The organism is Streptomyces sp. NPDC005794, from assembly GCF_042871445.1.
In the GTDB taxonomy this organism is placed as follows: Bacteria; Actinomycetota; Actinomycetes; order Streptomycetales; family Streptomycetaceae; genus Streptomyces.
Genome location: NZ_JBIAIN010000008.1, coordinates 1 through 55,517, shown reverse-complemented (window position 1 = coordinate 55,517; position 55,517 = coordinate 1). Strand labels below are relative to the sequence as shown.

Genomic DNA, 55,517 nt, shown 5'->3' with positions numbered 1-55,517 from the left:
GGAGCTCGCCGCCCTCCTGGACTCCCCGCTCCCCCTCGACGACGCCGGCACGGTACGCGCGGCCGCACTCGTCGAAGCGTGCGGCGGCCGCACCGCCACCCTGGACGAGGCCCGCCACCACCTCGATGCCGCCCGCGTCTGCCTGCGGAGCGTGCCCCTCGCCCCACGCGCGACGAGCGAGATCGAGGCACTGCTCGGGTTCCTGCTGCACCGCAGGATGTGAGGCGTGCCGGGGCGGGTCACACGCGGACCAGCCGGTCGGTGAAGGCGTTGCCGAAGACGCCGTGCGGATCCAGGCCGTCGAGCACGCCGACGGCCTCCGCCCACTGCCCCGGCCCGTACGACGCCGGGACAGTGGTTCCGATGACCTCCTGGTCCGCCCAGGCCTCCGTGTCGGTGTACGCCCAGCCCTTGGACCACTCGACCCGGGTGAGCGCGTACGCTCCGTCGAAGGTGGCGAGGAGGAAGCGCTCCAGGTCCCGGTAGAACGCGTGAGCTCCGGGCGTGGACGGCTGGGTCAGGACGTCGATCCACACCGCGCAGTCGAACTCCGGCCGGTCCGCCGGCGGTCGCACGACGGAGAGCAGGGGCGGGCGCGCGCCGGGAGCGGCCGACTCCTCGGGCCGGTCCAGCCCGCCCACACGGATCTCGACCTGCCCGTTGACGGGGAACTCGCCTCGCGCGGCCCGCGTCTTCAGCTGCTCGCTGTAGTAGGCGGCGAACTGCGAGATGACACGCTGCACGTCCGCGCGCCGGGTCAGCACGGCGTACCCGTTGGCAGTCTCCCGCAGGGTCGTGGGGCGCAGGTAGAACTGCAGGTTGTGCGCGGCACCCCACAGGTCCGTGGCGAAGGTGGCGGCCAGCCCCGTCGCCGCCACCGTGTACTGGGCGGCGCCGAAGGCCGGGGCGAGGTACCAGGCGGCCTCCCCCAGCATGCGCCCGGCCAGCCGGGCGACAGGCGTGGGGAGGGAGTCGCTGAACGGATAGTTGTACGGGTGGTGCACGGCCCTCGCCGTACCGGGGCGCTCCGGGCTGAGGCTCCACACCTTCAGCCAGGGCTTGTCCGTGAAGGCGAACCAGATCGCCTCCACCCGCCCCGAACGGTCGAGGAAGTCGGAGAAGGTGTTTCCCCGGCTCGCGAGTGCGCTGCCCGGAGGGGCGAACAACTCGTCACTGGTGAGATCGACCCGGCTCCGGCAGCGGAGCGGGACCTCCTCGCCTGCCTGGAGGACCGCCTCGACGACGAGGCCCCGGCCGATGTGGGTGGCCAGCGCCTCGCATTCCTTGTCGGAGCCCCGGTGGAAGGTACGCACCACGTACGAGGACCGTGCGGCGTCCCAGACCACCGCCGTGACCGACAGGACAAGGTTGCTCAGGGTGCCGTAGGTGTGCCCCGGACGCGGGGTCTCCCCCACCGCGGGCACGCTGGTGCCGTGCGCGTCGATGGCCAGTGTGCCGCCGAGCGTCAGCTCCCCCGGTGCGGGGGTGTTGGTGACACCCAGCCCGTGGTCGGCGAGGAATGCCATCAGCGTCTCCAGGGTGACCCCGGTCTGCGCCCGGACGGCGCCGGGAGCGCCGCTGGGCGGAGCGACGAGTTCCATACCGGTCAGGTGCTTGGTGGTGTCCATCAGCAGCACGTGCTGGTCCGACTCGGTCGGCCCGGTGATGGTGAGGGGCGACCAGGTGTGCGCCTTACCGCGTGCGCGCAGCCGCCAGCCCTTGCTGTGCGCCCAGTTCGCGAGATCGGCGAGATCCTGACCGGTGCGGGGAGCGCAGGCCCACAGCCCGTGGTGGGTGATCTCGCCGGCCCAGTTGATGTAGGGGGTGGGGTACGCCTCCAGCCCGGAGGGAAGTTCGGGCGGCCGGGACGGGACGATCCCCGGCGTGACCGCGGCGGAGGGGTGCGCTCCCGCGATCACCGTCCCTCCTGGGGCACCGAGGACCCCGCCGACGACGGCGGCCGCACGGAGCACCCCACGCCGGGAGGGGGAGACGGAATGTGACGGTGTGCCAAGAGAGTCGGACATGGGCACGAACGTACGCATCCGACGTCCTCCGTCCGACGCATACCCCCAAAGGCCTGCGCGAGCCTGCCTTACGGGTGTACGGGCCGGGCACCGTGCGCCCCTTATCCCAGGAGAGCGGCGATGGTGATCAGGACCGGTACCGAGACGAGGGTGGACAGCAGTATCGATTCCCGGGCGAGCTGTTCGGCGACACGGTACTGCGAGGCGTACGTGTAGAGGTTCTGGGCGGCGGGCAGCGCCGAGGTCACGACGACGTCGAGGAGAGCCGCGCCGTGCAGGTGGAAGACGCCCGCGCCTATGCCCCAGGCGATGAGGGGCTGGGCGGTCGTCTTGAGGGTGGCGGACAGGACGATGGCGGGGCGGTTGTCCCCGCGCGCGGGCATGCCGCTGCCCCGCAGGGAGATCCCGAAGGCCAGCAGGACCGCGGGGACGGACATGTTGCCTATGAGGGTGAGGGGTTCGAGCGCCGGCGCCGGGATGGTCCATCCGGTGGCGGCCACGGTGACACCGGCCAGTGAGCCGGCAGCCATCGGGTTGCGGAGTGGTGTGGTGAGGCGCTGCCAGAGGGACCGGCGCTCGCCGGGCCGGCTCAGGTCGAGGATGGTCAGGGCCAGCGGGGTCACGACGATCTGCTGAAAGAGCAGGACGGGTGCGACCAGGGAGGCGTCTCCCAGTACGTAGACGGCGATCGGGATGCCGAGATTGCCGGCGTTGACGTAGCTGGAGCACAGAGCACCGATGGTGAGCTGTCCGGTGTCCCAGCCTCGTACGAGACCTACGGTGACGAAAAGGGCGGCTGCGACGGCGGTTCCGGCCGCGGTGACGAGGAGCCGTTGCGAGAAGACGACCGACAGGTCCGCGCCCGCCAGGGTGGTGAAGAGCAGTGCGGGGCTTGCCACGTGGAAGGCGAGCCTGGTCAGGACCGTCCGGCTGTCGTCACCCAGGTGTCCGCGGCGCCCGAGGACGTAGCCGACGCCTATGACGACGGCGATCACCGCGAACCCGGTGAGAACTCCCTGCATGAACTTCCTTGCTGATGACTCGTGTGCGGCTGGTCAGCGGGGACGGGGGCCGTCCGGCGCCGGTGACCTGACCCCAGGCCCCACACCGGAAAGCGGCCGCGGGGGTCGCTCGCTGATGCGCTGACCAGGGCTTAGCCTACGGTCACCGGGCGGCAGCGTTCTCAACCGGCAGGCGTTCCGCACCGCGTACCGCGCCCACGCGTGGGCATACATCGGGCTGCTCGTGGTCGTGGCCGCCGCGACGCAGGGCTCCGTCACGGCTGTGCCGGGACCGCGAACGCGGTGGGTCGAGTGCTCGTGCGAGGGCGGTGGTGACGGGGGCGCGATGGTCGGGCAGGTGCTGGGACACCCGGTCGAAAGCCACGGCGAGGAAGCCGGTCAGGTCTCGCTCCGCAGCGTCCGTCAGGTCCCCGAGCTCCATGGCGGGCAGCTCGGTCACCGGGCTGCCGCTCCGCGCGGCATCGACGGTCCACCGGACGGTGTCGCGCGCAGGCGCTCGGCGAGCGGGCCGGCAGGAAGGCGGGTGGTGCCTCGGGAGGCGTCCATGACCGCATACCGCCGGACACGAGGAGACTGTCGAGGTCAGCAGTCCGTGCGGGAACGACCGGAGTGGGTCTGCGGGCCGGGGCGGACGGTCGCCGTGCACAGGGAAACCGATGACCGCCACGTCCTCGGGCACACGGAGGCCGTATCGCTCAGAGCGCGCAAGGCGCCGGGGGCGAGCTGGTCGCCCCGCCGTCGAGGAGCAGGTCGGCCGCTAGGGCCGCAAGGCGAAGGGCTTTACGGGGAGGCCCAGGTCCGACAACGCGCAGTTCGGCTTACGGACTCCCGGTGACGGACGTGCTGCCGGCCCGCGTCGCGTCCGTGCCCCAGCTCGCAAGCAGCCGCAACGCCTCCGCCGACGCCGAACCAGGCTCGGCGTGATACGCGACCACCGACTGCTCGGCGTCGTCAGGCAGAGCGAACGTCTCGAAGGAGAGCGCCAGCTCACCCACCAAGGGATGGTGCAGCCGCTTGACGCCGTGGCTCTTCTCCTTGACGTCGTGCCTGGCCCACAGCTTCCGGAACTCCTCGCTCTTCACCGACAGCTCACCGACGAGCGCGGAAAGACGAGGGTCGTCGGGATGGCAGCCCGCATCCATCCGCAGGTAGCTGACGATGTCCGACGCCTTCTGGTCCCAATCCACGAACAGCTCGCGGTACTCCGACTGCAGGAACACCAGCCGCGCCCAGTTCCGCTCCTGCGGCGCCACCTGTGACCAGTCGCCGAAGACCGCCGCGGCCATCCGGTTCCAGGCCAGGATCTCCGAACGCCGCCCGACGACGTACGCCGGAACGCCTTCCATGGTGTCGAGGAGCTGGCAGAGCGGCACGCGCACCCGCTGCTGCCGCCCCGACGCCTTCTTCCTGTGCTGCTTGGGCTTCGCGAGGTGCGTGAGATGCGCCTGCTCGGCGTCCGTCAGCCGCAGAGCGGACGCGATCGCGCCCAGCACCTCTCCGGACACGTTCTGTCCGTTGCCCTGTTCAAGACGTGTGTAGTACGCCACAGACACTCCGGCCAGCTGGGCCAGCTCCTCCCGGCGCAGCCCCGGGACCCGGCGGTGCCGCCCGAAGTCGGGCAGACCCACGTCCTCCGGCTTCAGCCGGGCACGCCGGCTGCGAAGGAATTCGCTGAGCTCGGCGCGCCGGTCGAGGGCGTGCCCTCTGCCGCCGCCGGGACCGGGGGCGCCGACGGACCGCCGCTCGCGTACAGGCTGGTCGTCCATGCGTTCCAGTATCCACGGTCGTACGCACACCATCCTGACCCCGCCAGTGGTAGGACCGCCGGTCGTACGCAGAACCGTGGGCTGGGTGAAGTCCCGCAGGTGGGACACGCTGGACGGCGTGCCCGACCGAACGAACCGAAAGCTGCCGGGCACAGGACCACTCCTTAAGGAGAACTCCCGCATGACCACTGTCGCTGCGTACGCCGCACCTTCCGCCAAGGCTCCGCTGGAGCGCACCACCATCGAGCGTCGCGCGGTCGGCGAGTACGACGTCCTGATCGACATCAAGTTCGCCGGCATCTGCCACTCGGACATCCACCAGGCCCGCGACGGCTGGGGCGAGGGCATCTTCCCGATGGTGCCCGGCCACGAGATCGCCGGAATCGTCACCGAGGTCGGCTCCGGCGTCACCAAGTTCGCCGTGGGCGACCGCGTGGGAGTGGGCTGCATGGTCGACTCCTGCCGCGAGTGCGACAACTGCAAGGCGGGCCTCGAGCAGTACTGTGCCAAGGGCAACATCGGCACGTACAACGCCCTCGACAAGAACGGCGACGCCACTTACGGCGGCTACTCCTCGCACATCGTCGTGGACGAGAACTACACCCTCCGCATCCCCGACGGCCTGTCGCTGGACGAGGCCGCGCCGCTGCTCTGCGCGGGAATCACCACCTATTCGCCGCTGAAGCACTGGAAGGCCGGTCCCGGCAAGAAGGTAGCGGTCCTCGGCATGGGCGGCCTCGGGCACATGGGCGTCAAGATCGCGCACGCGCTCGGCGCCGATGTGACCGTTCTCTCGCAGTCCCTGCGCAAGCAGGACGACGGGCTGAAGCTCGGCGCCGACCACTACTACGCCACCAGCGACCCGAAGACCTTCGAGGAGCTGGCCGGCACGTTCGACATCATCCTGTCCACGGTGTCCGCGCCCCTGGACTTCGGCGCCTACCTCTCCCTCCTCAGGACGGACGGTGCGCTGGTGAACGTCGGCGCCCCGGAGGAGCCCATCTCCGTCAACCTCTTCTCCCTGATAGGCGGCCGCAAGTCCCTCTCCGGGTCCGGTATCGGCGGCATCCAGGAGACCCAGGAAATGCTGGACTTCTGCGCCGAGCACGGATTCGGCGCGGAGATCGAGCTGATCGGCGCGGCCGAGATCAACGAGGCGTACGAACGCGTGCTGAACAGCGACGTGCGCTACCGCTTCGTGATCGACGCGGCAACGATCTGACCGCCGGGAAACTGCCCCTGTGACGTGCGTGAACGCGGGTAACAGGGGCAGGGCTCGGAGACCGCCCGCCGGCAGCGACGGCGTCTACGGAAGCGCCTGACCGCCGGGGGGCTGCGCGAGGCGGCGGCTCCGGGCCCAGGTCCGGAGCTCCGTCTGCGCGACGGCTTCGACCTCCTCCAGAAGACGCTGCCGTGTGTCGTCGTTCCGCTGGGCTTCATCGGTCAGGGTGTAGCGCTGAATCGCCAGCCGTAGTCGCGACCACGCCTCTGCTCCCTGTACGTGTCGCTCCGCGTGATGGAAAACCTGGCGGAACCCGCCGATGAAGAGTGTGACGCCTGCGAGGGAGGCGGTGACGGCGGCGGGGGCCTGCAAACCCGCGGCGACCACCGTCCCTGCCCCTGCGGACAACGCGATCACCTCCGTGCTCGCGGCCCATCGCCGGGACCGCTACCAGGCCAGATCCCTGAGGGCCTGCTCCCACACCGGATCTTCGCTCGCCGCAGGCACCGACGGCCTCCCTCCTTGCGGCAACTTCCCGGCATCCTCCGCGAGTTGAGGTGCTTCGGTGCCGACCACAGACAGTATCCGCCTGGAACTCCACCGAGCCACCCTCATCGGCGAGGACGCCGGTCCCGTCAGGCCTCGGGGGTGCGCGCGAACCAGGTGGGGCCGTCCGTGAGGGACTGCTTGATCCGGAACAGCGAGAACTCGCTCAGCGGCGGCAGCGCGTCGACGTCGAACCAGGCGACTTCCAGCGACTCGTCGTCGTTCACCCGCGCCTCGCCGCCGGTGGCCCGGCAGCGGAAGGTGATGTCGACGTACTGGCACCGGTCGCCGTTGGCGTACTGCACCGGCTTCAGGGCCTGGGTGAGCACGACCCGCTCCGCGACGCAGTGCACCGCCGTCTCCTCGTACACCTCGCGTTCCGCCGTGACCGCGGGCTCCTCGCCGGGCTCGCCGATACCGCCGATGACCGACCACTTGCCGGTGTCCGACCTCCGGCCGAGCAGCACCCGGCCCTCGTCGTCGAAGACCACGGCGGTGACTCCCGGCAGCAGGAGCAGCTGATGCCCGGCGGTGGCACGGATGTCACGGATGAAGTCTGGGGTAGCCATGCGAGGAGCCTATGCGAACGGGATCATGCGGTGGCAGGAACGTTCTCCGGGCCGGCCGCCAGGTCCTTGCGCGCCTTCCTCGCCCGCACCGACGTGGCAGTCGCCCAGCCGAGACCGGCCACGGCGAGCAGCGCCAGGACACCCTCCGGCAGGGTTCCCAGCCGGGTGGCGGGCGTGAGCGAGGACCGCAGGGGTACCTCGTCGACCAGGGCGTCCGGAGTGAACATCTCCGTCTTCTCCACGATCGTGCCGTCCGGCCGGATCACCGCACTGACGCCACTGGTGACGGGCACGACGACGGACCGCCCGTGCTCGACCGCCCGCACCTGGCTCATCGCCAGCTGCTGGTAGGTCATCTCGCTGCGCCCGAAGGTCGCGTTGTTGCTCGGTACGGCGATCAGCTGCCCGCCGTCCTTGACGGTGTCACGCACGGCGTCGTCGAACGCGGCCTCGTAACAGGTCACGAGCCCGACCTTCGTGCCCGCCAGGTCGAACACGCCGACCTTGCTGCCGGGGCCGAAGTCCCGTTGCACCCGGTCGACGTCCTCGCTGAAGACACGTGCGACGGAGCGCATCGGCATGTACTCGCCGAACGGCTGGATGTGCCGCTTGTCGTAGGTGTCCACGGGGCCGCTCTCCGGGTCCCACTCGATCAGGGTGTTGCGGAGAGGTCCGGTGTCGGGGGCGAGGACGGCCCCGATGACGGTGGGGACGCCGATGGCGCGTACGGCCCGGTCGATGGCCTCACGGGCGTCGGCGTTTCGGTACGGGTCGAGGTCGGAGGAGTTCTCCGGCCACAGGACGAAGTCGGGCTGGGGCTCTTTCCCCGCCTTCACGTCCCGGGCGAGCTGTTCCGTGCGCTCCGCGTGGTTGTCCAGGACTGCGCGGCGCTGGGAGTTGAAGTCGAGGCCCAGGCGCGGCACGTTGCCCTGGATCGCGGCGACGGTGGCGGTGCCGTCCTCGGGTGAGTCGTCCACGAGCGGGAGGGCCGCCAGGGCGGCGGCGAGCGGTGCGGCGACGGTGACGGCCGCGGCGATGACGGCGGCGCGGGGCACGGTGCCGGTGGTGCGGTGGCGGCGGATCTGCCGGACGGCTTCCAGGAGTCCGAAGCCGCACAGCACGACGGCGAACGAGAGCAGCGGGGTGCCGCCCAGAGCGGCGAGCGGCAGGAACGCGCTGTCGGCCTGGCCGAAGGCGATCTTGCCCCAGGGGAAGCCGCCGAACGGGACCCTGGCCCGGAGCGCCTCGTCCAGGGTCCACACGGCCGCAGCCCAGACCGGCCAGTACGGAAGCCGGGAGACCGCGGCGATCCCGACGCAGCCGACGGCGATGAACAGCGCTTCGACGCACGCGAGGGCGAGCCACGGGACCGGGCCGACCTCCTCGCCCGTCCAGTGCAGCAGCGGCAGCATGAAGCCGAGGCCCGCGAGGAGGCCGAGGCCCAGTGCCGCGCGCAGCCTGCGTGCGCTCAGGACCCAGCCCAGCAGGGCGAAGCCGGGCAGCACCAGCCACCACAGGGGCCGGGGCGGGAAGCTCGCGTAGAGCAGCGCACCGGACAGCACGGCTGCGGCCGGCCGGACGAGCCGGGGCCACAGCTTCCTGCTGCGGGACACGGGGGCGGGCGGCGGTTCGACGGTGGTGATGGTGGCGCTCACCTGGCGGAGTCTACGGCGGGCGGCTGTGAGGAGGTAGCCACTCCGGCCACCCCGGGGCGGCGGAGCCCCTGCCGGGCTCAGGATCCCGGGTTCTTCCCGGTGGCCGCGAGGTGCAGGCGGTCGCGGATGAACCGTACGGCGGCCTCCGCGTCGTCCACCGTGACGGTGAAACTCCTGCCGTCCCCCAGCCGGAGCACCAGGCCCTCTCCCCTGCGCACGACCACGGCCGTGCCCTGGTCGGGGCGCCAGCGGTAACCCCAGCCGCCCCAGTGACGCGGGGTGACCTTGGGGGCGAAGTCCGCGCCCACCACATGGGTGAGCAGGATCCGGCGCCTGGGCAGCCCGGCGTGGCCACAGCGCACCTCGAGGGCGTCACCGTCGACCTTGACGGCCACGTGCACGAAGGCGAGGGTCCCGAAGAGGATCAGGAGTCCGGCCGCGACACAGCCGATGACGGACATGAGCAGCGGGGCGAACCCGCCGCCCCAGGCCGAGTCGACTGCGAGTTCGATACCGAGTGCCAGGCACCCTGCCCCCGCGGCCGCGAGCAGCCACTGGAAGCGGTTGGTGGCCCGTCCCGTCCAGACCGTGCCCGGGGCCTGGCTCGAACCGTGCCGCGTGTTGCCGGGGTGGTCCGTCATGCCAAGCAGCGTACCCACGTTCCGCGCGGCGAGGAGGGGGTGTGCGGCTCCGGCGAGGCGCCGAAGGCGGTCAGACCGCGGGGCTGACCGCCTTGAGCAGCAGGCCCTCGGCGTAGGCCAGAGCGGGTTCGGTGAGGTCAGCGGCGTGCCCGCCGAGGAGCACGGTGAGGGTACCGACCGGTTCGGCCGACGGAGCGGGCACCGCCCCGATACGGCGCAGAGCCTGGGCGGCCACCGCTTCGGCGGAGCCGTGCAGCACGAGCGGCGCGCGGCCGGGCCGGCCGGCCTCCACCGCGGCGCGGATGCGTTCGGCGACCAGCTCGTAGTGGGTGCAGCCGAGGACGACGTCCGTCACCTCGGCCGGAGTCAGGGCGGCCGCCGCGGCCACCGCGCGGTCGATCGCGTCCTCGTCGGCGTGCTCGACGGCGTCGGCGAGCCCCGGGCAGGGCACTTCCGTCACGTTCACGGAGCGGGCGAAGTCGTGGATCAGCCCGCGCTGGTAGGGGCTCCCGGTGGTCGCCGGCGTGGCCCAGATGGCGAAGGGGCCACCGCCCGCGGCGGCCGGCTTGATCGCGGGAACCGTGCCGATGACCGGCAGCCCGGGCTCCAGTTCGGCCCGCAGGGTGGGAAGGGCGTGGACGGAGGCGGTGTTGCAGGCGACGATCAGGGCGTCCGGCCGACGGGCCGCCGCCGCGCGTGCCACTGCGAGCGCGCGGCGGGTCACGTCCTCGGGCGTACGGGGCCCCCAGGGCATCGAGCCGGGATCGGACGACAGCACCAGATCGGCGTCGGGCCGTAGCCGGCGTACGGCGGCCGCTGCCGCGAGCAGGCCGATTCCCGAGTCCATGAGTGCGATCTTCACCCGGTCACCATAGTCGACAGCCCTTGCGGGCCCCCCGGAGTGGGGCACACTTCGACGGATGAGCGCCGTTGCCTGGATCGCCGTGGGTTCACTGGTCGTGTGGGTGTGGCTGTTGCTGGGCCAGGGCTTCTTCTGGCGGACCGACCAGCGGCTGCCCAAGCGCAGGGACCCCGCACGCTGGCCCTCGGTGGCGGTGGTCGTCCCCGCGAGGAACGAGGCCGAGGTCCTGCCGGTGAGCCTCCCGTCGCTGCTCGCCCAGGACTATCCGGGTGACGCGGAGATCTTTCTGGTCGACGACTGCAGCGGCGACGGTACGGGCGAGCTCGCCCGTGAGCTGTCCGAGCGGTGCGGAGGGCTGCCGCTCACGGTGGTGACGCCCGGTGAGCCGGAGCCGGGTTGGACGGGCAAACTGTGGGCGATGCGGCACGGGATGGCCTTGGCCCGTCAACGTCAGCCTGAGTTCCTGCTCCTGACGGACGCCGACATCGCACACGAGCCGGACAGCCTTCGGGAACTGGTGGCCGCGGCCGGTGCCGACGGGGCGGACCGGTTCGACCTGGTCTCGCAGATGGCCAGGCTGCGGGTGGCGAGCACCTGGGAGCGGCTGATCGTGCCGGCCTTCGTCTATTTCTTCGGGCAGCTCTATCCGTTCCGGTGGGTGAACGGGAAGGGGGCGAGGACGGCCGCGGCAGCAGGCGGCTGTGTGCTGCTGCGGGCCGGAGCCGCCGAGCGGGCGAGGATCCCGGAGTCCATCCGCCAGGCGGTGATCGACGACGTGTCGCTGGCGCGTGCGGTGCGGCGCAGCGGCGGCCGTATCTGGCTGGGGCTCGCCGACCGGGTGGACAGCGTGCGGCCCTGCCCTCGGCTGGCGGACCTGTGGCGCATGGTCGCGCGGAGTGCGTACGCGCAACTGCGGCACAGCCCGTCGCTGCTGGTCGGTACGGTCCTCGGCCTGGGCCTGGTCTACGTCGCGCCGCCCGTCACGCTGTGTGCCGGGCTGCTGACGGGTGATCCCGTCGCGGCGGTGGCCGGCGGGGCGGCCTGGGCGGTGATGACGGGCACCTACATGCCCATGCTCGGGTACTACCGGCAGTCGCTCTGGCTGGCGCCGCTGCTGCCCTTCACGGCGGTCCTCTATCTCCTGATGACGGTGGGTTCCGCGGTACAGCACCACCGGGGGCTCGGTGCGGCGTGGAAGGGGCGTACGTACGCCCGTCCCGAGGCCGCGCCGGAGCCCTGAGCCCGGCAGGCCGAGCGGCCACGCCTCGGTCACCGCGGGGTCATTTGCGCCCGGGGGTCCAGTTCATGCCCCACCCGTAGGCGGCGTCGACGGTCCGCTGGGGGCTGACCCCGCGCTGCGGGACGAGATACCGGGCCTCGCGCTGCACGGTGAGGTCTCCCCCGTGACTGGTGAGCAGTGCGAGCGCGCACACGGTGGAAGGCACGGTGCATTCGTCGAGCGAGAAGTCGATCGCCGCGCCGTTCTGCGGCTGGAGCGTGACCGTGGCATGCAGATCGGCGAAGCTGCGGGCGCCTTCGTAGATGGTGACGAAGATCAGGACACGGCGCAGCCGGTCCTTGTGGTCGAGGTTGACCGTGAGGTTCTCGCCATGGGAGAGCGCGCCGGTACGGTCGTCCCCGTCGAGGTGGATGTACGGCGGCTGCCGGAGAGATCCGAAGGCGTTCCCGAGCGCCTGCACCACTCCCTTGCTTCCGTCGGTGAGTTCGTACAGTGCGCAGAGGTCGAGATCCAGGTCCCCGTGCATGGCGACCGCCCTGCCGAGTTTCGCGCCCCAGCCCTTGAACTGCTTACGTACTTCCCAGTTGAGATTGACGCGCAGCGCTCCGGACGTGCCACCCTGTTTCGACAGCGATACCGAAGGGGCTTCTTTCGTCAGCGTGACCTTGGTCAGCCTCACGGCCTGCACGACGGGGGGCGCGGGCGGCGGCGCGGGGGCGGCCTGGGGCACGGCCGGGCGCGCGGGCGGCTGGGGGGCCCGCTGTGGGGGCGGCGGCCACTGCTGCGGCTCGTCGACGGAGATGCCGAAGTCCGTCGCGAGGCCCTCGAGCCCGGTGTCGTACCCCTGTCCTACGGCCCTGAATTTCCAGGCGCCCTGGCGCAGGTAGAGCTCGCCGAGGATGAACGCGGTCTCGACGGTCGCGTCGGCGCTCTCGAAGCGCGCGATCTCGGAGCCGTTCGCGGGGTCCACGATCCTCACGTAGAGGCCGGTCACCCGTCCGAACGTGCCACCGTCCGCCGAGGCCGCGATCACGACACGGTCGATCGCCGGCTCCATCCGGGCGAAGTGGACCGTGAGGCTGTCCGTGACGGCGCCGCCGGACGTCTGCTTGCCCTCGTGTCGCACCGCGCCGGAACCGTGGCCCGGCTGGTTGTAGAAGACGAAGTCCGCGTCGCTGCGCACCCTGCCCGACACGAGAAGGAGCGCCGAGGCATCCACGTCGGGTGTTCCGGGAGTGGTACGCCAGCCCAGTTCGACGCGCACGGTCTGAGCCGGCACCGCGACATTGGTTCCCTTTTGCATGGTCATGCTCGCCCCCATCACGAGTCCGGCTGCCCGGAGAGTTTCCGCCAACTTAATCCCCCGTCCGGGGAGCCCACAGTCTCGACGGGCCGACTGCCGGACACCCGCCGGCCTCCGGGGCTCGCTCTCCACACGATCGCAACGCCGCCCGGTGTCTCACTTCGCCGAGTTCACTCGCCTCGGGGAACGGGGTTCACCCACGGCTCGTACGGGAGGATCACCCGGACGGACGTGGAGGCCGGGACGTGGCCGGTGGTGACCAGGAACCTGACGTGACGCCGGCTCGGACCCCGGCGTCACCCCTGACGGCCTTCGGCAGATCGCCCCGGCGCCATCCGCCGGCAGGGGCGAATGGCGCCGGTCCGCGCGCCCGTTCGCTACTCGGCCGCGGCGAGCGCGGCGAGCGCCTGCGCCCAACGGACATACTTCAGTTCGGCCAGGTCCGAGACGGTCTTGACTCCGAACGCCTCCTGAAGCAGTTCGCCGTCCCGGTCGGAGACCCCCTTCAAGGCCCCTACCGGGGCGGCCATGATCTCCGGCAGGCTCTTGTCCGCCCACGCCTTGTCCAGGACCTTGTCCAGATCGATCGAAGCCATGTGTGCCGTCTCCCAGGGTGCGTGGCCCGACTCTCGTACGGGCCTTTTTCTACAGACGTGTAGAAGCATAGAGTTGCTCCGGCGAGCAGGGAGCACGCTCCAGACCGCCTCGCCGGAAAAGGCCGAAATACGATCCTGTGTCAGCCAGAGGTGACCCATGACGTCCGAGGTCGTCCTCGGTGGCGCGCCGGTGCGGACCGCGCGGCACGCCCACGCCGGGCCGTCACCCGAAGTGGCCGGGAACCCGGTTCCGGTCAGAATCGTTTGTGTGTACGCACACCTAGATGAGGAGCCACCGCTTGTCCGCCAGATCGACGGACCCTTCGGGGCACAGCCCCCGACCACGCCCAGCACTTCCTGAGCACGGCACGCGGCGGGACGGTGATGCCGGATGAGCGCCCTGGAAGCCTGGCTCGGCGTACTGGCCGTGTTCGTGCTGACGGCGGGCACCGGCTACTTCGTCGCCCAGGAGTTCGCGTACGTCTCCGCCGACCGGCTCGCCCTCGCGCGTGAGGCCAGGACCGGGGACCCGAAAGCCGCCCGCGCCCTGAAGGTGCTGGAGCGTCTTTCGTTCATGCTCTCGGGCGCCCAGCTCGGCATCACCGTGACCGGTCTGGTCGTCGGCTTCATCGCCGAGCCCTCCGTCTCCGCGCTGCTGAGGCCCGCCCTTTCCGGCCTCGGCATCCCCGACGGCGCCGTCACCGGCATCTCCGTCGTGCTTGCCTTCACCCTGGCCACGGTCGTGCAGATGGTGCTGGGCGAGCTGGCCCCGAAGAACCTCGCCATCGCCGTTCCGGAACGGCTGGCGAAGTCACTCGCGGCCTCCACGCTGGCGTACCTGCGGGTCGTCGGTCCGGCGGTCCGGATCTTCGACGGCGCGGCGAACAAGCTGCTGCGCAAGGCCGGCATCGAACCGGTCGAGGAACTGCACCACGGCGCCACGCTCGAGGAGCTGGGGCACCTGATCGGCGAGTCGCACGAGCAGGGGCAGCTGCCGCGCGGGACCGCCGAACTGCTCGACCACGCCCTGGAGTTCTCCGAGCGGACACTGCACGAGGTGATGGTGCCGCGCGTCGCCGCGGTCTTCATCCGCAAGGACGCCACCGCCGACGAGGCCATCGACCTCATCGGTGAGCACGGCCACTCCAACTATCCCGTGCTCGGCGACCACCCGGACGACGTCGCGGGGGTCCTCGGCGTACGGGAACTCATGAGGCTGCCCGCCGGCCGTCTCACCACCACTACGGCAGCAGCGGTGGCCCGGGTGCCACTGTTGCTGCCGGACACCCTGCCCCTGCCGGATGCCGTGGAGCGGATGCGCGAGCGGGACGACGAGTTCGCCGTGGTCCTCGACGAACACGGCGGCGTGGCGGGCCTCGTCACCTACGAGGACGTCGCCGAAGAGCTCGTAGGTGACATCGCGGACGAGTCGGACACGGTCACCGAGGTCGCTGTCGCGGACGGTGAGGGATGGCTGGTGGACGCCGGACGACGCCTGGACGAGGTCGCCGAGGCCACCGGCGTCGAGCTGCCCGAGGGAGAGGACTACGACACCGTGGCCGGTCTGGTCGTCGACCGGCTCGGCCGCTTCCCGGCCATCGGCGACCACCTCACTCTCACGCTGCCCGACGGCGACGGCGCGGTGATCGACGTACACACCCTCGACCGGCACGTCCCGGAGCGGGTCCGGATCGAGCGGCTGTCCCGGAAGCCGGTGGAGCAGGCATGACCTTCCCGATGGCACTCTTCGTCACCGTCCTGCTGCTCATCGGCAGCGGCTTCTTCGTCGCGGCCGAGTTCGCACTGGTCGCCGCCAGACGCCACCGCATGGAGAAGGCCGCGGCCGAGGGGCGACGCGGCGCCGGAGCGGCCCTGGCCGGCATGCGTGAACTCTCGCTGATGCTGGCCGGGGCGCAGCTCGGCATCACCGTGTGCACGCTGGGCCTGGGCTCGGTGTCCAAACCCGCGATCTCCCACGAACTGGACCCCCTGCTGCACAGGCTGGGCCTGCCCGCCGCACTCAGTTACGGCGTGGCGTTCGCGGTGGCGATGCTCGTGGTCGTGTTCCTCCATATGGTTCTCGGCGAGATGGCACCCAAGTCGTGGGCCATCGCCCATCCCGAGCGCTCCGCGATGCTGCTCTCCCCGCCCTTCCGGGGCGTCGTGAAGGTCGTACGCCCGCTCATCCGGATCCTGAACCGGATGAGCAACGGCCTGGTCCGGTTGTGCCGGGTCGCCCCTCGCGACGAACTGGCCTCCGTTCACGACAGGGAGCAGCTCACGCACCTGGTGGAGGAGTCCGAGCGGCTCGGCCTGATCAGCGGGACGGACTCCGACCTCTTGACCCGTTCACTGACCGAGCCGGAGACCCCGGTGCGTGACCTTCAGGTACCGGCCGCCGGCATCACCGCGATCGACGCCCGGGCCGACGCGGATCAGATCCTCCGCCGGGCCGCCGAGAGCGACCGTACCCGGCTGCTGGTCCGTGAGGACGGGGATGTGCTCGGCTCGGTGCACGCCCGTGACGTCCTGGTGGCCCGTGCCCAGGGCCGGGCCACCAGCGCAGGCGCTCTGGCCCGTCCCGTGCCCGAGCTGACCGAGGACACGACGGTGGCCGACGCGATCGAGCTGCTGCGCCGCCGCCGGGCCACACTCGCGGTGGTGCGTGACGGCACCGGCAGGCTCACCGGCATGGTGAGTCTGGACGACCTGCTGGCCCGCTACCTCCAGCCCCAGGCGGCATGACCGCCGTCTTCCACCGGGCGCCCCGGTCCTGCCGGGGCGCCCACCGGCGTACTTCAGGACGTCGTCAGCGATGTGCGGAGGATGCGAGCATCGGCAGCGAGAGGGTGTCGGCCAGGCCCTGCTGACCGGCGATGTTCGCGTGGACACCGTCCCCGGTGTCGTAGGGCGGGTTGATGGCGTTCGGCTTCAGCGGGTCCTTGAGGACCTGGTCGAAGCCCATGATGCCGTCGCAGGCGCCGCTGCAGTCGTTCCGCCTCGAGACGAACGAGTTGATGGTGTAGCGACTCCTGTTGTGCTCATCGGTGTAGCTCGGGCGGGGGGTCACCGGGGTGACGTACACCTTGATCCCCGCCGCGTGCAGACGTCCGAAGACGTCCCGGTAACTCGCCAGCACCTGCTGGGCGTCGCATCCGGCGGGCAGGTCGTTGGTGCCGTAGTAGTAGAGGACTCCGGTGACTCCGTGGAGGGCGAGGACGTCCCTCTGCAGGCGTGCCCGTGCGTCGAGACCGCGCAGGTGATCAGCGAGCTTCGGGCAGTCGGCGGCGCTGGTGGTGCCGTTGACACCGGCGTTGGCCACGGCGAGCTGGCGTGTGGGGGGCAGCTCCGTGGCGATCCGCCGGGCGAGGCCGTCCGTCCATCGGCGATTGGTGCCGAGTTGCGTGCAGCCCGGTCCGCAGTCGGTGGATCCGACCCCGTCGACCACGGAGCTGCCGTAGGCGACGAGGCTGCCCTTCAGGCGCGGGTTGTGTACGTCCACGGCGGTGACCAGGTAGGTGGACTGGGTCGTCTCCGTGTAGGCGGTGGCACTCGTGTCGCCGGTGTGGTCCCCGGTGCCGGGCGCGGTCAGGTAGTTGGTACGAAAGGCGGCCTGGTGCCGACCCGGCACGATGGTGCCGGACACGGACAGGGAAACCGCGACGTCCCCCTGGGCGCGGGTCGTCAGGGTGGTGGCGTCACTCCAGAGCTCGCCGCCGGCCGGGACGACGGCTTCGTGCCGGCCGGCGAACGTGACGGGGCGGGGGCGCCCCTGGACGGCAGCGCTCTCTCCGTCGGTGAGTGCCACAGTGGCGGCGTCCACGGTGAGGGGGGTCGTCCCGAATGTGTTCTGTATCCGGACACGCAGTGCGTCACCTCCCTGGCTGAGGTGGCTGATCATGCGAACAGACTGGTCACGCAAGGGAGTGGGGGCGAGGTCGTGCTGTGAGCCGGCCCAGGACGTGAACCAGGCCCGCGCGCCGGGCCGTTGTCCGGCTGGGGTGTCACCTGCGGCGTCCGTCGTCGGGACCGAGACGACGAGGGCTGCCGCTATCGAGGTGGTGGCCACGGCGATCGAGAGACGTCTGGCCAGCGGTACCTGAACGCCGCGGCGGGCTCCGGCGAGGAGTGAACTGATCAAGGACTTGCCTTTCCGCGGGGAGAGGGGAAGGAACTCCGTGCTGTGTGCGGCGGGCGGTCGCCGCCCCGGCGCGAGACCGGATGGGCATACCTCTTTTCGTGAGAGGAGGTCCCCCGCCCCGGAAGACGGGAGATCAGGCGCTCCGCGACACCAGCCCCCGCAGAAAGCCGAGCTCGACCAGATCCTGTGGCCGGATCCGCAGCTCGTCGGCGGTGGCACCCTTCGCGGACGGCGGGCGTTTGAGGATCGCGGCGGCCAGTTCGGGGGCGATGACCGAGAAGTAGCTGTCCGGTGCGGCCCAGGTGTTGCCGGGGGCTGCGAGCGCGAGCGCGCCGCCCGAGCCGCCCTCGCCGATGACGAGCGTGGTCAGCGGCACGCGGGCCGAAGCGACGGCCGTGAACAGGTCGGCGATCGCCGATCCTGCTCCGGCCTGCTCGGCCGACGCGTCGTTCGCGGCGCCCGGGGTGTCGACCAGGGTCAGGACGGGGATGCCGAGCCGGTCTGCGAGCCGGATCAGCCGGGCCGCGGTGCGGTAGCCGGCCGGCCGTGTCGCGGTTCCGCACTGGGCCGCGTACGCGACCGTGCGTCCTTCGTGGAAGCCGAAGCCACAGCGCATTCCCGTGTCCCTGCCCCCACAGCGATCGCCCACGACCTCGGCCCGTGACGTGAAGTAGGCGTCCAGGTAGGCCTCCGCGCGCGGCCGTTCGAGGGCTCGCGCCCGGGCGACCGCGTCCCATCCGCTGGCGGGCAGGTCCCCCGCACCGAGCGCGTGAGGTGGTGGGGCCGGCTCCCGCGACCGGGGGAACGTCAGCAGCCGGAGCCGTAGCGCCAGTTCGTCGCGGAGCTCTCGCTGCGGTACTACGGCGTCGATGTGGCCCGCCGCGAGCTGGGCCTCCGCCGTGTACGCGGCCGGATCGGCCTCGGGCGGCCGTACCCGCGACCCGGCGAAGGCCACCTGCGAGGCGGGCAGCGCCAGGATCATGTCGGCCCCGGCGCCGAGCGTCGCCCAGCCACCACCCGTGGTCGGATCGCGCAGCACGGCGAGCTGGGGCAGGCCTGCGGCCCGGGTGTGCACGATCTGCTCGGCGACCCGCTGGAGTTGGCTCAGCGCGCAGGTCCCCTCCTGCATGCGGCTGCCACCCGTGGCGACGAGGGTGACCACCGGCAGGTGGTGCTCACGCGCATGGGCGTGAGCCGCCACGATCCGGTCGCCGGTGCCCTCGCCGATCGAGCCGCCCAGAAAGCCGAACTCGAAGGAGAGCGCCACCACGGGGACCCCACCGATGTCGGCGGTGGCACACACCACGGATTCCGTCTCACCCGTCCGCCGGGCCGCGCTCCGGCGGGAGGCGCCGTACCCCCGCCAGCCGAGCGGGCCGTCGGATTCGCCGGCCTCCGGGGGTGTGGACAGTCGCCTGCGGGTGTCGGCGACGGATGCGAGGGCTTCGCGTGCCGTCATGCGCGCCGGGCCTGCGCCCGCCCGCCCTGGAGCCTCACGCACGAAGGGCCCGTTTCATGATCTTGCCGAGGTCGTTCCGGGGCAGTTCGGACAGGTAGCGCACGGCCCGTGGGCGCTTGTGCGGGGCAAGCTGAGCAGCCACATGGTCGGCCAACTCGGCCGGTACCGGGCGGTGTTGCGGGTCCACGGGCACGATCCACGCCACGATCCGCTCGCCGAGGTCGGCGTCCGGCTCGCCTGTCACGGCCGCGTCCCTCACGCCGGGGTGCTCCATCAGCGCGTTCTCGATCTCGCCCGCGCCGATCTTGTAACCGCCGCTCTTGATGAGATCGGTCGCTTTGCGGCCGACGATCCGGACGTAACCGTCCCGATCGCGGACTGCCATGTCTCCGGTGCGGAACCAGCCGTCCTCGGTGAACGCCTCAGCGGTGGCTTCGGGCCGGTTGAGGTACTCGGTGAAGAGGTTCGGGCCGCGCACCTGGATCTCGCCCACGGCGTCCGGTCCCGTTCCGACGAGTAGGCCCGCCTCGTCGACGAGCCGCAGCTCGACGCCCCGCAGGGGCACGCCGACGGCTCCGGCCCGAGGCTCACCGTCCGCACGCACACTGGTGTTCATGAGGGTCTCCGTCATCCCGTACCGCTCGATGACGGTCCGGCCGGTCGCCGCCGCGATCCGTTCGTGGTCCCGCGCCGGAAGCGCGGCCGATCCCGACACGAGCAGGCGCGCACCGGACAGCGCTTCGGCGAGCGCGGCGTCACCGGGCCCCACGGAGAGGGTCTCCGCGATGCGGTGGTACATGGTCGGCACCCCGAACAGCATCGTGGCTCCGGCGCTCAGCTCCCGTGCCACCCCCTCGGTACTGAACCGCCCCAGGTGACGCACCGATCCCCCGCGCCGCAGCGGCCCGAGGATGCCGAGGATCAGCCCGTGCACGTGGAACAGGGGCAGCGCGTGCACCAGCACGTCGTCGGCGTCCCATTGCCAGGCGTCCTGAAGCGCGTCCAGCGTGCTGGTCAGGGCTCGTCGCGGCAGGACGGCGCCCTTGGGCGGGCCGGTGGTGCCGGAGGTGTAGACGATCAGTGCCGGGTGGCCGGGGCCGGGCTCAGCGGGTTGCGCGCCCGCAGGTCCCGCGGCTGCGTCGATGTCCCTGCGAGGAAGTCCGTCCAACGCGGAGGGGAGTTCGTCGCCTGCTGCGGCCAGGACCAGTGACGGCGCGCTGTCGGCCACGATGTGCGCCAGTTCCCGCCCGCCGATCCGTGGATTGAGTGGCACCGCGGGGACTCCTGCGAGGAGCGCCGCCACCACACCGACCGCGGTCTCCAGAGTCGGCGTCGCCCACACGGCGACGCGGCGGGCCGTACCGAGGGTGGCGGCCAGGGAGCCGGCCGACGCCGCGAGTTCGGCGTACGACAGGGTCCGGTCCCCGAATTGCAGGGCGGGCCGCGAACTGCTCTCGGCCAGTGCGGGGAAGAGTGTCCTGGGGGTGTTCACGCGTCGTACTCCAATCGACGGACCGGCAGAAGGTCGAAAGCCGCAGCAAGAGTCGGCCGGGTCACCCGAACCCTGGCACCACCAGGACGAGCCACGCCGCGGCGGGCACCACCGCGACCACGACCCCGCCGTACACCATCAGCTGCCTGAAGAAGCGTTCCCGGTCGACGTCCGGCGCCGCGGCGAGAACGAGCGCGCCGTTGGTGGAGAAGGGGCTGACGTCCACCACGGTCGCCGACACCGCCAGCGCCGCGATCATTCCGACCGCCCCGATCTCTCCTTGCGCGAGGAACGGCACGGCCAGCGGGATCAGCGCGCCCATGATGCCGACCGACGAGGCGAACGCCGAGACGATCGCGCCGATGTAGCACAGCAGCAGGGCCGCGAGCAGCGGCACTCCGATGCCTCCGACTCCCTCCCCGGCCCACGTGATCGTGCCCATCTCCTCGAGTACGCCGACATAGGTCAGTACGCCGCAGATGAGCAGCACGGTGGGCCAGGCGATCGCACCGACCGCTGTACGGCTGGTGTCCGGCCACACGGCGCTGATCAGCACGGCGAGCGTGATTGCGGTCAGACCCGCGTCAAGATCGAAGACGAGTACGGCGACGACCAGAGCGAGGAGCGAGAGAAGGGTGGCTGTGCGGGGCACGTCGAGCCGGGCACTCCCCTCCCCCGCAGGAGATCCGGCTGAGTCGCCGTCGCTCTCCTCGGCGCGGTGCCGGGCCAGCTTCAGGCCGCCGAACAGCACGAACACCACACCGGCGATCATCAGGTTGGCGGCCAGCGAGGCGAGGAACAGCGCGATCTCGTTGCCCGGCAGGTTCTCGCGCTCCACGATGCCGTTCACGATCGAGCCGTAGATGCTGATCGGGGAGAATCCGCCGCCCTGCGCTCCGTGCACCACCATCGCGCCCATCAGCAGCGGGCTGATGCCGTAACGGACGGCGAAGCTCAGCGCGATCGGTGCGACGATCGCCACCGCGGCAGGACTGACCGCGCCGATCGCCGTCAGCGCCCCGGTGATCACGAACATCACCCAGGGGATCAGAGCGATGCGCCCGCCGACCAGACGGATGGACGCATGCACCAACCAGTCGGTGGTGCCGTTGGCCCGGGCGATCGCGAACAAGTAGGTGACGCCGACCAGGACGACGAAAAGGTCTCCGGGGAACCCGGCGAAGATGCCGTCCGCGTCCAGGCCGGCGACCAGCTCGCCCACCGCGAACGCGGCAGCGAAGGCCAGCGCCCCCATGTTGATCGAGCGGGTGGTGGCGATCGCGAAGACCACCACGAGTACAAGGATTGAGATGAGTTCCGCGGACATTGCGGGCTCCCGTCCTGGGGCCGACCCTCATTGGTCTAGTGGATGAGCCACTTGGCCTGTTGACGGCACTCAGAGTCGGGGGAGCGGAAACAACCGTCAAGGGGTTGCACAGAATTTGGTTCAGCCACTGGACCACGTGGGCGCTGCTAGGCTTCCGGTGCCAAGAGGGCGGGGCCCTCCGGAACAGGGGCAGGGGATGTCCGACGCACTGCGGCCCATGGGGCGCACACGACTGTACGAGCAAGTGCTCGACCGGCTGCGCTCGTACGCCGCCGAGAGCGCTCTGGTGGCCGGCGACAGACTCCCGCCGGAGCGTGACCTCGCTCAACGCCTGGGAGTCTCCAGGGCTTCGGTGAAGCAAGCCATCGTCGTCCTCGAAGTGCAGGGGCTCGTCGAGGTGCGGCACGGAGGCGGAACCTACCTCGTCGGAAACGGACTGGATGCCGAACCCGTCGAGCGGCTCGTCGAACGCCGGCGCAGGCTGCCCGACGTACTGGAGGCACGCGAGGCGCTGGAGACGAAACTCGCCGAACTCGCGGCGGAGCGGCGCACCGAGCAGGACGTGACCGCACTGAGAGCGTCGCTGGCCCACATGGCCGCGGAGATCGCCGACGGCGGCCACGGCGTCGAAGGTGACCGGCGTTTCCACGCCGCCGTGACCACTGCCGCCCACAGCGCGTTGCTCGCCGAGTTCATGCGGTCCATCGCCGACCAGATCACCGAGAGCAGGCATGAATCCCTGCGCCAGCCCCGTCGCCCCGGCCGCTCCCTGACTCAGCACCAGGCGATCCTCGACGCGATCGAGCAACAGCGCGGGAAGGCCGCGGCCGCGGCGATGCGGCGTCATGTCCGGACCGTCGCGAAGGTCAGGCTCCTGGCCTGGAATCCCGAACCGGACACCACTGACGGGACACCCTGAACCGCACTCCCCGAGCCCGCGCCCCCCTGAACATGGCGCGAATATGGCGTGCCGCGGAGCTGTACGGCGCCGATCCGGACACAGCCCCCGGATGCACTGACCCGATTTCGGACACCCGGGCGCGCACCCCTCCTCCCAACTTCTACAGTGCTGTAGATTCAAAGGGCTGGTCATCACGGAACCGCCCCTCGATCCGGGGGTGCGGTGCGAGTACACGCGAAGGGAACAGCACCATGGGTGTCAGTCTGGCCAAGGGCGGCAACGTCTCGCTCAGCAAGGAGGCCCCGGGCCTGACCGCCGTCCTCGTCGGGCTCGGCTGGGACGCACGCAGCACCACCGGCACCGACTACGACCTCGACGCCAGCGCGTTGCTGGTGGACGGCAACGGCAAGGTCCTCTCCGACCAGCACTTCATCTTCTACAACAACCTGAAGAGCCCCGACGGTTCGGTCGAGCACACCGGAGACAACCTCACCGGCGAGGGCGAGGGCGACGACGAGTCGCTCAAGGTCAACCTGACCGCCGTCCCGGCCGGCGTGGCGAGAATCGTCTTCCCGGTCTCCATCCACGATGCCGTGAACCGCGGCCACAGCTTCGGCCAGGTCCGTAACGCGTTCATCCGCGTGGTCAATCAGTCAGGCGGCGCCGAACTCGCCCGCTACGACTTGTCCGAGGACGCCGCGACCGAGACCGCCATGGTCTTCGGCGAGCTCTACCGGCACGGTGAGGAATGGAAGTTCCGCGCCGTCGGCCAGGGCTACGCCTCCGGACTGGCTGGAATCGCCGCCGACTTCGGCGTCGGGGTCTGAGCCATCCCCCAAGGTCGGCCGCCGGTCGGTGGCCGGCCCGCCGGCGCCCCGGCCACCGGTCGGGGCGCCACCTCACGTACAGGACTACGGCAGCACCAGGCAGGCTCCCCCAGAGGACTGCCCTTCCACACACGGTCCGGGGCGACAAGGCCGTAGCCCCACGGGCAGACACGAACGGGGATTCCTCTCATGCATGCGCCCGACCGGCCCGAGGCGGGAAGCGGAACAGACTTCGAACAGGTACTACGCCTGGCCCTGGACACCCCGCAGATCCAGGCCGCCCTGCGGCATCCGGACGCGGAAATCGACGCCGGCCGTCTACGCACCCAGGCGCTGATCGCAGCCGAGGCCATCAAGGCCGAGGCCGACGTCGAGTACCGGGTCTACCTCGGGCTGCGGGCCCGAGCCGAGGATTCCGCGGCCCGCGACTCTCCCCGCCCACGAGACGCGGACACCACAAGAACGGGCCGCGGACTGCTGAGCGCGCTGGCGGTACTCACCCCGCTCCTGTCCGCCACCGCATCAGCGATATTCCTCCTTCTTGGCTACGGCCTCCGACTCGCCGGTACTCAACAGCCTCTCGCGGCTGCCCTCGTAGGCACCGGCTGGACCACCGCCGCGCTGGCGGCACTCGCGGCCCTCGTCTCCGCCGCCGCCCTGATCGCCACCGCCGTGCGGCACCGGTTCACCCCGGACGGCCCCCCGCAGCACGTCGACCCGTCTGTCGCCGCAGCCCACCAGGCCTGGTGCCACGCACTGCTGGAGCGCGGCCTCCTGCCCTTCCTGCACCGACATCTGCCCGGTCCGGCTCGCAGCACCGCAGGGCAGTCCCCGCCACGCCCATCCGCCCACGACCCGCATCCGGAATACCGCAGCCGCGTGGGCTACACCAGCCCCGACTTCGCGAGCCCGGACTTCACCGGCCCCGCGACGCCCTCGCGGAACTGACACCCGGCGCCGCAGGACGCGCCACGCACCCTGACCGACGGTCGTACACCAGCGACAGACGTCCGCCGCAACTGCGCCGCGCCGCGTCCGTCGCCCCTGCCACTCAACTACCGGGAGACGGCACACCCATGCTGGGCATCGGCGAGATCGCGATCATCCTCATCGTCGTCATATTGATCTTCGGCGCCAAAAGGCTCCCCGACCTCGCCCGTTCCGTGGGCAGATCGGCCCGCATCCTCAAGAGCGAGGCCGAGGCGATGAAGTCCGACCGGACTGCGGATGCAGAAGAGACGGCAGTCAGCCCACACCCCACGGTGCAGACGGGAAACAAGGACGCATCACGACCGTAGCCCGCCGCAGGAGAACAGCTCACGCCCTCCGACCTCGCCGCGTGGGGCACAGCCATCAGACTCCTCGGTGCCCTGACCGGCACCGGCCTCAGCACCACCTCGGGTCAGCTCAGGCAGGCGCAGCCCGGATCGGCACCACCCGGCCCCCGGCCCGGGGGGCTCCACATCCGGGGAAGACTCGGGCGCCCGGGGGCAACCCCTGAGAGGCCACCCGGAGGACAACCCTGACCGCGTCCCGGTGCCTTCCCCGATCCTCGTCCCGCGCGATTGTGACCCGGTCGGATCGCTGCCATGTTCGGCCAGGACGCAACCTCGTGATCCATGGCGTACGTCGGAGGACATCATGCGACCGCTCTTCAAGGCACTCACCGGGGTGCTCGCCGCTGGGGTACTCGCCGGAGCGTCGACGCCGGGCGTGGAGGCGGCGGATGCCGGCCCTCCGGGCAGAAGCCCGACGACACGGAACGTCATCGACTGGAAACCGTGCCCCCAGGACGCCACAGCGGAATGCGGGACCCTGCGCCTGCCCGTCGACTGGGCACGCCCGTCGGCTGAGAAGTTCGATCTCGCGGTGGCCCGCCGCAAGGCGACCGATCCGGATCGCCGGGTCGGCGTGCTGTTGGTCAACCCGGGTGGACCGGGAGATTCGGGAGTGGACTTCGCCGTACGGCGTGCCACATCACACTTCAGCGCGGATGTTCAGGAGACGTTCGACATCGTCGGGTTCGACCCACGGGGCGTCGGGGGCAGCCAACCGGTCAAGTGCTCGGCGAAGTTGCTGGACCAGGCACCGTCAGCCTACCCCGGCGACCAGCAGGAGTTCGACCAACTCGCCGCGTACAACCGGGCGTTACGCCAGGACTGCCGACGGCACAGCGGTCCGGTATTCGACCACGCCGACACCCTGAGCGTCGTGCGGGACATGGACGCGGTCCGCGGATCACTGGGTGAGGAGAAGATCAACTATTTCGGCCACTCCTACGGCACGCTGATCGGCGAGCAGTACGCGGAACGGTACGGCGACCGGATCCGGACCATGGCCCTCACCGCGAACATCGACCACAGCCTCGGCACCCGGGAGTTCCTCGTCTCCTCGGCTGCCACAGCGGAGGACTCGTTCCACCAGTTCGTGAAGTGGTGCGAGTCCACCAGCTCGTGCGCCCTGCACGGCCGGGACGTGACGGTCGTATGGGACGACCTGCTCGCCAGGGCGGACCGAGGGGAGGTGCACGATCCGCAGAGCCCTGATCAGGTTCTCACCGCGCGCGCGATCGCGTTCAAGGCCTTCAAGGAGTACTTCTACGGTCCCGACTGGGACGAGCTGGCCGCATATGTGGCCGGCCTCGACGCGCAGAAGCGGGTGCCGGAGGAACGGCTGCGAACTCTACGGCCTCAACCGCGGGCACCACAGGGAGCGGAGGAGCGGACGCGCGCGGAACCGTTCTACGCGGTGTTCTGCCAGGACTGGCGGTTCCGGCCGAAGAACTACCAGGAGTACGCCGGTCTGACCCGAGCCGAATTGCGGGCCGCACCGCACCTGCGCGGCTCACCACGCGTCCACGCGGCGGTGGCCGGATGCGTCGGCTGGCCGGACAGGGTGAACAACCCGCAGCACCGTCTGCACATCACCGAGGCACCCGAAATCCTCATGCTGCATTCGCTGCACGATCCGGCGAACAACTACACGTGGGCGACCAATGTGCACCGTCAGACGCGCAGGACGACCGTCCTCCTGCCGTACGAGGGCGCGGGTCACAGCGTCTACGGACGCACCGACTGCACACGCGACGCCGTGGACGACTACCTCGTCGAGCGGAAACTCCCGGACTCCGGGAGCCGCTGTGCTCCCGCCACGGAGAACTGATCGCGAGGGACAAGACTCCGGCCGGGAGGACCCAGGACATGAGCCTGCGGGGCCGGGCTCCCACGCACCAGTTCGTGAGAGTCGCCTGGAGCCGGCCACGCGGGTTCCGGGCGGGTTCTCCTCTGTCGCCGGACTGAGGATCAGCGAAGGGCGGCACCCCGGCCGACGAGCCGCCCCCACGTCCTGGCGAGTTCCACACGGGGTCGCCCTTTGTAGTCCGGCCGCCACTTCTCGTCAGCCAACGGGCTTCTCTCCAACAGAAAATCCCCTGTTGTTAACAGAGGCTTTATCGACGCCTGGGCAGGTCAGGCCGACAAAAGCAGCGTAAAACGGATAACCCCAAGATTGGGGCTCCCCAATCAGCACATCGTGGGCTTAACTTATGTGTCATGACCTCCCCCCGCTCCACCTACGGCAGCGGCTACTACGCCGCGCCGTCGTTCCCCGACACCCCGATCTACGACTCCCTGGTCGCCGAGCGGGGGACCCCTCAGATCGCACCGATCCGGGTTCCCGCCGCCTACGACACCGGGAACAGTTACCTGCCGGCTCTGCCGTCGGCGCTCCCGGCCCTGCCTGCGGCCCCGTCGCAGCACACCGGGTCCTACGGCTACCCGCAGCAGGCGGCGCAGCCGCAGTACCAGAACGCCGGGATGCAGCAGGCGCCGATGATGCAGCCCGCGCAGTTGCAGCAAGCGCCGGCGCCGTACATCCCGCAGCAGCCGTCGACGCCCCGCGGCTACCAACAGCCGCCGCAGCAGCAGCGGCCAGGTACGGGGTACGAGGCGATGCGCCCCGCGTCGCCGCGGCCCGCGCCCGCTCCCGCGCAGTCGCCGTACGAGGATCCGTACAACCGTCCGTACCAGGGCCGGGGGTACTGACGGACGCCGCCGGCCACTGTCAGTGGCGGCTGGCAGGATGAAGACATGTTTTCGCCTGTACTCGGTGCTGTACGCATCCACCCGGTCAAGTCACTGGGAGCACACGCGGCCGACGAGGCCGCCGTCGAGCCATGGGGACTCGCCGGCGACCGCCGCTGGATGCTGATCGACGTCGGGAGCAGAGTCGTCACCCAGCGTCAGCAGCCCCGCATGGCTCAGCTGTCCGCCGAGCTCCTGCCCGGTGGTGGACTCGTTCTGTCCGCGCCCGGGAGCCCGTCGCTGGCCGTCGAGGTGCCCGATCCGGCCTGCGCCGTCACTGCCGAGCTGCACCGGAGCACGGTCGAAGTGGTGGTGGCCGACGAGGCCGCACACGCCTGGTTCAGCGCGCGCCTGGGTGCGGAGGTCCGGCTCGTCCATCTCGACGCGCCGTCGCACCGCAGACCCGTCGATCCACACTTCGGCCGGCCGGGCGAGACGGTGTCGCTCGCGGACGGCTTCCCACTGCTTCTCACCACGAGTGCCTCACTGGACGCGCTCAACTCGCTGGTGGCACAAGGGGATCATCCGGAGGAGGGACCGCTTCCGATGAACCGGTTCCGGCCGAACGTCGTCGTGGACGGCACAGCGCCCTGGGCCGAGGACGGCTTCCGGCGGATCGTGATCGGGGAGGTCGCCTTCCGTGTCGTGAAGCCGTGCGGACGGTGTGTCATCACGACCACCGACCAGCGGACGGCGGAGAGGGGCAGAGAGCCGTTGCGCACGCTCGCCCGGCACCGCCGGGACGGGAAACATGTCCTCTTCGGCCAGAACATGATCCCTGAGGGCACCGGAGTGATCCGGGTCGGGGACCCGGTGCGAGTCCTGGACTGACCGCCCGGACTCGCGGCGCCCCGGGAACCTCGGGAGACAGGAAGGGCGTTGACGGCGTGAGGTTACTCTCTCTTCGCCGTCCTCGGACGTAATCGTTGCCCTGTCGGGTTATCACGGACAGGGAAGGGGGGCATGACTGTGCGAGCGGTTCTGGGATTCCGGCGGTGGCGGCACAATCCCGTGTGCCGGGCGACCGACCGTCACGAGGTGTGGGTGGCGCTGGTCGCGCTGCTGCTGATGCTGTTGGCGGCGCCGGTGCTCGGCTGGAGGGTCGGTTCGTTCACGGACAACGCACTCCAGCAGGTGGTACGGACCCAGCACGAGCAACGCCATCCCACCGCGGCCGTCGTGGTCCGCGCCTTGTCGGGCCCCTCGCGCTTCGCCCAGGACCCCGAGGCCGCCGTCACCGAGGACTCCGTGCGTACGTCTGTGGTCGCCGACTGGCGTGCCCCGGACGGTACGGCGCATACGGGCGAGGTGGCGGCTGCGTCCACGGAGACCGCGCCGGGTACCCGGATCCGGATCTGGACGGACGACCGGGGCCACCCCGTGATGCGTCCCATGGACACGTCCGCCGCTCACACCCACGCGGTGCTCGCAGGCATGGGTGCGGCGTTGCTCGCGGGCGGTCTGACGGAAATCGCCCGCAGACTCGTCGTATGGCGCATGATGCAACAGCGGTACGCCCGGCTCGACCGCGCCTGGGCCGAAGTCGGCCCCGACTGGGGCAGAACGGGTACGGGCAGCTGAGTCCAGGGGGCACGGGCCCTCCTCGTGCACGGCCGAGTCGGCCTCCTCATCAGGCGGCCCGTCAACTCGCGCCCGTCGCGCGCGCTACGGTGGTCCGGCCCGCCCGACTCCTCGGCAGGCGGGCCGGAGGGCTGCCGGTGAACCGGTGGCCCCCGCGGACAGGCACGAGGCAGCGCACACGCACGAGGTGGGGGCACAGCAGCACCATGGCACAGGGCACGGTCCAGGTGACGCACACCGGCACATCTCGATGGCGACGCCGTACGGGCGAATACGCTTCCCTCACCGCAGCCCTGGAGGCCGCAGCCGACGGTGACATCCTCACCGTCGCCCCCGGCACCTACCGGGAGAATCTCGTCATCGACCGCGCGGTGACGTTGCGCGGCCCCGAGGGCTCGGCCGGCTCCGTGAGAATCGCGCCGGCCGACGGGGTCCCGCTGACCGTCCGCGCCTCCGCGGTCGTCCAGGACCTCCATGTGGAGGGCCAGGACTCGGCCGCCCCGGCGCTGCTCGTCGAGGAGGGTGCTCCCGAGCTGTCGGATCTGCGCATCGTCACCAGGTCCGCCGTCGGTATGGAGGTGCGGGGCGCGGCCAGGCCCACGGTGCGCCGCTGCACCGTCGACAACCCGGCCGGCGTGGGCATCGCCGTACTCGACGGCGCCGGCGGCGTGTTCGAGGAGTGCGAGGTCGTCTCGGCCGGGCAGTCCGGTGTCTCGGTGCGCGACGGCGCGCACCCCCGGCTCGAGCGCTGCCGCGTGCACCATGCGTCGGGCGCGGGCCTGAGCGTGACCGGTGAGGGCAGCGGCCTGGAGGCGGTGGGCTGCGAGGTGTACGAGATCAAGGGCAGCGGGCTGCAGGTCACCTCCCGCGGTTCCGCGCACCTCACGGACTGCACCGTGCACCGTACGTCCGCCGACGGGGTCACCCTGGACACCGACGCGGTCGTCACGCTCGAGGACTGCGACATCCACGACATCCCGGAGAACGCGGTCGACCTGCGGTCCCGTTCGGTGCTCACCCTGACCCGCTCCACCGTCCGCAGGTTCGGCCGCAACGGGCTGTCGGTCTGGGACCCGGGCACCCGTGTCGATGCCAACCAGTGCGAGATCCACGACAGTACGGGCGACTACCCGGCGGTGTGGGTCAGCGACGGGGCCACGGTGATACTTGACTCGTGCCGCGTCCACGACGTGCCCGACGCCCTCTTCGTCCTCGACCGGGGCTCCCGCGCGGACGTCGTGGACAGCGATCTGTCCCAGATCCGCAACACGGCGGTGTCGGTGAGCGACGGAGCCACCGCCCAGCTCGACGACTGCCGGATCCGTGAGGCGTCCACCGGGGCGTGGTTCCGCGACCACGGCAGCGGCGGCACGCTGAACAACTGCACCATCGACGCGGCGCAGACCGGGGTCATCGTGACCAAGGGCGCCGACCCGACCATCGAGCGGTGCACGGTCACCTCACCCGCGGAGGCCGGGTTCTACGTCTCGGCCGAGGGCCGGGGCACCTTCGACAGCTGCCGTGTCACGGGGAGCGAGGGCTACGGCTTCCATGTGATGGACGGCTGCCGGTCCACCCTGACCCGGTGCCGGACGGAGCGGTGCGCACGCGGCGGTTACGAATTCGCCGACGGCTCGGGCGGCGACGGCCACGCGGGCGGTCCGGTGGCGCAGGACTGCACCAGCGACGAGAGCGGACTGCGCGGCGCCACTCCCCCGCCCCCCGCGGTCCTGACAGCGACCCAGACCACGCCCGGGCTGCTCAGCGCGATGCCCGGTCAGCGGACCGCCGAGCCCGCCGCTCCCCCGGCCCCCGCCGAGCCGGTGCGCGACTCGGGTGCCGTGCTGGGCGAGCTCGACGCGCTCGTGGGCCTGGACAGCGTGAAGCGTGAGGTGCGGGCGCTGACCGACATGATCGAGGTGGGCCGCCGCCGCCGGCTGGCCGGTCTGAAGGCGGCGTCGGTGCGCCGGCACCTGGTCTTCACCGGCTCCCCGGGCACGGGCAAGACGACGGTGGCCCGGCTGTACGGCGAGATCCTGGCCTCGCTCGGTGTCCTGGAGCACGGCCATCTCGTCGAGGTGTCCCGCGTCGATCTGGTCGGCGAGCACATCGGGTCCACGGCCATCCGCACCCAGGAGGCGTTCGACCGGGCGCGCGGCGGAGTCCTGTTCGTCGACGAGGCGTACGCCTTGTCGCCCGAGGACTCCGGCCGCGACTTCGGCCGGGAGGCCATCGACACGCTGGTGAAGCTGATGGAGGACCACCGTGACGCCGTGGTGGTGATCGTGGCCGGGTACACGCACGAGATGGAGCGCTTCCTCACCGTCAATCCCGGTGTGGCGTCACGTTTCTCGCGGACCATCACCTTCAGCGACTACGAGCCCGAGGAGTTGCTGCGGATCGTCGGGCAGCAGACCGACGAGCACGAGTACAGCCTGGCTGAGGGGACGGGGGAAGCGCTGCTCAAGTACTTCACGGCGCTTCCCAAGGGCCCCGCCTTCGGTAACGGCCGAACGGCCCGTCAGACCTTCGAGTCGATGGTGGAACGGCATGCGGGCCGGGTCGCCCAGCTCGCCGAGCCGAGCACGGACGACCTGACCATGCTCTATCCCGAGGACCTTCCCGAGCTGCCCTGAGCGGCGCCGCCTCGGTCCTCCGCCCCCGCGCCCGCCTGCTGGGGGACGACGGGCCCGAGCCGCTCCAGCAGCACGGCGCGCTCGACGGCGAAGACGGGATCGGCCTGGTAGTCCGAGTGCCCCAGGATCGGTTCCGGCAGCGGGTATTCGGCGGTGCGGCCGTAGACCAGCGGGTCCTTCAGCGGGCCCCGGTCCACTTCGTGGCCCTGCGCCTCGTCGATCCGGACCGGGCCGCCGATCGGGTCCGTGGCACGCCAGAGGTTGCGCCAGCAGTGCACGGACCGTTGCAGCCCTTCGAGCGGGACCCTGCCGAAGTAGGCAGGGAACCAGCGCCCGTACAGTCGCTCAATCGGGGAACCGTACGTGAGCAGTGCGACCCGGTGCCGGACCGGGTCGGGGAGCTGCCAGACCGCCGCCGCGGCGAGCACGCTGCCCTGCGAGTGGCCGGAGATGACGAGCCTGCCGCGGGTGCGCCCCGTCCAGGCGCACATCCGGGACGAGAGGTCCGGTACGGCCCGCTCGGCGTAGCAGGGCGGCGCGAAGGGATGGGCCGCGCGCGGCCAGAAGGTACCCACGTCCCAGAGGATGCCGATGGTGCGCCGGGCGGAGACGTCGCGGTAGGCGCGACGGCCGAAGGTGACGAACAGTATGACGCCGAAACCGGTCAGCCAGGAGCCGGTCGACTGGGCCGTCTCGGCGAGCGATTCGACGAACGGGCCCGTGCCGTCCATCGCGAGACCGGGGACCTCGCCGGTGAGCCAGGAACCGGTCACCGCTCCCGCCCCGAGCAGCAGGGTGGCGGCGGACAGCAGTCCGAGAATCCCCGGTGCGGAATCGGTGAGCGCGGCGGTGGCACGGGTGCGTGCGATCCGCTGGGTGCGTCCGGGCTCGGGATGCTTCTCTTCGTACTCCGCCTCGATCGCGGGGCCCAGCCTGCGGGCGTGGCGCACGGTGCGGACCGCCAGCCAGATGACGGGCGGGAGCAGGATCAGCAGCAGGACCGGGATGACGGACGCCTGCCAGCTGAGGAGCACGGGCGGCCCCTCCACGGAGCTGCCCGCACCCATGCCGGGGGTTTCGGGGCCGTCGAGCCAGTCGGCCACGCGCTGGGCGATCCCGCCGGTCATCACACCGCCGAGGGCGCAGGCGAGCATGGCCACCGAGGGGCCGCCCAGACCGTGGAGCGTGGTGCGCGGCTCGGGGGCACTGCGGTACAGGCTCAGAGCCACCGCGGCGAGTACGACGACGAGCAGGCCCTGGCCCAGCGCGAGCGCGCGGAAGGCCGCCTCTCCGGGGAGGGCGCCCGAGGACGCCCAGCCGGGACGCGACCAGCCGGCGTAGACCACCGCGCAGAGCAGCAGGGTGAGCGCGGTGCCGGGCAGGAAGGTCGTGACGGCCCGGTCCATCCGGTTGTCGAGACGTCGCTCGCTGCGTCCCCGGTGGCAGACCACCGCGACGACGACAAGAGCGCACAGGACGAGCCCGGCCTCGAACAGGACGCCGATCCCCGGGGGTACGGGGCTGTCGGCTGCCCGGTCGTACCGGGCAGCCGCACCGCCGACCGCGGCCGCGACCGTGAGGAATCCTGCCGCGGTGTGCGCCGCGCGCAGCCGGGCCACCAGCCTGCGTCCGTACCAGAAGCCGGGCCTGCCGAGGGCCGGGCGGACCAGGGGCGCGCCGGACCGCGCGGCTGCGTCCGTGTCCGCACTATCCGATTCGTCCCAGGTCAGGGGGCGCTGTGACTCGTAGGCGCTCCAGGTGCGGTTGGACAGGTACCAGAGCAGCCCCACCAGGGCCGTGGGCACGAGCGCGGCGACGGCGAGCCGGCGGCCGGGCTGGGCGAACCACCCGTCCTGCCGTGTGGACAGGAAGCCGAGCCAGGAGCGCTGCGCGGCGCACTCGGGTGTCCCCGCGCACTGCCAGGCCACCAGGTCGAGGGCGACCTCGCAGGCCGCGGCGGTCAGCAGCACGGTGAGGCTGAGGGCGACGAGCCGCACCAGGACCCCGTAGAGCCGGACCGCCTGGGTGCGTCCCTGTGCGGTGGGCCGCATCCAGTGGGCGAGGTTGACCACCATGAAGGGGAGCAGCAGCAGCCAGAGGGCCCGGGAACCGTTGCCCGAGGTGAGGTTGGACCAGCAGTAGGCCTCGGCGATCGGCCCGTCCCGGTGGCGCTCGGGATGCTGTTCGGCTCCGACGTCCTCGGTGCGCCGGTGGACGGCGGCTGTGGCGTCACCGGTGATCCTGGTCGTACGCGGGTCACCGAGCATCTCCTGCGGGGTGGTTCCGCCGACACCGTGGACGAGCAGTTCGAGTGCGGCGCCGCTGCTCTGCGTGGGCTCGGCCTGGGGTGCAGGGGACAAGGTCGGTGACTCGCTCTCTGATCCGTCCGGCTCGCGGCCGGCGGGAGGGGCGGCTGGGATCTGAGCTGATGTGCAGTCACCACCATCGCGGACGGGAGGCACCCGCCGCACCGCTCTCACCGAATCTCCCCAGTGGGACGGGCCGCGGGCGTGCGTGGCAGGATGAGGGCGTCCCGCAGGACCGCTGCCGGACCGTGCGGACAGAGGGAAGGGCCGGGCCCGGCGTTGAGCGATAACCAGAATCTGCTCGCGGAGCAGCGGCGCGCGCTCATTCTCGACGATGTGCGCAAGCGCGGCGGGGTCAGGGTCAACGAGCTGACCCGCAAGCTGAGTGTCTCCGACATGACCATCCGCCGGGACCTGGACGCGCTGGCGCGTCAGGGCGTCATCGAGAAGGTGCACGGCGGAGCCGTCCCCGTCGTCGAGGCGAGCACGCACGAGCCCGGCTTCGAGGCCAAGTCGACGCTGGAGCTGAGCGCCAAGGAGGACATCGCGCGCGCGGCGGCCACGATGGCGGTGCCCGGCAGCGCGATCGCTCTCTCCGGTGGCACGACCACGTTCGCGCTGGCCCGGCACCTCCTGGAGGTGCCGGGGCTGACGGTGGTGACGAATTCGGTGCGGGTGGCCGATGTGTTCCACGGCGCGCAGCGTCCGACGGCTACGGGAGGCGCACGGGCCGGAGCGGCCACGGTGGTCCTGACCGGCGGGGTCCGTACGCCTTCGGACTCGCTCGTCGGACCGGTCGCGGACCGCGCGATCGGCTCACTCCACTTCGACGTCCTGTTCCTCGGCGTGCACGGGATCTCGGTCGAGGCCGGTCTTTCCACGCCGAATCTCGCGGAGGCCGAGACCAACCGCCGCTTCGTGCGAGCGGCCAGGCGCGTCGTCGTGGTCGCCGACCACACCAAGTGGGGCACGGTGGGGCTGAGTTCGTTCGCGGCGCTCGACGAGGTCGACGCCTTCGTCACGGACGCGGGCCTGCCGGACACCGCCAGGCAGGAGATCGAGGAGCAGTTGCCGGGTCTGCTGGTGGTGGGCGGGCCGTCGGACGAATAGCCGGAGCCGGGAGACGCGCCTCCGCTACGGGGCTCGCTGACGACGGACGTCCTAGGATCGGGCTGTGGCCGTATTCCGCATCGAGCGTTTCACTCCCCTCCCCGCCGCCGAGGCATGGCGGCGGGTGACCGACTGGGAGCGGCACGGCGGGACCGTTCCGTTCACCACGGTCACCGTCCCGGTGGGCCTGCCCACCCGGACCGGGACGGTCTTCGTGGCCCGTACCGGTATGGGGCCTCTGGGTTTCGACGACCCGATGGAAGTGGTGCGGTGGACCCCGCCCGCCGCCGGCCGGGCGGGGCTGTGCCAACTCGAGAAGCGGGGGTCCGTGGTGCGCGGCCGGGCGTCGATCGACGTCTGCCCGACCGGTTCGGGCTCGCATGTGATCTGGGTCGAGGAACTGCGCGTGAGGCTGCTGCCGCGTTGGGCCGATCCGTTGCTGGCGAGCGCCGGCCGGCGGGTGTTCGCCCGCGAGCTCGGTGTTCTGCTGGAGGAGTGAAGCCGGCGCGGAGTCCAGGGATCAGGTGGGCCAGGTGCCGGTGGCCAGGAAGTGGTCGATCGTCCGCGTGTACGGCCGGATGTCCAGGCCCTGCTCGTTGAGCCAGTCATCCGAGTAGTACTTGTCGAGATAGCGGTCGCCCGGGTCACAGAACAGCGTGACGACGCTTCCGGTGTCACCCCTCTCCACCATCTCTGCCACGAGCTTGAAGGCGCTCCACAGCCCGGTGCCGGTCGAGCCGCCCGCCTTGCGGCCGATGGCGCGCTCCAGCACCCGGACCGCGGCGACGCTGGCCGCGTCGGGCACCTTCATCATCCGGTCGATGGCTCCGGGTACGAAGCTCGGCTCCATCCGGGGTCTGCCGATGCCTTCGATGCGGGAGCCGCAGTCGCTGGTCGCCGACTGGTCGTGCCGGGTCCATCCGTCGAAGAAACAGGAGTTCTCCGGGTCGGGCACACAGATCCGTGTGTCGTGCTGCATGTAGCGGACGTAGCGCCCGATGGTCGCGGAGGTGCCACCGGTGCCGGCGGTGGCGACGATCCAGGCGGGCTCGGGGTACCGCTCCAGCCTCAGTTGCTGGTAGATGGACTCGGCGATGTTGTTGTTGCCGCGCCAGTCGGTGGCGCGCTCGGCGTAGGTGAACTGGTCCATGTAGTGCCCGCCCGTCTCGGCCGCGAGGGCCGCCGACTCCTCGTACAGCCTGCGGGAGTCGTCGACGAAGTGGCACTGCCCGCCGTGGAATTCGATCAGGCGGCACTTCTCGGGGCTGGTGGTCCTGGGCATCACCGCGACGAAGGGCACGCCGATCAGCTTCGCGAAGTACGCCTCCGAGACCGCTGTCGAGCCACTGGATGCCTCGATGACCGGCTTACCGCGGCGGATCCAGCCGTTGCAGAGCCCGTACAGGAAGAGCGAACGGGCGAGCCGGTGCTTGAGACTGCCCGTCGGGTGCGTCGACTCGTCCTTGAGATAGAGGTCGATCCCCCAGTGCTCCGGCAGCGGGAAGCGCAGGAGGTGGGTGTCGGCCGAACGGTTGGCGTCCGCCTGGACCTTGCGTACCGCTTCCTTCAGCCAGGTCCGGTAGTCCGGATCGCTCCGGTCGACGTCCACGGTCTCCATGACGCCACCGCCAGGTGTGTGGTCACTGGTGTCCATCAGCGGTCTCCTTCGGGTGACGGCGGTTCTCCGTGGGGCCACAATATGCCCCTCACCTGCACAAACGTTTCCTTTGACGGTCCATAGCCCTCCCTTGGGTCCAGGCGCCCCGGGTTCCCCACCCCCGACGCGCCCGGTCCGGATCCCGGCCGGAATCAATGGTGATGAGGCCTGGTGCACGAGCCCTGTCGGCGGGCAGACTTGCAGAAGCCTGTACAAGGGGGGCGAAGTCGCCATGGCCGAGACAGAATTCAGCGCTGCGGAATTCGGCGCACCGGAATTCGGCGCGGTGGAATTCCGCGCGAGCGATGTCAGGATCCAGCGCTGGGCGCGCTCGCTGACCAGGGCCGGCCAAGTGATCGTCGAGGACGGCCGGATAGCGCTGCTGACGAGCAACGGGCGGGAGATCGCCAGCGCCCCGGTGACGAAGGTGAGCGCCGGGAAGCCCTGGTTCCCGGCCGCCGACTCGGCGGTCGCCCGCATCAACGGGGTGCGGTACCGGCTGACCATGGGCCAGCGCAACCGCAGGCCGGGCGGGGCGGCGCCGGTCCGCAGATTCCTGGAGGCGCTGCGGAGGGCCCGGGGACGGCGGTCCTGACGCTACGGCCCGGTACGGACACCGCGAGTTGCGGAGCCCAACCCCCTGGGTCACGCTGGTCACACGTCACTGATGGTGCACCGGCGGTGACAGCGAAAGCCGCCCCGCCGGGAGCCACCAGGGCGGACCACGCACGACCAGAAACAGCAGTCAGCCATCTGCTGGATCCGTTCCTTCGTCTTCTTCCGGACCTATTTCGGGGAGTCGCAGCCGTGATCAGCGAGCCAAGCAGGCACTGCGCGGTGGAGCTCCAGGCCCTGCCGTCGCGGATCGGTCAGGTCCGCAGAATCATTTCGGCGCAACTGCGCTACTGGCATCTCGATCCTTTGATCGACCCGGCAGCGCTCGGTGTCACCGAACTGCTGACCAATGTCCACCGGCACGCGCAGCCGGACAAGTCATGCACCGTCGAGATCGAGCTGCTGCTCGACCGGCTGACGGTCTCCGTCCACGACCACGACCCCCGGCTGCCGACCGTGTGCGATGCCGATTCGTCCGCCACCTCCGGGCGCGGACTGGCGATGATCGCCGCGGTCAGCGAGAGCTGGGGCGTACGACCGAGCGAGGACGCGGGGAAGGTCATCTGGTTCACCCTGCCCGCGCCCTCTCTCGCCACCGCGCTGCCCCCTCTTCCGGTGTACGGGTCGACGACCGACGGCCCGTTCGGTCCGGACCTCGCGGGGCTCATGGAGCCGACGGCAGCACGGACGCGGACCCGGTCGGCCGTCGTCGGCTGAAGGGAACGCGGCCGCGCACCGTACACAGCGCGCACAGGAGCGCGTCGATCCACTCGTGGCCGACGCGCTCCGTTCCTGTTCCCGCCCGGGCCTCACCGGCCTTCCGCGCTCATTCCGGGCCGTCCTTGTCGTAGCGGCCGTAGGGCTCGTCCAGGACGGAGAGCCTGCGCCAGTACTCGTCCTCGTCGATCTCACCCGCGGCGAACCGCCGGCCCAGCAGATCGATCGGCGAGTGCTCACCCGCGGGCGCGCCCCGGCGGACGCCGTGCGGCTGCCACGGGCCCCGCCGGCCGCGCCGGCCGGTGCGACGCAGCAGCGTGACGACGCCGACGGCGACGGCTGCCCAGATGATCGGGAAGAAGAGGATCCAGGGTCCGGGTCCTGGGGAGTTCGCCAGGGTGTTCATCGCGGTCAGCTCCTCGGTCAGGGGTTTCGTCCATGTGTTCCCGTCACCTACGAGCCTGTCTCCGGAAGGGCCCGGCGTCGTCGTACGGGCGGCGGCACTACGCCTACGACCGTGGGAGCAGAGCGGGCCCGGGTGCCTGCTCCCACGCGATGCGCCGAAGCCATGAATTCTGTACCTACTGATATGTACAGTGTGCTCATGAGTACTCCGGACCGGTTGATCGAGGCCACGCAGGAGCTCCTGTGGGAGCGCGGCTACGTAGGCACCAGCCCCAAGGCGATCCAGCAGCGGGCGGGGGCGGGCCAGGGCAGCATGTACCACCACTTCACGGGCAAGCCCGACCTGGCGCTGGCCGCCGTGCTCCGCACGTCCGCGGAGATGCGGGAGACGGCCGGGCGGCTGCTGGACGCGCCCGGATCGGCCTACGAGCGGATCTCGGCCTATCTGCTGCGCGAGCGCGAGGTCCTGCGGGGCTGCCCGGTGGGCCGGCTGACGATGGATCCCGACGTGGTGGCCAGCGACACGTTGCGTGCCCCGGTGGACGAGACGATCAGCTGGCTGCGGGGGCGACTCGCCGAGATCCTCCAGGAAGGCCTGGACGCGGGCGAGTTCTCCCCCGGGATCGTGCCCACGGAGGTCGCGGCGGCCGTCGTGGCCACGGTCCAGGGCGGCTACGTCCTGGCCCGCGCGTCCGGATCGACGGCGGCCTTCGACTCGGCCGTCCGGGGGCTGCTCTCCCTGCTCGCCCCTCACCTCACGTCGAACCGTCCGGTCTGAGGAGTACGCGATGCACGCCATGCAGTACGAGATCACGCTGCCCGCCGACTACGACATGGGATTCATCCGTGAGCGGGTCGCGACCAGAGGTCATCTCCTCGACGACTTCCCGGGCCTGGGCCTCAAGGCATTCCTGATCCGCGAACGCGGTGACACCTCACCGGTCAACCAGTACGCCCCGCTGTACCTGTGGTCGGACCCCGAGGGCATGAACACCTTCCTCCGGGGTCCTGGATTCCAGGGCGTCGTCGACGACTTCGGGCGCCCCGAGGTGCAGCACTGGAACGGGCTCCGCTACCGGGAGGGGGCGGCCTCGGGGGTACTCCCCCGCACCGCGGTCCGCCGCCTGGAACGGATCCCGGACACCGTCGGCCCGGCTGTCGCGATGGAGGCCGCGCTGGAGGAGAGCCGCCGGCTGTCCGAGGCTCCGGGGGCGGTCGCCACGGCGCTGGCCGTCGACCCGCGCCACTGGGAGCTGCTCCACTTCACCCTCTGGGAACACGAGCCACCCGCGGTGCCGGGTGACCGCTACGAGGTGCTGCACCTGTCGTCGCCGGAGCGTGACCGGCTCAGGCGGGGAGAGCAGGGGTGACACGCGTCCGCACGGTTCTCGGGGATGTCCCCGCCGGGGAGCTCGGCGTCTGCGACGCGCACGACCACCTCTTCATCCGCACCCCCGTGCTGCCCGGGCAGCAGCTGAACGACCCGGAAGACGCCCGGGAGCGACTGCGGAGCTTCCACGAGCTGGGCGGGCGGACCGTCGTCCAGTGGACTCCGTACGGTATGGGCCGGCGGCCCGGGGATCTGGCGGCCCTGGCCCGGGCCGACGGGACGCGGATCGTCGCGGCGACCGGGCTGCATCAAGCGGCCCACTACGCCCCCGAGTTGCTCGGCCGGGTCATGCCTGGGCTGGAAGACCTCTTCGTCTCGGAGATCACGGACGGGATCGGCGCCACAGGAGTGCGGGCAGGGCTGATCAAGGTGGCCGGGGCGTTCCACGGCATCGACGCGCACGCCGGGCGCACCATGGCGGCGGCCGCCGGGGCCCATCACCGCACGGGGGCTCCGATCGCCGTCCATCTGGAGCTGGGTACCGGTGCGCGGGACGTGCTGGATCTGCTGTGCGGGGAGCTGGGGGTGGAGCCGCGGCGGGTGATCCTCGGCCACCTGGGCCGCTTCCCGGACGGCGTGGCGCAGCTCGATGCCGCCCGGGCGGGTGCGTTCCTCGCGTTCGACGGCCCTTCCCGGGCCCATCACGCCACGGACTGGCGTTTGCCCGAGCAGCTCGCCGCGCTCGCGGAGGCGGGGTTCGGCGGGCAGTTGCTGCTCGGCGGCGACACCACGGTGCCCGGGACCCCGGGTATGCCGTACCTGCTGCGGCGGCTGCGCCCCCGGCTGGTGCGGTCGCTCGGCGAGGGACTGCTGCGGGCGGCGCTCGTCGACAATCCGGCGCGGGCGTTCGCCCTGGCCACGGACTGAGCGCCCCCGGCCGGCCGCGCTCTCCGGCGCGGCCGGTCAGGCCAGTGCGGCCAGCGGGTCGTCGAGTACGGGCTGCCAGGCCAGTTCGGCCGCGCCCACCAGGCTGTTGTGGTCCAGCGTGCAGGAGAGGATCGGCACACTGCCGCTGCGGCCCCACAGGCTGCGGTCGGCGACCACGGCCCGCAGTCGTTCGGGGTCGGCTTCCAGGAGGTCACGGTGCAGCCCGCCCAGGATGATCCGGTCCGGGTTGAGGATGTTGACCAGCCCCGCGAGTCCGAGGCCGAGCCGGTCGATCAGCTCCTCGGCGGCGGCCCGCACATCGGGGTCGCCGTATTCCGTGCGCAGCAGGTCGCCGGACTGCTTGAGCAGCGACTCCTCGGGGCCGGGATCCCGGCGTGCCGCGGTGAGGAAGGCGAGCGGGTCCGTCTCGACGTCGAGGCAGCCTCGTCCGCCGCAGTGGCAGGGGCGGCCCTCGGGGTTCACGGTGAGATGCCCGACCTCCAGGGCGAGTCCCGAACTCCCGCTGTGCAGGCGGCCGTCCAGGACGAGGGCGCCGCCCACCCCCCGGTGACCGGTAGCGACGCAGAGCAGGTGCTGGGCACCACGCCCGGCGCCGTGCCGGTGCTCGGCGAGGGCGGCGAGGTTGACGTCGTTGGCCGTGAACGCGGGACCGTCGATCCCCGCGGCACGTACGCAGCCGGCGAAGATCTCCCGGACCGGAGCGCCGGCCGGCCAGGCGATGTGCAGCGGGTTGAGCGCCGTCCCCTCGGGTTCGGCCACGGCGGAGGGCACCGCGAGCCCCGCACCGACACAGCGCAGTCCGCTCTCGCGCAGGAGTTGGGCCCCGGCAGCGACGACCTCGCCGAGGACCTGGGCCGGATCGGCCATGACGGCGACGCAGCCGGGCGCGGTGGCCACGATCCTGCCCCCGAGCCCCACGAGAGCGGCACGGAAGCCGTCGGAGTGCACCTGGGCGGCGAGGGCCACGGGCCCGCTGTCGCGGACCGACAGACGGTGCGAGGGGCGGCCCTGCGAACCGGCGGCCGAGCCAGGGCTGGAGTCGACCTTGATGAGCCCCAGCGCCTCGAGCTCCGCCGCCACCGCGCCCGCGGTCGCACGGGTGACACCGAGTTCGGACGTCAGCACGGCGCGCGTGGGTGCGCGTCCGGTGTGCACGAGCTCCAGGGCGGGCCCGAGCGCGCTGCGGCCCCTCTCCAACTTCGTCCGCGTGGTGGTCGGCTTGCCGTTCATGGGGGCGAGTCTCCCATGATCCGGAGCCGTTGCCGACGCTCCGGCATCCCGCACCGTTCACCGGCCGGCCACCGGGGCGGCGCTCTTGCACGCGCCGTCGGGGCGCCCCTATGCTGCACTTTGTGCCGAACGTAAACAAAATACGGACGGCCTTGTCGGGGAGACCTCGCGGGGACGCCTCCCCGCTCTCGTCGGCCCGCCTCCGTACCGCGCTGACCGTGTTCTTCGCCCTCGACGGGTTCCTCTTCGCCGGCTGGGTGGTCCGTATTCCGGCGATCAAGCACCGGACGGGGGCCACCGCCTCCACCCTCGGGCTCGCCCTGCTCGGCGTGTCCGCGGGTGCGGTGATCACCATGATGCTCACCGGCAGGCTCTGCCGGCGTTACGGAAGTCATGCGGTCACCGTGGTCTGCTGCGTACTGCTGTCCCTGAGCATCGCCCTCCCCGCGCAGACGGGTTCGGCTCTCACCCTGGGTCTCGTGCTCCTGCTCTTCGGTGTCGCGTACGGCGGGTTGAACGTGGCGATGAACAGCGCGGCCGTCGATCTGGTCGCCGCGTTGCGCCGACCGGTGATGCCGAGCTTCCACGCCGCGTTCAGCTTCGGCGGCATGGCCGGCGCGGGGCTCGGCGGACTGGTCGCGGGCAGCCTTTCGCCCGCGACCCATCTCTTCGCCCTCACAGGCTTGGGACTTCTCGTCACCACAGTGGCCGGTCCCGTGCTCCTGCGCGGCAGGCCGGCCGCAGCGACGGTGGAACAGCGGGCGGCGGACGCCTCTGAGCAGCCGCAGAAGATGAACGTCCACGCACGCCGGATCGTGATCCTGTTCGGCGTCATCGCCCTGTGCACGGCGTACGGCGAAGGTGCGCTGGCCGAGTGGGGCGCGCTGCACCTCAGCCAGGACCTGGGGGCCACCCCAGGTCTCGCCGCCGCCGGATACTCCTTGTTCGCACTGACGATGGCCGTCGGCAGACTCTCCGGCACCGCTCTCCTCGAACGATTCGGGCAGACCCGGACGCTGGTGGCGGGCGGGACGACGGCTGCGGCGGGGATGCTGCTCGGCGCGCTGGCGCCTGCTGTCTGGCCGGCGCTGCTCGGTTTCGCCGTGGCCGGCCTGGGGCTGGCCAACATATTTCCCGTCGCGGTCGGCAGGGCGGGCGCACTGGCCGGCCCCAGCGGAGTGGCCGCCGCGTCGACCCTCGGCTACGGCGGAATGCTCCTGGGGCCGCCGGTGATCGGCTTCCTCGCCGACGCGTTCTCCCTCCCGGTGGCCCTCACCACGGTGACGCTGCTCGCCACTGCGGCAGCCGTCCTGGGCTACGCGGCCCGCAACGCGACGAACACCTGAACGATTGAGTAGCCGTACTCAGGCCCCGGCAGCCCCTCCGGCGCACGATGGAGGCATCAACCATTCACGGGGAGCGGGACATGAGTAACCGGATGACGAACAAGCAACTGCGCACGCTCGCACGACTGACCTTCGGCAACACGGCTTCGCGGATCTACCTCGGGCTCGTTCTGGCGGCCACGGTGTTCGTCACGGTGGACACGCTGTTCGTGGCGCATGACGATGCCTCGTTCGCCGGTGTCTGGGTGTTCTTCCTTGCCGCGCCGACCGTCTTCGTCTTCCTCCTCGGCGGCTCGATGACCGGTGCGGAAGGCGGCGGCCCCGCCTGGTTCACGTACCTCGCCCTGGTCGTTTCGGTGCTCGTACAGGCATGTGCGCTGGGCTGGTTCTCCCGCCTGCTCCGCAGCCCCCGCCGGAGTCGCTCAGCACGCCCCCAGGGCGCCTGACCCTCTGGCACAATCAGCGGCGTGGAGATGTCCGAGCACCTGACGGCCCTTGCCGCAGAAGGCCGCGCTCTCGCCTCCGCCGCCCGCGAAGCAGGGACGGAGGCCCACGTCCCGACCTGCCCGGGGTGGCGGGTACGTGACCTTCTCGAGCACACCTGCATGGTGCACCGCTGGGCGAGCGCGATCGTCGTCGAGGGGCACCTGACGTACCACCCGGCGGGTGAGGAGCCCGACCTGGACGGCGACGCGCTGCTCGACCGGTTCACCGAGGGCCACGGACTGCTGGTCGACGCGCTCGGGACCGCGGCGGCCGACCTGGAATGCTGGACCCTGTTCTCCGCGCCGTCCCCGCTCGCGTTCTGGGCTCGACGGCAGGCGCACGAGACCAGGATCCACCGGGTGGACGCCGAGTCGGCACGGGGCGGCCCGCCGACGCCCGTGGCGCCGTCGCACGCGGTGGACGGCATCGACGAGCTCCTGACCGGCTTCCACGCCCGTGCCAAGAGCCGGGTAAGAACGGAGTCTCCGCGCACACTCAGCGTGCGGGCCGTGGACACCGACGCGGTGTGGACCGTACGGCTGTCGGCCGACCCGCCGCTCACGGTGCGCGGGACGTCCGCCCTGGACACGCCTGTCGACTGCACGCTGAGCGGCACCGCCGAGGAGCTCTACCTGGGGTTGTGGAACCGACGGGCGCTCCCCTCGGGCGGCCTCACGGGAGACCGCGAGCTCGTCCGGCTGTGGGAGGAGAACTCGGCGGTCGTCTGGTCGTGAGCGGGGGCGGCTGTTGAACGGGGCCGCGCCTTGCAGCGCGGCCCCGTTCAACAGCCGGCCCGGTTCAACAGCCGACCCCGTTCAGCATCCTGGAGAGCACCGCCCGCTGATGGGGCCTGGCCTCCGTGTGAAGGGCCCGGCCCGCGTCCGTCAGCTCGACACGCACACCGCGGCGGTCCTCGCTGCACATCGCGCGGCGTACGAGACCGCTCCTCTCCAACCGCGCCACGAGCCGCGACAGCGCGCTCTGGCTGAGATGGACCCGCGAACCGATCTCCTGGACCCGCAGGCACGCGTCGCCGCCCTCCGCGGCTTCCGCGAGGACGTCCACGACCTCGAAGTCACTGGCTCCCAGGCCGTGGCGCTCCAGCGCCCGATCGAGCTCACCCAGCGTCCTGGCGTGCAGTGCGAGCAGCTCGCGCCACTCGCTGACGAGCGCCTGCTCGGACTTCTTCGCTGCCATGGCCGCACGCTAGCAGAGGGGGAGGACCGGCCCGCGAGAGCTTGTCGCGCGGGGCCTGTCCACATTGTCGCCCTGGGTCTGGATCTCATGCCGTGATGGCGGACCGGAAGCAGTCGAGCGCCATCCCACCTGAGGGCTGTCCACGGACGCCTGGTGCGTCACAGCGTCCTTGTCCCCGGGCACCGTCCCTGTGACACTGCGTACATGGTTCGACGCACTCAGGCCGAGCGGGACGCGATGACTGTGGAGATCGGCTACGCCCTGGTCAGCGGAGTGCTGGTGGCCGCAGCCACGTTCGCCGGGGTTTTCCTCCTCCCCGCCCTCCTGTTCCAGCTGCCGGACGGTGCTGAACACCTGCTGTTCCGCGCCGGGGCCGCGCTCGGCGCTCTGGTGTTCGCCGTCCGGGTGGTCCATGTGCTCCGGCGTTTTCCCCACGCGGCCGAGGAGCGGCTTCTGCCGCCCGTTCAGCCGAGCCAGCCGGGGCGCACGAGCCCCGACTCATAGGCGAGTACGACGAGTTGGGCCCTGTCACGCACACCCAGCTTGACCATGGCGCGGCTGACGTGGGTCTTGGCGGTGAGCGGGCTGACGACAAGTCGGCGGGCGATCTCCTCGTTGGAGAGCCCGATGCCGACCAGGGCCACGACCTCCCGCTCCCGTTCGGTCAGTTCGTCCAGGACCGTCGCCGCCGCGGGTTCCTTGGAACGGGCCGCGAACTCGGCGATCAGGCGGCGGGTCACTCCCGGCGACAGCAGGGCGTCCCCGCCCACCACGGCGCGCACCGCCCGCAGCAGCTCGTCCGGTTCGGTGTCCTTGACCAGGAATCCGGAGGCTCCCGACCGGATCGCCTCGAACACGTACTCGTCGAGCTCGAAGGTGGTGAGCATGACCACCTTCACCTCGCGGAGGGCCGGGTCGTGGGTGATCGCACGGGTCGCGGCCAGTCCGTCCAGCTTGGGCATCCGGATGTCCATGAGCACGGCGTCAGGACGCAGTTCACGCACGAGGCGTACGGCCTCCGCCCCGTCGGCGGCCTCGCCGGCCACCTCGATGTCCGGCTGGGCGTCAAGAAGCGCCCGGAAACCGGCCCGGACCAGCAACTGGTCATCGGCGAGCAGTACTCGGATCACGACGTCTCCTCCCTCTCCTCCCGTGCGGTGGGACCGCCCTCACGGCCGGGCCGCAGCGGGAGCTCCGCCGTGACCCGGAATCCGCCGTCCGGCCGGGGACCCGCGTCGATCGTGCCACCGAGCGCCGCGGCCCGCTCCCGCATCCCGATGAGCCCGTTGCCACTGCCTCCGGCGTCGTCCCCCGTGGCGGGGCCCTCGTCGTCGACGAGGAGCCTGAGGTACGCGCCGCCGTAGGCGATACGGACGCGCGCGGTACGCGATCCGGAGTGCCGCACCACGTTCGTCAGGGCCTCCTGCACGATGCGGAAGGCGGTGAGGCCGGCACCGGGCGGGACCGGCCCCGGCGCGCCGTCCGACTCGACGGTCACGGCGAGACCCGCCCCGGCAGCCTGGTCGACCAGCTCGGGCAGGCGGTCGAGACCGGGGGCCGGGGCGCGGGGGGCGTCGCCCGGAGCCCGGAGGTTCTCCAGTACCTGCCGTACCTCACCGAGCGCTTCCTTGCTGGCGGACTTGATCGTGGTGAGCGCCGTACGGGCCTGTTCGGGATCGGAGTCGAGCAGGGCCAGACCGACCCCGGCCTGGACGTTGATGACGGAGATGCTGTGGGCCAGGACGTCGTGGAGTTCGCGGGCCATGCGCAATCGTTCCTCGTCGGCCCGCCGCTTCTCCGCGGCCTCCCGCTCCGCCCTGGCCGCCGCCCACTGCTCGCGGCGCACCCGGAGAAGCTCCGCCGCGGCGACGATCGCCACGGCCCAGGCGGCGACGAAGGCCTCCTGGCCCCAGGGGGCCGGACCGTCTCCGTCCGGCGGGAGCCATCGGTAGAGCCAGTGCGCAGCCAGCACATGCCCGGCCCACAGCGCGCCCAGCGACCACCAGGCCGCCTTGCGGTGCCCCGACACGATGGCGCCGAAGCAGCCGACGGCGACGGCGACGAAGACCGGGCCGTACGGATATCCCAGCCCGAGATAGAGGAGTGTCGCGGCGGACGTACCGGCGACGGCGACGACCGGGTGACGGCGACGCACCAACAGCACGGCGACCGCGGCGAACAGCAGCATCCGGGCGACGAGACCCAGCGGCTCGCGGTCCTGGCCGTGCGCGGCGACGGTGGTGCCCCCCATCACGATCACACCGACCACGACCGTCGAGAGCCACGGCGGCCGGTCGCTCCGCCCTCCCCGGCCACCGGGCAACTCCCCGTCGCCGTACCTTCCGCGCCACGGGGGCCCGTGACCGGCCCATCGGCCGCCCGTCCGACGGGGGCCCACACCCGGGTGCGCTCGTTGATCCTGCATACCGGTCACGCTAGACGCGCGGACCCCTGGCGCACGTCAGCCGAGCGTGGTGATCCCCCGTACTCCCTGCGGAGTACCTGTCCGGGCGAGACCCCGCCGCCACCTTCTGCCGCCCGCCCCTGCCCCGAACTCCCGTATCGACACACCGGCCGTCCAGCGGGCCGACCGGGCGGCCGAGTTCGTGCACAGCGTGCCGGAAGAGCTGTTCACGTTCCTGGACGGCCCGGTTGAACTGGCCGAAGAGCTCGAAGGAGATCAGCCCGAAGAGCTGCGCCCACGCGGAGACCAGGGCCACCACGACAGCCGGCGGGAGATCGGCGGCCAGGTCCGCCGCCATGCGTGCGGACCCGGTACGCACGTATGCGGTGCAGCTCGGGACGGGCGAGCCGTGGATCAGCGCGTACTCATGGGGGTGGGCGAGAGCCCGGTCCCGGCCGGCGCAGGTGACCGCGAGCCGGCGGGCGGGCAGGGGGGCACCCGGGCCGCCGGTCGATCGCGGACGACGAGCAGAAGGTACGGATCGTCCGCGCCTACCTGAAGCGCTGGGGCTGGGAGGTCAATCAGTCCCTCCAGGGCATCACGGTGAAGTCCACCGGCGCCGAACTCCTGGCCGCCTGCTCCGACCACTCCGTCTTCCGGATCACGGTCAAGAGCTGACCCGGTCCGTTCCCTGGCGGTCCATCATGTGCAGGGCCCGCTGTGCCAGCGGATGTGAACGGACCAGCTCGGCCAGCGACGTCGTCCCCCGGGTGACCCCGGCGAACGCGTTCCAGGCCGGGCGGAAGCCCGTCAGCACCGCGTGCAGGAGCCCGGGACGCCGCTCGAACAGCCTGAGCATGCGGCGTCCGACGCTCATCTCCACGCCCAGCCCCGCCTTGATCGCGAACGCGTAGTTGAGCGCCTGCCGCCGGGCGTCCACCGCGTCGTGCGACTCCGCGATCCGTACCGCCCATTCACCCGCGAGGCGCCCGGACCGCAGGGCGAAGGAGATGCCCTCCCTGGTCCAGGGTTCCAGCAGCCCCGCCGCGTCGCCACAGACCACGACCCGTCCGCGGGAAAGCGGCGAGTCGTCACTGCGGCACCTGGTCAGATGGCCGGACGAGACCGTCGGCTCGAACCCGGCAAGGCCCAGCCGGCCGATGAAGTCCTCCAGATACCGCTTGGTCCCCGCGCCGTCGCCGCGCGCCGAGATCACGCCGACGGTCAGCGTGTCGCCCTTGGGGAAGACCCAGCCGTAACTCCCGGGCATCGGCCCCCAGTCGATGAGCACCCGGCCCGCCCAGTCCTCGGCGACCGTCTCCGGAACGGGGATCTCCGCCTCGAGCCCGAGGTCCACCTGGTCCAGCTTCACCCCGACATGAGCCCCTATGCGGCCCGCGCTGCCGTCCGCGCCGACGACGGCCCGGGCGAGTACCGTCTCACCGCCCGCCAGCACCACGGCGACCGTGCGCCGGTCGGGCACGGCGGTGCCGTGCTGCTCCACCCGCGTCACCGTCACACCCGTGCGGAGCTCGGCGCCCGCCTTCTGGGCCTCCTCCACCAGGCCGGCGTCGAACTCCGGCCTGTTGATCAGCCCGAAGAGCATGCGCCTTGACCTGCGGGTCCGCGACAGCTTCCCGTTGAGCGAGAAGGTGACCGCGTGGATCCGGTCCTTCAGGGGAAGTTCGAAGCCGGGGGGCAGGGAATCCCGCGAGAACCCGATGATTCCGCCGCCGCACGTCTTGTAGCGGGGGATCTCCGCCTTCTCCAGCAACAGCACCCGGCGGCCTGCGACGGCTGCCGCGTACGCCGCGGAGGCTCCGGCCGGGCCCGCGCCGACCACGACGACGTCCCATACCGAGGAATCCTGCGGTACCGACGACGACTCATCCGGCTCACGTCCGGCGTCTGCGTTCTCGCTGCTCACGATGTGCTTCTGCTCCCGATCCGACCAGTGGCCCCAGCTGCTCACGGCATCCTACGGCGCGCCGCGGCCGAACTCCGCTGTGGGAGGATCAGCCATGAATTCGTCGTACACGCAACGTCGCGTCCACGGCGTCGCCTCCGGCCGCGTACACACCGCGCCATAGTCCTAACGTCGCACTCACCAGGAGCGTGCCCATGACCGCCCGTCCGATTTCCGAGACCGTTGCCTCGCTGATGCCCCGCGCGAAGTCGGAGCTCGCCGAGCTGGTGGCTTTCCGGTCGGTGGCGGACCCCGCGCAGTTCCCCAGGAGCGAGTGCGAGGCAGCGGCCGGGTGGGTCGCCGAGGCCCTGCGCACCGAGGACTTCCAGGACGTCGCCCTGCTCGACACCCCCGACGGAACCCAGTCGGTGTACGGCTACCTGCCCGGACCTGCCGGTGCGCCCACCGTGCTGCTCTACGCGCACTACGACGTGCAGCCGCCGCTGGACGAGTCCGCCTGGCTCTCCCCGCCGTTCGAGCTGACCGAGCGCGACGGCCGCTGGTTCGGCCGGGGTGCCGCGGACTGCAAGGGCGGTTTCATCATGCACCTGCTCGCGCTGCGCGCCCTCAAGGCGAACGGCGGCGTCCCCGTCTCCGTCAAGGTGATCGCGGAGGGCTCGGAGGAGCAGGGCACGGGCGGCCTCGAACAGTACGCCGAGGCGCACCCGGACCTGCTGGCCGCCGACACGATCGTCATCGGTGACACCGGGAACTTCCGCGTCGGACTGCCCACCGTCACCGCCACGCTGCGGGGTATGACCATGCTGCGGGTGCGGCTGGACACCCTCGAAGGGAACCTGCACTCCGGGCAGTTCGGCGGCGCGGCCCCGGACGCGCTGGCCGCGATGATCCAGCTGCTGGCGTCCCTGCGGGCCGAGGACGGTACGACGACGGTCGACGGGCTCACGACCGACGCGGAGTGGGACGGACTGCAGTACCCGGAGGGCGAGTTCCGCAAGGACGCCAAGGTGCTCGACGGCGTGGAGCTGATCGGCAGGGGCACGGTCGCCGACCGCATCTGGGCGCGGCCCGCGGTCACCGTCATCGGCATCGACTGCCCGCCGGTGGTCGGAGCCACCCCGTCGCTGCAGGCGAGCGCACGGGCACAGATCAGCCTGCGGGTTCCGCCGGGCCAGGACGCCGCCGAGGCGACGAAGTTGCTGACCGCCCACCTCCAGTCGCACGCCCCCTGGGGTGCGCGGGTCTCCGTCGAACAGGTCGGCCAGGGGCAGCCGTTCCGGGCCGACATCACCAGTCCCGCCTACACGTCGATGGCCGAAGCCATGCGGCTCGCCTACCCGGGTGAGGAGATGCAGTCCTCCGGCATGGGCGGCTCCATCCCGCTCTGCAACACCCTGGCCGCGCTGTACCCGCAGGCGGAGATCCTGCTCATCGGGCTGAGCGAGCCCGAGGCCCAGATCCACGCGGTGAACGAGAGCGTGTCGCCCGAGGAGCTCGAGCGGCTCTCGGTCGCCGAGGCACTGTTCCTGCGGAACTACGCGGAGTCCAAGAAGGTCTGAGGAGCCGCCCCGGCCCCTGGGACACGCGCTGAGCGATGTCGCCCGGAGCAGGCTTCCGGGCGGGGGTCGGCCTGCTCCGGGATCCGGCGGACCGTCCTCACCCACACCCACCGCGACCATCACGGCGCCGCACAGGAACCCACGGACACATCCGGCGCCGGGATCCTGGCGCACCGGCTGGACGCGCGGGCCGGTCCGGGGGCGGCGCCCGGGTGGCGCACTCCCCCGGCGCCCCTCCGCCGGCTGGCGTCGGCGAGCCGCCGGGTCGCGAGTTCCCGGCCCGCCGCGAGCTGGTGCATGCGTATCCGCTCGACGAAGACCGGCTCGGCGTTGACGACGGTGATCTGGGTGTCGGCGGGCGAGAGGCGGCGGGCCAGGCTCCCGGCGGCGAAGGCCCCGGCGTAACCGGCGCCGAGGACGAGGATGCGGTGCTTCATGGTGTGCTCCTGTCTGAATCGCTTACCCCTTGAGCGGGACAGCGCGGAGATTCCTGACAGGAGCCGCGTGTGAGGTGGGTCACCGGCCCCGGTGCGGTGACTCGCCGGGGGCGTGCCGGAGCCGTCCGGAAGAAGAGCGGCCTCATTCACACGTCGAGGCGGGGACCACGTCACGGAGAGCGTCCTCGTCGTCCTGGACGAGCCGGGCGATGACGGACACTGTTCTCTCAGGGACCGCCGCTCCCTCCGGGACCGCTGCTCCCCCAGGGACCGCCGCTCCCTCCGGCCGGGACCAACAGCATCGTCGCAGGGCGGAACCGGACCGTGCTGGTACTGTCCCGGCCCACGATTCGCCGCGGCTTCCAGGCTGGATCAGACACGCGAACCCAACATGACGCAGACGAGAGGCCCTGGTTAGCGGCCGCCCACGGGCACTCCGGCCTCCAGATTCAGCACGACGGACCGCTCACGGGCGCGCAACGCCCACCGGAGACGCTCGAAGCGGGTCGGCGGGAGCATACCGGCCGCCTCGTCCTCGGTGACGAACCGCCAGCCGCGCAGTTCCGAACCCGGCAGCAGCAGCCGTGCGGCCTCCTCGCCACGCAGGCGGCCGCCGTCGAACAGGAAGCGCAGTCCTCCGTACGCGGGCGGCTTCGGCGCCTCCCAGTCGACCACCAGAAGCTTCGGCACCACGTCCAGGCAGAGACCGAGCTCCTCGGCGACCTCGCGCATCCCCGCCTGCGCCGGGGCCTCCCCGGGCTCCACGACACCGCCGGGGAACTCCCAGCCGGGCTTGTAGGTCGGGTCGACGAGGAGCACCCGGCCGTGCTCGTCGAAGAGCAGCACCCCGGACGCGACGGTTTCCGCACGCGGCTCGGGGGTCTGGACGATCCCGCACTCCCTGGCTTCGCCGGTGCGCAGCGCTTCGGCGATCCGCTCGGCCGTCTCGTACGGGGTGAGCGCACTGGTGTCGATCGTGTGCGCGTCCGCGGTGATCCACCCGAGCGCCGTTCGGTAGGGCTCGATGTGCTCGTACGCCCACTGACGGATCCGCTCGCTGTGCTCGGGGTCGTCAGCGCATTCCTCGCGCTCGGCGATCCGTCTCCGCAGGATCGTTTCCTCAGGTGAGAGCAGCACATGGCGCACGTGTATGCGCCGGGAGGCGAGCCCCCCGAAGATCTCGTCGCGGTAGTCCTGCCTCAGCAGCGTCATCGGCACCACCAGCACCCCGGAGAGTTCGGCGAGAAGCGCGGCCGCCGTGTCGACCACCAGGCGCCGCCATATCGGCAGATCCTGGAAGTCGGTCACTTCGGCGAGCTTCTTCTGGGGCAGCAGGTGGCGCAGTTCCCCACCGATCAGTTCGGGGTCGTAGAAGGTGCTGTTCGGGATCAGATCGATCAGTTCGCACGCGGCGCTGGTCTTGCCCGCACTGAACGCACCGTTGATCCAGACGATCACTCGTACTCCAAAAGAGGAAGGCCGCTGAACTGCGGCGGAGCGGATTTCGCGGGAGCATCTGGGTGACGGTTGGGAAAAGTCGGCGTCCATAGCCCGGCTCCCACCACTTCCTTCTCCCAGACCCTCTGGAGATACCCAACGATCCGCTCCTCCATCGCAAGGGTCACCTCACTGTTGGTGCCCTCCACGCCGGGCAGCTCATGGCGGCTGGTGACCGCATAGACGGTGGCGATGGTGACCTTGCCGGTCTTGCGGTCGGTGCGGTGGCGCTTCATCCGGACCGCCTGGCAGGCGCCGGGGAAGAGCACGTTACTGACCGGTGGCGACCTTGATCCGGCGGATCTCGGAGTGGCCGTGGCCGCTGCCCCGGGTGTAATCACGTCTGTGTTCGACCACTACGACCGGCTCTGACCCGCATCGAAAGCTGATCACGGCCCGACCCGGCGTCTGCTGGCCGGATAGACCGTGGCGCCCTTGAGTCCTCGGTGTTTTCCCGGCTGTTGGAGAGGCATGCGAGGTGCGGTACGTCTCTCCAGGGCTGGCGGCCGAGGCAGCCGTCCGTGCCGGAGAGGGTCTGCTTGGCGTAAAGGAGTTGCGACTGCTCCTTCTGCGGTTCAAGGGATCCAGCGTCGCCGCCCAGGCAACAGCCGCTGCCCGGTCAGTGGTCAGCGCGAGACCCGAGCTCGCCACGTCGGTGCTTCACTCACATGCTCCCGGCTCCCCACGAGAGGCTTCGCGGCTGCCTGGGTTCAGCTCGAGTTGGCCGTGACCTCCAAGTCGCGTAGGCGATGGCGGTGATGATGAGAAGGAGTATCCATCCGCCGGAGGAGGACCCGGTTGCCTGCTCCTCGGTGATTGGTTCCCGACGGAGTTCGGCCTTCTCGATGGAGTCGCCGGCGCGAGGCCTCAAGCCGCCGTGCTCCCGGTCCCGGTGCTTGTCCTGTTCCGATTGGGCGTCATCGACGGTTTCGTGGACGCCCCCTCGCCGTCGTTGCCCTGGCCCGCCAGACTCCAGCCGTAGATCGTGATCTCGATGGTGAGGGGCGCCGAGGCCAGCGTGGATCATCTCGCCCGAGATCGCCCACGCCGTCACGGGCGTCGGCTCCTTCTTCGTCTACCCGAGTTCACCGAGACGGAGGGCGTTCCGTATCTCGCTGAGCTTCGCGGTCGTTGCCGGGGTACGCACGTGCGCTTGTTCAGCGAGTCGGAGGGCGTCGTCAATCTCGCTGAGCTTCAGAGAGGACAGGACGGCCTCCCGCTCTATCAGGTCGTCCCGGGACACAGTGGTCAACCACGTGCACGGGATGAAGCCTGGACGCGGGAACGCGAGCCGCAGCACGCCTTCGAACGGCAGTCCTTCACCGGCGCCCACCATCACTTCGATGCCCAGACCGCTGATGTCGACGCCCGCCGGAGCAACGACCTGCATCACCCGGATCCCGGACGTGTCCTCTCCCGACAGCAGTACGGCCAACCTCCGCTCGTCGAACTGAACCCACCAGACTTCGCCACGTTGCACAAGTCCTCCAAATACAGGACGGCAGGCAGACGCTGCGCGACCCTGACGCGCTGTGGAGACGGGCGCGGCCACCGTTGATCATCGGTGTGTGAAGACAAACGATCATGTGGTGGCCGCAGGTCACAGCGTAGACCCTGCCCGCTGGCAGGAAGCGGGTTCACGGGGGAGATCGGGAGTATTCACCAATACCACTGACCGCCCACGCCGAAGCCGCTGAAGATCATTCCTCGTGAGCCGGTGAGGGAAGTTGCCGCTTCCTGGACACGCCCCTGGAGCCGCCGACGTATCAACTGCCCGCTCAGGCCACCGACTCATGCCTCAGGATGGACTTCCTGTTCCGTCATGATTGCGCGCCTCGGTGATGCAGATATGCAACCGGTTGCGTACGTCCCGCAGGTCCGTCATCTGCCGGTCGAGGTGGTCGCGTTCGGCCATGAGCAGCTCCAGCAGTTCCGGTGACGCCTCACCTGAGTCGGCGAACGGCAGCACCTCGCGGATGGTTCTGCTGGGCAAGCCCATGGAGTAGAGCTGCTGGATCAGCCTGACCCGTTCGACGGCACCGGCCGGATACTGACGCTGGCCACCCGGATTCCGGGTGGAGTGCAGCAATGCCTGCTGCTCGTAGTAGCGCAGCGCCCTGACGCTGACGCCCGCCTTCGCGGCGACCTCTCCGATCCGCATCTCGGCCTCCTGACTCGACTCCACGCCTCGCTTGCACCTGACGTTGGCGTCAGGTTTTAGCGTAGCGGACGCCGGCGCGAACCATTCCTTACGGACTCTGGAGCACGCTGTGACCAGCACATCTCCGACTCACTTTTCAGGACCCCAGGAGGCATCAGCAATGTGCATGAGGAACACGTCCGTGATCGACGGGAGTGAAGCTTCCCCTTGATCGTGAACACCTGGAAACTGGGACCTGAGTGGTTCCAGAGGAAGCAGTGACCAGGTGGCAAGCAAGTACCAGAAGCGGT

At 71.0% G+C, this 55,517-nt stretch carries 52 protein-coding genes and 4 pseudogenes (1 of these 56 running past the window's edge); 27 read left to right on the top strand and 29 right to left on the bottom strand.

Annotated features, from left to right (window positions below; translation table 11 throughout):
- Positions 1 to 223 carry the end of a polyprenyl synthetase family protein gene (locus ACFYQ5_RS14825; RefSeq protein ID WP_389197590.1) on the top strand. It extends 902 nt beyond the left edge of the window, so the window shows 223 of its 1,125 coding nt (coding positions 903-1,125); its start codon lies beyond the left edge, outside the window; it ends in the stop codon at positions 221 to 223.
- A 16-nt stretch (positions 224 to 239) separates the two neighbouring features.
- Here the strand turns inward: ACFYQ5_RS14825 and ACFYQ5_RS14820 are convergent, their stop codons facing one another.
- From ACFYQ5_RS14820 to ACFYQ5_RS14805, 4 genes are all read right to left on the bottom strand, one after another.
- Positions 240 to 2,027, bottom strand: a complete 1,788-nt coding sequence (locus tag ACFYQ5_RS14820; protein WP_389197588.1) for a cholesterol oxidase substrate-binding domain-containing protein — start codon at positions 2,025 to 2,027, stop codon at positions 240 to 242.
- A 101-nt stretch (positions 2,028 to 2,128) separates the two neighbouring features.
- Positions 2,129 to 3,049, bottom strand: a complete 921-nt coding sequence (locus tag ACFYQ5_RS14815; protein WP_389197586.1) for an AEC family transporter — start codon at positions 3,047 to 3,049, stop codon at positions 2,129 to 2,131.
- A 142-nt stretch (positions 3,050 to 3,191) separates the two neighbouring features.
- Complete coding sequence (locus tag ACFYQ5_RS14810) at positions 3,192 to 3,488, bottom strand: hypothetical protein (RefSeq protein WP_389197584.1); 297 nt, start codon at positions 3,486 to 3,488, stop codon at positions 3,192 to 3,194.
- 379 nt (positions 3,489 to 3,867) lie between these two features.
- Positions 3,868 to 4,815: a helix-turn-helix transcriptional regulator gene (locus ACFYQ5_RS14805; RefSeq protein WP_389197583.1), complete on the bottom strand. Its 948-nt coding sequence runs from the start codon at positions 4,813 to 4,815 to the stop codon at positions 3,868 to 3,870.
- Between the two features lie 181 nt (positions 4,816 to 4,996).
- On the opposite strand from ACFYQ5_RS14805, the gene ACFYQ5_RS14800 reads away from it, so the two are divergent.
- A complete protein-coding gene (locus tag ACFYQ5_RS14800) occupies positions 4,997 to 6,037 on the top strand; it encodes an NAD(P)-dependent alcohol dehydrogenase (RefSeq protein ID WP_389197581.1) in 1,041 nt (346 codons plus the stop codon).
- Between the two features lie 84 nt (positions 6,038 to 6,121).
- Here ACFYQ5_RS14800 and ACFYQ5_RS14795 read toward each other — a convergent pair.
- From ACFYQ5_RS14795 to ACFYQ5_RS14775, 5 genes and pseudogenes are all read right to left on the bottom strand, one after another.
- Positions 6,122 to 6,472, bottom strand: a pseudogene (locus ACFYQ5_RS14795) (DUF4231 domain-containing protein); the annotation flags it as partial.
- Positions 6,473 to 6,672: 200 nt separating this feature from the next.
- Positions 6,673 to 7,152, bottom strand: a complete 480-nt coding sequence (locus tag ACFYQ5_RS14790) for an NUDIX domain-containing protein (RefSeq protein WP_389197580.1) — start codon at positions 7,150 to 7,152, stop codon at positions 6,673 to 6,675.
- A 23-nt stretch (positions 7,153 to 7,175) separates the two neighbouring features.
- Positions 7,176 to 8,807 carry an apolipoprotein N-acyltransferase gene (gene lnt, locus ACFYQ5_RS14785; protein WP_389197578.1) on the bottom strand — a complete coding sequence of 544 codons (1,632 nt, stop codon included), beginning with the start codon at positions 8,805 to 8,807 and terminating at the stop codon, positions 7,176 to 7,178.
- A 77-nt stretch (positions 8,808 to 8,884) separates the two neighbouring features.
- Entirely contained in the window at positions 8,885 to 9,448 is a 564-nt protein-coding gene (locus ACFYQ5_RS14780) for a hypothetical protein (protein ID WP_389197576.1), read from the bottom strand.
- 70 nt (positions 9,449 to 9,518) lie between these two features.
- On the bottom strand, positions 9,519 to 10,310 hold the full coding sequence (locus ACFYQ5_RS14775) for a glutamate racemase (RefSeq protein WP_389197574.1): 792 nt from the start codon (positions 10,308 to 10,310) through the stop codon (positions 9,519 to 9,521).
- A gap of 58 nt (positions 10,311 to 10,368) precedes the next feature.
- On the opposite strand from ACFYQ5_RS14775, the gene ACFYQ5_RS14770 reads away from it, so the two are divergent.
- Positions 10,369 to 11,550, top strand: a complete 1,182-nt coding sequence (locus ACFYQ5_RS14770; RefSeq protein ID WP_389197572.1) for a glycosyltransferase — start codon at positions 10,369 to 10,371, stop codon at positions 11,548 to 11,550.
- A 40-nt stretch (positions 11,551 to 11,590) separates the two neighbouring features.
- On the opposite strand, the gene ACFYQ5_RS14765 is transcribed toward ACFYQ5_RS14770, so the two are convergent.
- Both ACFYQ5_RS14765 and ACFYQ5_RS14760 read right to left on the bottom strand, forming a co-directional pair.
- Positions 11,591 to 12,871: a TerD family protein gene (locus ACFYQ5_RS14765; RefSeq protein WP_389197911.1), complete on the bottom strand. Its 1,281-nt coding sequence runs from the start codon at positions 12,869 to 12,871 to the stop codon at positions 11,591 to 11,593.
- Positions 12,872 to 13,230: 359 nt separating this feature from the next.
- Positions 13,231 to 13,449, bottom strand: a complete 219-nt coding sequence (locus ACFYQ5_RS14760) for a hypothetical protein (protein WP_389197570.1) — start codon at positions 13,447 to 13,449, stop codon at positions 13,231 to 13,233.
- A 391-nt stretch (positions 13,450 to 13,840) separates the two neighbouring features.
- Between ACFYQ5_RS14760 and ACFYQ5_RS14755 the strand changes: the two genes are divergently transcribed.
- Positions 13,841 to 15,178, top strand: a complete 1,338-nt coding sequence (locus tag ACFYQ5_RS14755; protein WP_389197568.1) for a hemolysin family protein — start codon at positions 13,841 to 13,843, stop codon at positions 15,176 to 15,178.
- On the top strand, positions 15,175 to 16,194 hold the full coding sequence (locus ACFYQ5_RS14750) for a hemolysin family protein (protein WP_389197566.1): 1,020 nt from the start codon (positions 15,175 to 15,177) through the stop codon (positions 16,192 to 16,194). Before ACFYQ5_RS14755 ends, ACFYQ5_RS14750 begins: the two co-directional genes overlap by 4 nt.
- 64 nt (positions 16,195 to 16,258) lie before the next feature.
- On the opposite strand, the gene ACFYQ5_RS14745 is transcribed toward ACFYQ5_RS14750, so the two are convergent.
- From ACFYQ5_RS14745 to ACFYQ5_RS14730, 4 genes are all read right to left on the bottom strand, one after another.
- Positions 16,259 to 17,590 carry an SGNH/GDSL hydrolase family protein gene (locus ACFYQ5_RS14745; protein ID WP_389197564.1) on the bottom strand — a complete coding sequence of 444 codons (1,332 nt, stop codon included), beginning with the start codon at positions 17,588 to 17,590 and terminating at the stop codon, positions 16,259 to 16,261.
- Between the two features lie 133 nt (positions 17,591 to 17,723).
- Positions 17,724 to 19,049 carry a carboxyl transferase domain-containing protein gene (locus ACFYQ5_RS14740; protein WP_389197562.1) on the bottom strand — a complete coding sequence of 442 codons (1,326 nt, stop codon included), beginning with the start codon at positions 19,047 to 19,049 and terminating at the stop codon, positions 17,724 to 17,726.
- Between the two features lie 34 nt (positions 19,050 to 19,083).
- A complete protein-coding gene (locus ACFYQ5_RS14735) occupies positions 19,084 to 20,541 on the bottom strand; it encodes an acyl-CoA synthetase (RefSeq protein ID WP_389197560.1) in 1,458 nt (485 codons plus the stop codon).
- A gap of 61 nt (positions 20,542 to 20,602) precedes the next feature.
- Positions 20,603 to 21,868, bottom strand: a complete 1,266-nt coding sequence (locus ACFYQ5_RS14730; protein WP_389197558.1) for an SLC13 family permease — start codon at positions 21,866 to 21,868, stop codon at positions 20,603 to 20,605.
- 196 nt (positions 21,869 to 22,064) lie between these two features.
- Between ACFYQ5_RS14730 and ACFYQ5_RS14725 the strand changes: the two genes are divergently transcribed.
- The 9 genes from ACFYQ5_RS14725 to ACFYQ5_RS14685 all read left to right on the top strand — a co-directional run bounded on the left by ACFYQ5_RS14725 (position 22,065) and on the right by ACFYQ5_RS14685 (position 31,895).
- Positions 22,065 to 22,787: a FadR/GntR family transcriptional regulator gene (locus ACFYQ5_RS14725; RefSeq protein WP_389197556.1), complete on the top strand. Its 723-nt coding sequence runs from the start codon at positions 22,065 to 22,067 to the stop codon at positions 22,785 to 22,787.
- A 233-nt stretch (positions 22,788 to 23,020) separates the two neighbouring features.
- Positions 23,021 to 23,596 (top strand): TerD family protein, encoded by a 576-nt coding sequence (locus ACFYQ5_RS14720; protein WP_389197554.1) that lies wholly within the window; start codon positions 23,021 to 23,023, stop codon positions 23,594 to 23,596.
- Positions 23,597 to 23,785: 189 nt separating this feature from the next.
- Complete coding sequence (locus tag ACFYQ5_RS14715; RefSeq protein WP_389197552.1) at positions 23,786 to 24,544, top strand: hypothetical protein; 759 nt, start codon at positions 23,786 to 23,788, stop codon at positions 24,542 to 24,544.
- A gap of 128 nt (positions 24,545 to 24,672) precedes the next feature.
- Positions 24,673 to 24,894 (top strand): Sec-independent protein translocase subunit TatA, encoded by a 222-nt coding sequence (tatA, locus tag ACFYQ5_RS14710; RefSeq protein WP_389197550.1) that lies wholly within the window; start codon positions 24,673 to 24,675, stop codon positions 24,892 to 24,894.
- A 343-nt stretch (positions 24,895 to 25,237) separates the two neighbouring features.
- A complete protein-coding gene (locus ACFYQ5_RS14705; RefSeq protein WP_389197548.1) occupies positions 25,238 to 26,758 on the top strand; it encodes an alpha/beta fold hydrolase in 1,521 nt (506 codons plus the stop codon).
- A 389-nt stretch (positions 26,759 to 27,147) separates the two neighbouring features.
- Positions 27,148 to 27,639 carry a DUF6643 family protein gene (locus ACFYQ5_RS14700; RefSeq protein ID WP_389197546.1) on the top strand — a complete coding sequence of 164 codons (492 nt, stop codon included), beginning with the start codon at positions 27,148 to 27,150 and terminating at the stop codon, positions 27,637 to 27,639.
- Between the two features lie 45 nt (positions 27,640 to 27,684).
- Positions 27,685 to 28,509 (top strand): MOSC domain-containing protein, encoded by an 825-nt coding sequence (locus ACFYQ5_RS14695; protein WP_389197544.1) that lies wholly within the window; start codon positions 27,685 to 27,687, stop codon positions 28,507 to 28,509.
- A gap of 132 nt (positions 28,510 to 28,641) precedes the next feature.
- Positions 28,642 to 29,259 (top strand): hypothetical protein, encoded by a 618-nt coding sequence (locus ACFYQ5_RS14690; RefSeq protein WP_389197542.1) that lies wholly within the window; start codon positions 28,642 to 28,644, stop codon positions 29,257 to 29,259.
- Positions 29,260 to 29,465: 206 nt separating this feature from the next.
- Positions 29,466 to 31,895 carry a right-handed parallel beta-helix repeat-containing protein gene (locus tag ACFYQ5_RS14685; protein WP_389197541.1) on the top strand — a complete coding sequence of 810 codons (2,430 nt, stop codon included), beginning with the start codon at positions 29,466 to 29,468 and terminating at the stop codon, positions 31,893 to 31,895.
- On the opposite strand, the gene ACFYQ5_RS14680 is transcribed toward ACFYQ5_RS14685, so the two are convergent.
- Complete coding sequence (locus ACFYQ5_RS14680) at positions 31,865 to 34,255, bottom strand: hypothetical protein (RefSeq protein WP_389197539.1); 2,391 nt, start codon at positions 34,253 to 34,255, stop codon at positions 31,865 to 31,867. The genes ACFYQ5_RS14685 and ACFYQ5_RS14680 overlap by 31 nt on opposite strands.
- Positions 34,256 to 34,480: 225 nt before the next feature.
- On the opposite strand from ACFYQ5_RS14680, the gene ACFYQ5_RS14675 reads away from it, so the two are divergent.
- Together ACFYQ5_RS14675 and ACFYQ5_RS14670 are read left to right on the top strand one after the other, a co-directional pair.
- A complete protein-coding gene (locus tag ACFYQ5_RS14675; protein WP_389197537.1) occupies positions 34,481 to 35,311 on the top strand; it encodes a DeoR/GlpR family DNA-binding transcription regulator in 831 nt (276 codons plus the stop codon).
- A gap of 64 nt (positions 35,312 to 35,375) precedes the next feature.
- The gene (locus ACFYQ5_RS14670; RefSeq protein ID WP_389197535.1) at positions 35,376 to 35,810 is read left to right on the top strand and encodes an SRPBCC family protein; all 435 of its coding nucleotides are present in this window, start codon (positions 35,376 to 35,378) and stop codon (positions 35,808 to 35,810) included.
- 21 nt (positions 35,811 to 35,831) lie between these two features.
- Here the strand turns inward: ACFYQ5_RS14670 and ACFYQ5_RS14665 are convergent, their stop codons facing one another.
- On the bottom strand, positions 35,832 to 36,965 hold the full coding sequence (locus tag ACFYQ5_RS14665) for a PLP-dependent cysteine synthase family protein (protein WP_389197533.1): 1,134 nt from the start codon (positions 36,963 to 36,965) through the stop codon (positions 35,832 to 35,834).
- 235 nt (positions 36,966 to 37,200) lie between these two features.
- On the opposite strand from ACFYQ5_RS14665, the gene ACFYQ5_RS14660 reads away from it, so the two are divergent.
- Both ACFYQ5_RS14660 and ACFYQ5_RS14655 read left to right on the top strand, forming a co-directional pair.
- The gene (locus ACFYQ5_RS14660; RefSeq protein WP_389197532.1) at positions 37,201 to 37,563 is read left to right on the top strand and encodes a hypothetical protein; all 363 of its coding nucleotides are present in this window, start codon (positions 37,201 to 37,203) and stop codon (positions 37,561 to 37,563) included.
- Between the two features lie 212 nt (positions 37,564 to 37,775).
- A complete protein-coding gene (locus tag ACFYQ5_RS14655) occupies positions 37,776 to 38,300 on the top strand; it encodes an ATP-binding protein (RefSeq protein ID WP_389197530.1) in 525 nt (174 codons plus the stop codon).
- A 109-nt stretch (positions 38,301 to 38,409) separates the two neighbouring features.
- Here ACFYQ5_RS14655 and ACFYQ5_RS14650 read toward each other — a convergent pair whose 3' ends face one another.
- Positions 38,410 to 38,706: an SHOCT domain-containing protein gene (locus ACFYQ5_RS14650; RefSeq protein WP_389197528.1), complete on the bottom strand. Its 297-nt coding sequence runs from the start codon at positions 38,704 to 38,706 to the stop codon at positions 38,410 to 38,412.
- 198 nt (positions 38,707 to 38,904) lie between these two features.
- Here ACFYQ5_RS14650 and ACFYQ5_RS14645 point away from each other — a divergent pair, with 198 nt between their 5' ends.
- From ACFYQ5_RS14645 to ACFYQ5_RS14635, 3 genes are read left to right on the top strand one after another with little or no spacing between them, the layout of a single operon-like run.
- A complete protein-coding gene (locus ACFYQ5_RS14645) occupies positions 38,905 to 39,483 on the top strand; it encodes a TetR/AcrR family transcriptional regulator (protein ID WP_389197526.1) in 579 nt (192 codons plus the stop codon).
- 10 nt (positions 39,484 to 39,493) lie between these two features.
- Entirely contained in the window at positions 39,494 to 40,075 is a 582-nt protein-coding gene (locus tag ACFYQ5_RS14640) for a DUF4865 family protein (protein ID WP_389197524.1), read from the top strand.
- Positions 40,072 to 40,962 (top strand): phosphotriesterase, encoded by an 891-nt coding sequence (locus ACFYQ5_RS14635; protein WP_389197522.1) that lies wholly within the window; start codon positions 40,072 to 40,074, stop codon positions 40,960 to 40,962. Before ACFYQ5_RS14640 ends, ACFYQ5_RS14635 begins: the two co-directional genes overlap by 4 nt.
- A 36-nt stretch (positions 40,963 to 40,998) precedes the next feature.
- On the opposite strand, the gene ACFYQ5_RS14630 is transcribed toward ACFYQ5_RS14635, so the two are convergent.
- Entirely contained in the window at positions 40,999 to 42,213 is a 1,215-nt protein-coding gene (locus tag ACFYQ5_RS14630) for an ROK family protein (protein WP_389197520.1), read from the bottom strand.
- Between the two features lie 122 nt (positions 42,214 to 42,335).
- On the opposite strand from ACFYQ5_RS14630, the gene ACFYQ5_RS14625 reads away from it, so the two are divergent.
- The 3 genes from ACFYQ5_RS14625 to ACFYQ5_RS14615 all read left to right on the top strand — a co-directional run bounded on the left by ACFYQ5_RS14625 (position 42,336) and on the right by ACFYQ5_RS14615 (position 44,779).
- The gene (locus ACFYQ5_RS14625; protein WP_389197518.1) at positions 42,336 to 43,559 is read left to right on the top strand and encodes an MFS transporter; all 1,224 of its coding nucleotides are present in this window, start codon (positions 42,336 to 42,338) and stop codon (positions 43,557 to 43,559) included.
- An 80-nt stretch (positions 43,560 to 43,639) separates the two neighbouring features.
- The gene (locus ACFYQ5_RS14620) at positions 43,640 to 44,005 is read left to right on the top strand and encodes an SCO4225 family membrane protein (RefSeq protein WP_389197516.1); all 366 of its coding nucleotides are present in this window, start codon (positions 43,640 to 43,642) and stop codon (positions 44,003 to 44,005) included.
- A 21-nt stretch (positions 44,006 to 44,026) separates the two neighbouring features.
- Positions 44,027 to 44,779: a maleylpyruvate isomerase family mycothiol-dependent enzyme gene (locus ACFYQ5_RS14615; RefSeq protein ID WP_389197514.1), complete on the top strand. Its 753-nt coding sequence runs from the start codon at positions 44,027 to 44,029 to the stop codon at positions 44,777 to 44,779.
- A gap of 64 nt (positions 44,780 to 44,843) precedes the next feature.
- On the opposite strand, the gene ACFYQ5_RS14610 is transcribed toward ACFYQ5_RS14615, so the two are convergent.
- The gene (locus tag ACFYQ5_RS14610; RefSeq protein WP_389197512.1) at positions 44,844 to 45,242 is read right to left on the bottom strand and encodes a MarR family winged helix-turn-helix transcriptional regulator; all 399 of its coding nucleotides are present in this window, start codon (positions 45,240 to 45,242) and stop codon (positions 44,844 to 44,846) included.
- Between the two features lie 204 nt (positions 45,243 to 45,446).
- Between ACFYQ5_RS14610 and ACFYQ5_RS14605 the strand changes: the two genes are divergently transcribed.
- Positions 45,447 to 45,746 (top strand): DUF6332 family protein, encoded by a 300-nt coding sequence (locus ACFYQ5_RS14605; protein WP_389197510.1) that lies wholly within the window; start codon positions 45,447 to 45,449, stop codon positions 45,744 to 45,746.
- On the opposite strand, the gene ACFYQ5_RS14600 is transcribed toward ACFYQ5_RS14605, so the two are convergent.
- The 3 genes and pseudogenes from ACFYQ5_RS14600 to ACFYQ5_RS14590 form a co-directional block, all read right to left on the bottom strand.
- Entirely contained in the window at positions 45,707 to 46,372 is a 666-nt protein-coding gene (locus tag ACFYQ5_RS14600; protein WP_389197508.1) for a response regulator, read from the bottom strand. The two genes, ACFYQ5_RS14605 and ACFYQ5_RS14600, sit on opposite strands and share 40 nt — an antisense overlap.
- Positions 46,369 to 47,667, bottom strand: a complete 1,299-nt coding sequence (locus ACFYQ5_RS14595) for a sensor histidine kinase (RefSeq protein WP_389197506.1) — start codon at positions 47,665 to 47,667, stop codon at positions 46,369 to 46,371. Before ACFYQ5_RS14595 ends, ACFYQ5_RS14600 begins: the two co-directional genes overlap by 4 nt.
- Positions 47,668 to 47,677: 10 nt before the next feature.
- Positions 47,678 to 48,133, bottom strand: a pseudogene (locus ACFYQ5_RS14590) (TetR-like C-terminal domain-containing protein); the annotation flags it as partial.
- Between the two features lie 26 nt (positions 48,134 to 48,159).
- Between ACFYQ5_RS14590 and ACFYQ5_RS14585 the strand changes: the two are divergent.
- A pseudogene (locus ACFYQ5_RS14585) lies at positions 48,160 to 48,324 on the top strand (deazaflavin-dependent nitroreductase); the annotation flags it as partial.
- Here the strand turns inward: ACFYQ5_RS14585 and ACFYQ5_RS14580 are convergent.
- Entirely contained in the window at positions 48,314 to 49,573 is a 1,260-nt protein-coding gene (locus ACFYQ5_RS14580; protein ID WP_389197504.1) for a geranylgeranyl reductase family protein, read from the bottom strand. The pseudogene ACFYQ5_RS14585 and the gene ACFYQ5_RS14580 sit on opposite strands and share 11 nt — an antisense overlap.
- A 194-nt stretch (positions 49,574 to 49,767) precedes the next feature.
- On the opposite strand from ACFYQ5_RS14580, the gene ACFYQ5_RS14575 reads away from it, so the two are divergent.
- Positions 49,768 to 51,132: a dipeptidase gene (locus tag ACFYQ5_RS14575; protein ID WP_389197502.1), complete on the top strand. Its 1,365-nt coding sequence runs from the start codon at positions 49,768 to 49,770 to the stop codon at positions 51,130 to 51,132.
- 248 nt (positions 51,133 to 51,380) lie between these two features.
- Here the strand turns inward: ACFYQ5_RS14575 and ACFYQ5_RS14570 are convergent.
- The 5 genes and pseudogenes from ACFYQ5_RS14570 to ACFYQ5_RS14550 form a co-directional block, all read right to left on the bottom strand.
- Positions 51,381 to 51,569: pseudogene (locus tag ACFYQ5_RS14570) on the bottom strand (oxidoreductase); the annotation flags it as partial.
- Between the two features lie 414 nt (positions 51,570 to 51,983).
- Positions 51,984 to 53,027 (bottom strand): NUDIX domain-containing protein, encoded by a 1,044-nt coding sequence (locus ACFYQ5_RS14565; RefSeq protein WP_389197500.1) that lies wholly within the window; start codon positions 53,025 to 53,027, stop codon positions 51,984 to 51,986.
- A complete protein-coding gene (locus ACFYQ5_RS14560) occupies positions 53,024 to 53,302 on the bottom strand; it encodes a hypothetical protein (RefSeq protein ID WP_389197498.1) in 279 nt (92 codons plus the stop codon). Before ACFYQ5_RS14560 ends, ACFYQ5_RS14565 begins: the two co-directional genes overlap by 4 nt.
- Before the next feature lie 839 nt (positions 53,303 to 54,141).
- A complete protein-coding gene (locus tag ACFYQ5_RS14555; protein WP_389197496.1) occupies positions 54,142 to 54,546 on the bottom strand; it encodes a type II toxin-antitoxin system PemK/MazF family toxin in 405 nt (134 codons plus the stop codon).
- A 318-nt stretch (positions 54,547 to 54,864) separates the two neighbouring features.
- Complete coding sequence (locus ACFYQ5_RS14550; RefSeq protein ID WP_389197494.1) at positions 54,865 to 55,251, bottom strand: MerR family transcriptional regulator; 387 nt, start codon at positions 55,249 to 55,251, stop codon at positions 54,865 to 54,867.
- Between the last annotated feature and the right edge of the window lie 266 nt (positions 55,252 to 55,517).

Excerpts from the sequence above, each read along its gene's own strand:
- ACFYQ5_RS14685 (WP_389197541.1), top strand. The coding sequence starts at position 29,466 with ATGGCACAGGGCACGGTCCAGGTGACGCACACCGGCACATCTCGATGG.
- ACFYQ5_RS14730 (WP_389197558.1), bottom strand. The coding sequence starts at position 21,868 with ATGTCCGCGGAACTCATCTCAATCCTTGTACTCGTGGTGGTCTTCGCG.
- ACFYQ5_RS14805 (WP_389197583.1), bottom strand. The coding sequence starts at position 4,815 with ATGGACGACCAGCCTGTACGCGAGCGGCGGTCCGTCGGCGCCCCCGGT.
- ACFYQ5_RS14640 (WP_389197524.1), top strand. The coding sequence starts at position 39,494 with ATGCACGCCATGCAGTACGAGATCACGCTGCCCGCCGACTACGACATG.
- ACFYQ5_RS14820 (WP_389197588.1), bottom strand. The coding sequence starts at position 2,027 with ATGTCCGACTCTCTTGGCACACCGTCACATTCCGTCTCCCCCTCCCGG.
- ACFYQ5_RS14650 (WP_389197528.1), bottom strand. The coding sequence starts at position 38,706 with ATGAACACCCTGGCGAACTCCCCAGGACCCGGACCCTGGATCCTCTTC.
- ACFYQ5_RS14660 (WP_389197532.1), top strand. The coding sequence starts at position 37,201 with ATGGCCGAGACAGAATTCAGCGCTGCGGAATTCGGCGCACCGGAATTC.
- ACFYQ5_RS14605 (WP_389197510.1), top strand. The coding sequence starts at position 45,447 with ATGGTTCGACGCACTCAGGCCGAGCGGGACGCGATGACTGTGGAGATC.
- ACFYQ5_RS14665 (WP_389197533.1), bottom strand. The coding sequence starts at position 36,965 with ATGGACACCAGTGACCACACACCTGGCGGTGGCGTCATGGAGACCGTG.
- ACFYQ5_RS14595 (WP_389197506.1), bottom strand. The coding sequence starts at position 47,667 with ATGCAGGATCAACGAGCGCACCCGGGTGTGGGCCCCCGTCGGACGGGC.
- ACFYQ5_RS14630 (WP_389197520.1), bottom strand. The coding sequence starts at position 42,213 with ATGAACGGCAAGCCGACCACCACGCGGACGAAGTTGGAGAGGGGCCGC.
- ACFYQ5_RS14620 (WP_389197516.1), top strand. The coding sequence starts at position 43,640 with ATGAGTAACCGGATGACGAACAAGCAACTGCGCACGCTCGCACGACTG.
- ACFYQ5_RS14645 (WP_389197526.1), top strand. The coding sequence starts at position 38,905 with ATGAGTACTCCGGACCGGTTGATCGAGGCCACGCAGGAGCTCCTGTGG.
- ACFYQ5_RS14715 (WP_389197552.1), top strand. The coding sequence starts at position 23,786 with ATGCATGCGCCCGACCGGCCCGAGGCGGGAAGCGGAACAGACTTCGAA.
- ACFYQ5_RS14700 (WP_389197546.1), top strand. The coding sequence starts at position 27,148 with ATGACCTCCCCCCGCTCCACCTACGGCAGCGGCTACTACGCCGCGCCG.
- ACFYQ5_RS14750 (WP_389197566.1), top strand. The coding sequence starts at position 15,175 with ATGACCTTCCCGATGGCACTCTTCGTCACCGTCCTGCTGCTCATCGGC.
- ACFYQ5_RS14720 (WP_389197554.1), top strand. The coding sequence starts at position 23,021 with ATGGGTGTCAGTCTGGCCAAGGGCGGCAACGTCTCGCTCAGCAAGGAG.
- ACFYQ5_RS14690 (WP_389197542.1), top strand. The coding sequence starts at position 28,642 with ATGACTGTGCGAGCGGTTCTGGGATTCCGGCGGTGGCGGCACAATCCC.
- ACFYQ5_RS14740 (WP_389197562.1), bottom strand. The coding sequence starts at position 19,049 with ATGACGGCACGCGAAGCCCTCGCATCCGTCGCCGACACCCGCAGGCGA.
- ACFYQ5_RS14695 (WP_389197544.1), top strand. The coding sequence starts at position 27,685 with ATGTTTTCGCCTGTACTCGGTGCTGTACGCATCCACCCGGTCAAGTCA.
- ACFYQ5_RS14770 (WP_389197572.1), top strand. The coding sequence starts at position 10,369 with ATGAGCGCCGTTGCCTGGATCGCCGTGGGTTCACTGGTCGTGTGGGTG.
- ACFYQ5_RS14760 (WP_389197570.1), bottom strand. The coding sequence starts at position 13,449 with ATGGCTTCGATCGATCTGGACAAGGTCCTGGACAAGGCGTGGGCGGAC.
- ACFYQ5_RS14800 (WP_389197581.1), top strand. The coding sequence starts at position 4,997 with ATGACCACTGTCGCTGCGTACGCCGCACCTTCCGCCAAGGCTCCGCTG.
- ACFYQ5_RS14790 (WP_389197580.1), bottom strand. The coding sequence starts at position 7,152 with ATGGCTACCCCAGACTTCATCCGTGACATCCGTGCCACCGCCGGGCAT.
- ACFYQ5_RS14780 (WP_389197576.1), bottom strand. The coding sequence starts at position 9,448 with ATGACGGACCACCCCGGCAACACGCGGCACGGTTCGAGCCAGGCCCCG.
- tatA (WP_389197550.1), top strand. The coding sequence starts at position 24,673 with ATGCTGGGCATCGGCGAGATCGCGATCATCCTCATCGTCGTCATATTG.
- ACFYQ5_RS14815 (WP_389197586.1), bottom strand. The coding sequence starts at position 3,049 with ATGCAGGGAGTTCTCACCGGGTTCGCGGTGATCGCCGTCGTCATAGGC.
- ACFYQ5_RS14725 (WP_389197556.1), top strand. The coding sequence starts at position 22,065 with ATGTCCGACGCACTGCGGCCCATGGGGCGCACACGACTGTACGAGCAA.
- ACFYQ5_RS14575 (WP_389197502.1), top strand. The coding sequence starts at position 49,768 with ATGACCGCCCGTCCGATTTCCGAGACCGTTGCCTCGCTGATGCCCCGC.
- ACFYQ5_RS14610 (WP_389197512.1), bottom strand. The coding sequence starts at position 45,242 with ATGGCAGCGAAGAAGTCCGAGCAGGCGCTCGTCAGCGAGTGGCGCGAG.
- ACFYQ5_RS14560 (WP_389197498.1), bottom strand. The coding sequence starts at position 53,302 with ATGAAGCGCCACCGCACCGACCGCAAGACCGGCAAGGTCACCATCGCC.
- ACFYQ5_RS14755 (WP_389197568.1), top strand. The coding sequence starts at position 13,841 with ATGAGCGCCCTGGAAGCCTGGCTCGGCGTACTGGCCGTGTTCGTGCTG.
- ACFYQ5_RS14765 (WP_389197911.1), bottom strand. The coding sequence starts at position 12,871 with ATGGGGGCGAGCATGACCATGCAAAAGGGAACCAATGTCGCGGTGCCG.
- ACFYQ5_RS14705 (WP_389197548.1), top strand. The coding sequence starts at position 25,238 with ATGCGACCGCTCTTCAAGGCACTCACCGGGGTGCTCGCCGCTGGGGTA.